Origin of the sequence: Rhizobium sp. F40D2 (genome assembly GCF_051810745.2) — a bacterium.
GTDB lineage: Bacteria > Pseudomonadota > Alphaproteobacteria > Rhizobiales > Rhizobiaceae > Rhizobium.
Map to the genome: position 1 here is coordinate 57,672 of NZ_CM131436.1, position 56,218 is coordinate 113,889.

Annotated in this window: 54 protein-coding genes and 1 pseudogene (2 of these 55 only partly in view); 35 read left to right on the top strand and 20 right to left on the bottom strand. The window is 61.9% G+C overall.

Annotated elements, in window-relative coordinates:
* Positions 1-1,038: the 3' portion of an FAD-dependent monooxygenase gene (locus tag ACS4RS_RS00290; protein WP_439009203.1), read on the top strand. 261 nt of this gene lie to the left of the window's left edge; the window shows 1,038 of its 1,299 coding nt (coding positions 262-1,299); its start codon lies beyond the left edge, outside the window; the stop codon is at positions 1,036-1,038.
* 72 nt (positions 1,039-1,110) lie between these two features.
* Here ACS4RS_RS00290 and ACS4RS_RS00295 read toward each other — a convergent pair whose 3' ends face one another.
* Positions 1,111-1,701: an NUDIX domain-containing protein gene (locus ACS4RS_RS00295; protein WP_439009202.1), complete on the bottom strand. Its 591-nt coding sequence runs from the start codon at positions 1,699-1,701 to the stop codon at positions 1,111-1,113.
* Entirely contained in the window at positions 1,698-3,902 is a 2,205-nt protein-coding gene (locus ACS4RS_RS00300) for a molybdopterin-dependent oxidoreductase (protein ID WP_439009201.1), read from the bottom strand. Before ACS4RS_RS00300 ends, ACS4RS_RS00295 begins: the two co-directional genes overlap by 4 nt.
* A gap of 16 nt (positions 3,903-3,918) precedes the next feature.
* Between ACS4RS_RS00300 and ACS4RS_RS00305 the strand changes: the two genes are divergently transcribed.
* Positions 3,919-4,788: a 23S rRNA (adenine(2030)-N(6))-methyltransferase RlmJ gene (locus ACS4RS_RS00305; RefSeq protein ID WP_439009200.1), complete on the top strand. Its 870-nt coding sequence runs from the start codon at positions 3,919-3,921 to the stop codon at positions 4,786-4,788.
* Between the two features lie 89 nt (positions 4,789-4,877).
* A complete protein-coding gene (locus ACS4RS_RS00310; RefSeq protein WP_439009199.1) occupies positions 4,878-5,474 on the top strand; it encodes a glutathione S-transferase family protein in 597 nt (198 codons plus the stop codon).
* A gap of 91 nt (positions 5,475-5,565) precedes the next feature.
* On the opposite strand, the gene ACS4RS_RS00315 is transcribed toward ACS4RS_RS00310, so the two are convergent.
* On the bottom strand, positions 5,566-6,201 hold the full coding sequence (locus ACS4RS_RS00315; RefSeq protein ID WP_439009198.1) for an outer membrane beta-barrel protein: 636 nt from the start codon (positions 6,199-6,201) through the stop codon (positions 5,566-5,568).
* A gap of 365 nt (positions 6,202-6,566) precedes the next feature.
* Between ACS4RS_RS00315 and ACS4RS_RS00320 the strand changes: the two genes are divergently transcribed.
* The 5 genes from ACS4RS_RS00320 (at position 6,567) to ACS4RS_RS00340 (ending at position 11,073) form a co-directional block, all read left to right on the top strand.
* A complete protein-coding gene (locus tag ACS4RS_RS00320) occupies positions 6,567-7,334 on the top strand; it encodes an SDR family oxidoreductase (protein WP_012557188.1) in 768 nt (255 codons plus the stop codon).
* Complete coding sequence (gene uvrC / locus ACS4RS_RS00325) at positions 7,331-9,373, top strand: excinuclease ABC subunit UvrC (RefSeq protein ID WP_439009197.1); 2,043 nt, start codon at positions 7,331-7,333, stop codon at positions 9,371-9,373. The genes ACS4RS_RS00320 and uvrC overlap by 4 nt, the downstream gene beginning before the upstream one ends.
* A 204-nt stretch (positions 9,374-9,577) precedes the next feature.
* Positions 9,578-10,168, top strand: a complete 591-nt coding sequence (pgsA, locus tag ACS4RS_RS00330) for a CDP-diacylglycerol--glycerol-3-phosphate 3-phosphatidyltransferase (RefSeq protein ID WP_003587473.1) — start codon at positions 9,578-9,580, stop codon at positions 10,166-10,168.
* Positions 10,165-10,419: a molybdopterin converting factor subunit 1 gene (moaD, locus tag ACS4RS_RS00335; protein WP_179610842.1), complete on the top strand. Its 255-nt coding sequence runs from the start codon at positions 10,165-10,167 to the stop codon at positions 10,417-10,419. Before pgsA ends, moaD begins: the two co-directional genes overlap by 4 nt.
* A 192-nt stretch (positions 10,420-10,611) precedes the next feature.
* Complete coding sequence (locus tag ACS4RS_RS00340; RefSeq protein ID WP_439009196.1) at positions 10,612-11,073, top strand: molybdenum cofactor biosynthesis protein MoaE; 462 nt, start codon at positions 10,612-10,614, stop codon at positions 11,071-11,073.
* Here the strand turns inward: ACS4RS_RS00340 and ACS4RS_RS00345 are convergent, their stop codons facing one another.
* Positions 11,074-11,970 carry an ABC transporter permease subunit gene (locus ACS4RS_RS00345; RefSeq protein WP_439009195.1) on the bottom strand — a complete coding sequence of 299 codons (897 nt, stop codon included), beginning with the start codon at positions 11,968-11,970 and terminating at the stop codon, positions 11,074-11,076.
* Positions 11,971-12,034: 64 nt separating this feature from the next.
* Here ACS4RS_RS00345 and ACS4RS_RS00350 point away from each other — a divergent pair, with 64 nt between their 5' ends.
* On the top strand, positions 12,035-12,580 hold the full coding sequence (locus tag ACS4RS_RS00350) for a CGNR zinc finger domain-containing protein (protein ID WP_439009194.1): 546 nt from the start codon (positions 12,035-12,037) through the stop codon (positions 12,578-12,580).
* Positions 12,577-13,080, top strand: a complete 504-nt coding sequence (locus ACS4RS_RS00355) for a hypothetical protein (RefSeq protein ID WP_439009193.1) — start codon at positions 12,577-12,579, stop codon at positions 13,078-13,080. Before ACS4RS_RS00350 ends, ACS4RS_RS00355 begins: the two co-directional genes overlap by 4 nt.
* Positions 13,081-13,168: 88 nt before the next feature.
* On the opposite strand, the gene ndk is transcribed toward ACS4RS_RS00355, so the two are convergent.
* Together ndk and ACS4RS_RS00365 are read right to left on the bottom strand one after the other, a co-directional pair.
* Entirely contained in the window at positions 13,169-13,591 is a 423-nt protein-coding gene (gene ndk / locus ACS4RS_RS00360; protein WP_003574140.1) for a nucleoside-diphosphate kinase, read from the bottom strand.
* Positions 13,592-13,672: 81 nt separating this feature from the next.
* Entirely contained in the window at positions 13,673-14,362 is a 690-nt protein-coding gene (locus ACS4RS_RS00365) for a glutathione S-transferase family protein (protein ID WP_439009192.1), read from the bottom strand.
* Positions 14,363-14,500: 138 nt separating this feature from the next.
* Between ACS4RS_RS00365 and ACS4RS_RS00370 the strand changes: the two genes are divergently transcribed.
* The 6 genes from ACS4RS_RS00370 (at position 14,501) to ACS4RS_RS00395 (ending at position 22,393) form a co-directional block, all read left to right on the top strand.
* A complete protein-coding gene (locus tag ACS4RS_RS00370; protein WP_439009191.1) occupies positions 14,501-15,010 on the top strand; it encodes a DinB family protein in 510 nt (169 codons plus the stop codon).
* A gap of 141 nt (positions 15,011-15,151) precedes the next feature.
* The gene (locus ACS4RS_RS00375) at positions 15,152-16,201 is read left to right on the top strand and encodes a diguanylate cyclase domain-containing protein (RefSeq protein WP_439009190.1); all 1,050 of its coding nucleotides are present in this window, start codon (positions 15,152-15,154) and stop codon (positions 16,199-16,201) included.
* Positions 16,202-16,335: 134 nt separating this feature from the next.
* A complete protein-coding gene (locus tag ACS4RS_RS00380; RefSeq protein WP_449313826.1) occupies positions 16,336-18,219 on the top strand; it encodes an ABC-F family ATP-binding cassette domain-containing protein in 1,884 nt (627 codons plus the stop codon).
* Between the two features lie 178 nt (positions 18,220-18,397).
* A complete protein-coding gene (locus ACS4RS_RS00385; protein WP_449313827.1) occupies positions 18,398-19,240 on the top strand; it encodes a polysaccharide deacetylase family protein in 843 nt (280 codons plus the stop codon).
* Positions 19,241-19,309: 69 nt separating this feature from the next.
* Entirely contained in the window at positions 19,310-21,352 is a 2,043-nt protein-coding gene (locus tag ACS4RS_RS00390; RefSeq protein WP_439009189.1) for a prolyl oligopeptidase family serine peptidase, read from the top strand.
* Positions 21,353-21,466: 114 nt separating this feature from the next.
* Positions 21,467-22,393: a Gfo/Idh/MocA family oxidoreductase gene (locus ACS4RS_RS00395; RefSeq protein ID WP_439009188.1), complete on the top strand. Its 927-nt coding sequence runs from the start codon at positions 21,467-21,469 to the stop codon at positions 22,391-22,393.
* Between the two features lie 132 nt (positions 22,394-22,525).
* Here the strand turns inward: ACS4RS_RS00395 and ACS4RS_RS00400 are convergent, their stop codons facing one another.
* On the bottom strand, positions 22,526-22,975 hold the full coding sequence (locus tag ACS4RS_RS00400) for a DNA polymerase III subunit chi (protein WP_439009187.1): 450 nt from the start codon (positions 22,973-22,975) through the stop codon (positions 22,526-22,528).
* On the bottom strand, positions 22,975-24,465 hold the full coding sequence (locus tag ACS4RS_RS00405) for a leucyl aminopeptidase (RefSeq protein ID WP_439009186.1): 1,491 nt from the start codon (positions 24,463-24,465) through the stop codon (positions 22,975-22,977). Before ACS4RS_RS00405 ends, ACS4RS_RS00400 begins: the two co-directional genes overlap by 1 nt.
* A 144-nt stretch (positions 24,466-24,609) precedes the next feature.
* Between ACS4RS_RS00405 and ACS4RS_RS00410 the strand changes: the two genes are divergently transcribed.
* The 7 genes from ACS4RS_RS00410 (at position 24,610) to rsmA (ending at position 33,049) form a co-directional block, all read left to right on the top strand.
* Positions 24,610-25,395, top strand: a complete 786-nt coding sequence (locus ACS4RS_RS00410) for a phosphatase PAP2 family protein (RefSeq protein ID WP_449313828.1) — start codon at positions 24,610-24,612, stop codon at positions 25,393-25,395.
* An 88-nt stretch (positions 25,396-25,483) separates the two neighbouring features.
* Complete coding sequence (lptF, locus tag ACS4RS_RS00415; protein ID WP_439009185.1) at positions 25,484-26,665, top strand: LPS export ABC transporter permease LptF; 1,182 nt, start codon at positions 25,484-25,486, stop codon at positions 26,663-26,665.
* On the top strand, positions 26,662-27,750 hold the full coding sequence (gene lptG, locus ACS4RS_RS00420) for an LPS export ABC transporter permease LptG (protein ID WP_097626997.1): 1,089 nt from the start codon (positions 26,662-26,664) through the stop codon (positions 27,748-27,750). Before lptF ends, lptG begins: the two co-directional genes overlap by 4 nt.
* A complete protein-coding gene (locus ACS4RS_RS00425; protein ID WP_439009184.1) occupies positions 27,750-30,077 on the top strand; it encodes an LPS assembly protein LptD in 2,328 nt (775 codons plus the stop codon). Before lptG ends, ACS4RS_RS00425 begins: the two co-directional genes overlap by 1 nt.
* A gap of 165 nt (positions 30,078-30,242) precedes the next feature.
* Positions 30,243-31,187 carry a peptidylprolyl isomerase gene (locus tag ACS4RS_RS00430; protein WP_439009183.1) on the top strand — a complete coding sequence of 315 codons (945 nt, stop codon included), beginning with the start codon at positions 30,243-30,245 and terminating at the stop codon, positions 31,185-31,187.
* 6 nt (positions 31,188-31,193) lie between these two features.
* Positions 31,194-32,222: a 4-hydroxythreonine-4-phosphate dehydrogenase PdxA gene (pdxA, locus tag ACS4RS_RS00435; protein ID WP_439009182.1), complete on the top strand. Its 1,029-nt coding sequence runs from the start codon at positions 31,194-31,196 to the stop codon at positions 32,220-32,222.
* A complete protein-coding gene (rsmA, locus tag ACS4RS_RS00440; RefSeq protein WP_439009181.1) occupies positions 32,222-33,049 on the top strand; it encodes a 16S rRNA (adenine(1518)-N(6)/adenine(1519)-N(6))-dimethyltransferase RsmA in 828 nt (275 codons plus the stop codon). The genes pdxA and rsmA overlap by 1 nt, the downstream gene beginning before the upstream one ends.
* A 226-nt stretch (positions 33,050-33,275) precedes the next feature.
* Here the strand turns inward: rsmA and gmk are convergent, their stop codons facing one another.
* From gmk to fabD, 7 genes are all read right to left on the bottom strand, one after another.
* Positions 33,276-33,938, bottom strand: a complete 663-nt coding sequence (gmk, locus tag ACS4RS_RS00445; protein WP_184377832.1) for a guanylate kinase — start codon at positions 33,936-33,938, stop codon at positions 33,276-33,278.
* Between the two features lie 3 nt (positions 33,939-33,941).
* Positions 33,942-34,829: a YicC/YloC family endoribonuclease gene (locus ACS4RS_RS00450; protein WP_439009180.1), complete on the bottom strand. Its 888-nt coding sequence runs from the start codon at positions 34,827-34,829 to the stop codon at positions 33,942-33,944.
* An 18-nt stretch (positions 34,830-34,847) separates the two neighbouring features.
* Positions 34,848-36,065 (bottom strand): endolytic transglycosylase MltG, encoded by a 1,218-nt coding sequence (gene mltG / locus ACS4RS_RS00455; protein ID WP_439009179.1) that lies wholly within the window; start codon positions 36,063-36,065, stop codon positions 34,848-34,850.
* 183 nt (positions 36,066-36,248) lie between these two features.
* Entirely contained in the window at positions 36,249-37,511 is a 1,263-nt protein-coding gene (gene fabF, locus ACS4RS_RS00460) for a beta-ketoacyl-ACP synthase II (RefSeq protein ID WP_449313829.1), read from the bottom strand.
* A 93-nt stretch (positions 37,512-37,604) separates the two neighbouring features.
* On the bottom strand, positions 37,605-37,841 hold the full coding sequence (locus ACS4RS_RS00465) for an acyl carrier protein (RefSeq protein WP_003547058.1): 237 nt from the start codon (positions 37,839-37,841) through the stop codon (positions 37,605-37,607).
* A gap of 286 nt (positions 37,842-38,127) precedes the next feature.
* Entirely contained in the window at positions 38,128-38,865 is a 738-nt protein-coding gene (gene fabG, locus ACS4RS_RS00470) for a 3-oxoacyl-[acyl-carrier-protein] reductase (RefSeq protein ID WP_439009178.1), read from the bottom strand.
* A 38-nt stretch (positions 38,866-38,903) separates the two neighbouring features.
* Positions 38,904-39,848: an ACP S-malonyltransferase gene (gene fabD, locus ACS4RS_RS00475; RefSeq protein ID WP_439009177.1), complete on the bottom strand. Its 945-nt coding sequence runs from the start codon at positions 39,846-39,848 to the stop codon at positions 38,904-38,906.
* A 215-nt stretch (positions 39,849-40,063) separates the two neighbouring features.
* Between fabD and ACS4RS_RS00480 the strand changes: the two genes are divergently transcribed.
* The 6 genes from ACS4RS_RS00480 (at position 40,064) to ACS4RS_RS00505 (ending at position 45,711) form a co-directional block, all read left to right on the top strand.
* Positions 40,064-41,107 (top strand): aldo/keto reductase, encoded by a 1,044-nt coding sequence (locus ACS4RS_RS00480; protein ID WP_439009176.1) that lies wholly within the window; start codon positions 40,064-40,066, stop codon positions 41,105-41,107.
* Between the two features lie 313 nt (positions 41,108-41,420).
* Positions 41,421-41,888 carry a 30S ribosomal protein S6 gene (gene rpsF, locus ACS4RS_RS00485; protein WP_003574183.1) on the top strand — a complete coding sequence of 156 codons (468 nt, stop codon included), beginning with the start codon at positions 41,421-41,423 and terminating at the stop codon, positions 41,886-41,888.
* Between the two features lie 14 nt (positions 41,889-41,902).
* On the top strand, positions 41,903-42,151 hold the full coding sequence (rpsR, locus tag ACS4RS_RS00490; RefSeq protein WP_003547038.1) for a 30S ribosomal protein S18: 249 nt from the start codon (positions 41,903-41,905) through the stop codon (positions 42,149-42,151).
* 214 nt (positions 42,152-42,365) lie between these two features.
* Positions 42,366-43,286 (top strand): DUF2232 domain-containing protein, encoded by a 921-nt coding sequence (locus ACS4RS_RS00495; protein WP_439011782.1) that lies wholly within the window; start codon positions 42,366-42,368, stop codon positions 43,284-43,286.
* A gap of 22 nt (positions 43,287-43,308) precedes the next feature.
* Positions 43,309-43,887, top strand: a complete 579-nt coding sequence (gene rplI / locus ACS4RS_RS00500; RefSeq protein WP_049733920.1) for a 50S ribosomal protein L9 — start codon at positions 43,309-43,311, stop codon at positions 43,885-43,887.
* A gap of 327 nt (positions 43,888-44,214) precedes the next feature.
* Entirely contained in the window at positions 44,215-45,711 is a 1,497-nt protein-coding gene (locus tag ACS4RS_RS00505) for a replicative DNA helicase (RefSeq protein ID WP_439011781.1), read from the top strand.
* 73 nt (positions 45,712-45,784) lie between these two features.
* On the opposite strand, the gene ACS4RS_RS00510 is transcribed toward ACS4RS_RS00505, so the two are convergent.
* The 3 genes from ACS4RS_RS00510 to ACS4RS_RS00520 form a co-directional block, all read right to left on the bottom strand.
* A complete protein-coding gene (locus ACS4RS_RS00510) occupies positions 45,785-46,087 on the bottom strand; it encodes an AzlD family protein (protein WP_439009175.1) in 303 nt (100 codons plus the stop codon).
* A complete protein-coding gene (locus ACS4RS_RS00515) occupies positions 46,084-46,788 on the bottom strand; it encodes an AzlC family ABC transporter permease (protein WP_439009174.1) in 705 nt (234 codons plus the stop codon). Before ACS4RS_RS00515 ends, ACS4RS_RS00510 begins: the two co-directional genes overlap by 4 nt.
* Before the next feature lie 67 nt (positions 46,789-46,855).
* Positions 46,856-47,677: an AraC family transcriptional regulator gene (locus ACS4RS_RS00520; RefSeq protein WP_439011780.1), complete on the bottom strand. Its 822-nt coding sequence runs from the start codon at positions 47,675-47,677 to the stop codon at positions 46,856-46,858.
* A 283-nt stretch (positions 47,678-47,960) separates the two neighbouring features.
* Between ACS4RS_RS00520 and alr the strand changes: the two genes are divergently transcribed.
* Positions 47,961-49,127 carry an alanine racemase gene (gene alr / locus ACS4RS_RS00525; protein WP_439009173.1) on the top strand — a complete coding sequence of 389 codons (1,167 nt, stop codon included), beginning with the start codon at positions 47,961-47,963 and terminating at the stop codon, positions 49,125-49,127.
* A gap of 8 nt (positions 49,128-49,135) precedes the next feature.
* Here alr and ACS4RS_RS00530 read toward each other — a convergent pair whose 3' ends face one another.
* Entirely contained in the window at positions 49,136-49,771 is a 636-nt protein-coding gene (locus ACS4RS_RS00530; protein ID WP_439009172.1) for a LysE family transporter, read from the bottom strand.
* Positions 49,772-49,934: 163 nt separating this feature from the next.
* Between ACS4RS_RS00530 and radA the strand changes: the two genes are divergently transcribed.
* The 4 genes and pseudogenes from radA to ACS4RS_RS00550 all read left to right on the top strand — a co-directional run bounded on the left by radA (position 49,935) and on the right by ACS4RS_RS00550 (position 54,504).
* Positions 49,935-51,335 carry a DNA repair protein RadA gene (gene radA / locus ACS4RS_RS00535; RefSeq protein WP_003587521.1) on the top strand — a complete coding sequence of 467 codons (1,401 nt, stop codon included), beginning with the start codon at positions 49,935-49,937 and terminating at the stop codon, positions 51,333-51,335.
* A 90-nt stretch (positions 51,336-51,425) separates the two neighbouring features.
* A pseudogene (locus ACS4RS_RS00540) lies at positions 51,426-52,045 on the top strand (CvpA family protein).
* 150 nt (positions 52,046-52,195) lie between these two features.
* The gene (gene purF / locus ACS4RS_RS00545; protein ID WP_439009170.1) at positions 52,196-53,686 is read left to right on the top strand and encodes an amidophosphoribosyltransferase; all 1,491 of its coding nucleotides are present in this window, start codon (positions 52,196-52,198) and stop codon (positions 53,684-53,686) included.
* 77 nt (positions 53,687-53,763) lie between these two features.
* Positions 53,764-54,504, top strand: a complete 741-nt coding sequence (locus ACS4RS_RS00550) for an SDR family NAD(P)-dependent oxidoreductase (protein WP_439009169.1) — start codon at positions 53,764-53,766, stop codon at positions 54,502-54,504.
* A 9-nt stretch (positions 54,505-54,513) separates the two neighbouring features.
* Here the strand turns inward: ACS4RS_RS00550 and ACS4RS_RS00555 are convergent, their stop codons facing one another.
* Positions 54,514-55,254, bottom strand: a complete 741-nt coding sequence (locus tag ACS4RS_RS00555) for a GH25 family lysozyme (RefSeq protein ID WP_439009168.1) — start codon at positions 55,252-55,254, stop codon at positions 54,514-54,516.
* A 296-nt stretch (positions 55,255-55,550) separates the two neighbouring features.
* Between ACS4RS_RS00555 and cysS the strand changes: the two genes are divergently transcribed.
* Positions 55,551-56,218 carry the 5' end (the start) of a cysteine--tRNA ligase gene (gene cysS / locus ACS4RS_RS00560; RefSeq protein WP_439009167.1) on the top strand. It continues 724 nt past the right edge of the window, so 668 of the gene's 1,392 nt are visible here — the first part of the coding sequence; its start codon is at positions 55,551-55,553; the stop codon falls past the right edge of the window.

Consider the following 56,218-nt stretch of genomic DNA (forward strand, 5'->3'; position numbering starts at 1 on the left):
CTGAGCTTCGACATCGGTGACGCGGCTGCGAATACTCTCGACGGTGAAAAGAACGTCGTTCGAAAGACGCTGAGGCGGGTTCTGCTCAGGGGGCTTGAAGACCACGTCTCCTTCGGCAAAGCGCTTCAGGGGTACACACGTAACGCAGACGGGTCCGTCACCGCTTGCTTTCAGGATGGTAGTCTCGCGACGGGAGATGTTTTGGTCGGTGCTGACGGCACGAACTCTGCTGTGCGCAGGCAATATCTACCGCAAGCGCGTCTGGAAGATACGGGGATCGTGTCGCTCGGGGGCAAAATTCCAATGACGGCCGAGACCAAAGCTCTGCTGTCGGACAAGATGTTGAGAGGCATGTCGATGATTATGGCGCCGATGGGTTTCGGCGCGATAATTCACTCGCTCGAGTTCGCCGACAGCCGCAGCGACCCCGATTTTGCCGCTCGTTGGCCGGATTTCGTCGAAGCACTCGACGAGGACAGTATCGGCTGGGGCATTTGGGGCGCTCGGCAGAATTGCCCGCGGGATACGGCCGGCCTGAGCGGAGAACAATTGAGAGAATTGGGCCTGGAACTCGCTCGGGACTGGCATCCGCATTTGCGTGCTCTCATCCGTATGACGGAGCCCTCGACGATCCACGATGTCAAGGTCAGGACTTCCGTCCCGCTGAAACCTTGGGCGAGTTCGAACGTCACACTGCTCGGTGACGCCGTCCATACGATGACACCCGGACGAGGCGCCGGCGCCAATACGGCGCTTCGCGACGCCGCTCTGCTTGGGCACATGCTGGTCGCAGCGGACCGAGGACAAAAGCCGCTCGTCGAAGCCATACACGCCTATGAAGCCGAAATGCTTCGCTACAGCACCGAAGCAGTACTAGAATCGAAAAAGCATATGGATGCCAGCCATCCGGCTCATCGGCCGATTGTCGGCACAGTCCAGCTCGCTGCCATGCGCGGCGTCATGCGCATCATCAACGCAACCCCTGTATTAAAGCGACGTGCCTTTCGGCAGATGATGCGAGTTCGCGGCGAAAACTAACGAAGATCGCGGGTCATCCTGGGATCGCCGCCGGCTGCAACTTGGCAACCGAGGCCTCGATCGCCGCATCCGCTATCGAAGTTTACCCCGGTTCAACAAGGCCCATTGCAGCAGCATGATCGTCTTGGCGTCGAATATCTCGCCGTTTTCGATCATCCGGGCGGCTTCGTCGAGCGGGACTTCGAGAACTTCGATATCCTCGTGCTCTTCGTCCAGGCCGCCGCCTTCCGCCACGCGGTCGGCAATATCGATCAGCGAGACGAAGAAGTGGACGACTTCGGTGATGGCGCCGGGCGAGGTGTAGCATTTGAACAGGAAGCGCGCATCGCGCAGGTGATAACCGGTTTCCTCCATCGCCTCGCGGCGGATCGCCTGTTCGGGATGATCGTCATCGAGGAGGCCGGCCGGCACCTCGATCATCCAGGCGGGATCGCCGTTGACATGGACGGCAAGGCGGAACTGGCGGACGAGGATGACGAGATCGCGTTTCGGATCATAAAGCAGAATGCAGGCGGCGGGCGTCCGGTGGTAGACCTCCCGCTTCAAGCGCTGGGTTGCGCCCTTGCGGTCGATATAATCGAGCAGGTAGCTGCTCAATCGCGTCCAGCCATTCGACAGCGTTTCCTCGCCGACGATCTTCACCCGTGATTTCGGTTGCATCATGCTGCGTCCTTGCGAAGCCAGACCTTGTTGTCGTGCACGGCCGCCCCGCCATAGGGCGCAACCGGGTCGGCGCCGGTGAGGACGTTGATACCCTCGCCGTCGATATGCGCCTTGTTCGGCCAGAGGCCTTCGGCGATCAACACGCCAGGTTTGACTTCGGTGGTGATGCGGGCATGAATGCGCAGATCGCCGCGGCTGTTGCCGATGCGGACGAGATCGCCATGGGCGATATCGTTGGCTTCGGCGTCGGCCGGATTGATCATCACCTCGGGGCGGCCCTCCTTCTGCCGGGACGTCTTGGTCTCGGAGAAGCTCGAATTCAGGAAGTTGCGGGCGGGCGAGGTGGCGAGGCGGAAAGGATGCCCCGGATCGGCGACTTCGATGACGTCGACCTGGTCGGGGAAAGCCGGAAGCTGGGCATGCGGCCCGAGCGCGCCGACCGCCGCCGGCGGCTTGTTCGGCGCCGGCTGATTGATCCAGTCCGGGCGGAAATGGAATTTGCCGTCAGGATGAGCAAAGCCGTTCAGAAAATGCGCCTCCTCGAAAGCCGGCTGGCGATCGAACCATCTGTGTTCAAGGAAATGGTCGTAATCCGGCAGGCCGCTCGATTCCAGCACGCGGTCGACCATCTCGCGGGCTGTAAAACCGAAGCCGGGTCGATCGGCGACGCCGAGACGCTTGGCCAGTTCCTCGATGACGAAGAGATTGGTGCGCACGGTTGGCGGCGGCTCGACAAGCTTCGGTCCGAGCAGGATATGGTTCTGGCCGCCGGCCCGGTAGATGTCGTCATGCTCGACGAACATCGTCGCGGGAATGACGATGTCGGCAATGTCGGCCGTTTCGGTCATGAACTGCTCGTGCACGGCGACGAAGAGGTCGTCTCGGGCAAAGCCGCGTCTGACGAGGCGCTGTTCGGGGGCGATGTTTGCCGGATTGGTGTTCTGGATCAGCATCGCCGTCACCGGGCCGCGATGGCGCAGCGCCACGGCATCGCCGGTCAGCACCCGGCCGATCTGCGACTGATCGAGCATGCGGATATCGGCATCCTTCATCGAACGGCCGGTCAGTTCCGCATTGTTCATGCGGAAGATATCGCTGTTCGAATGGAAGGCGCCGCCGCCCTCATATTGCCAGGAGCCGAGAACGGTGGCGACCGAGGCGGCGGCATGCATGGCGACCGCGCCGTTGCGCTGGCGGGTGAAGCCGTAGCCGAGGCGGAAGAAGGTCTTCTTCGTCGTGCCGACGAGGCGGGCGAAGGCTTCGATCTCCTCGACCGATAGACCGGTGATATCGGCGGCCCATCGCGGCGTCTTCGCTCTCAGATGCGCTTCCAGGCCTTCGGGATCGTCGGCATATCGCGCCATATAGTCTCGGTCGGCATGGCCGTCGCGGAAGGCGATGTGCATGACGGCGCAGGCGAGCGCGGCATCGGTGCCAGGCTTGACGATCAAGGCCATGTCGGCCTGCTTCATCGTCGGGTTATCGTAGATATCGATGACGACGATCTTAGCGCCGCGCTCCTTGCGCGACTTGATGGCGTGGGTCATCACATTGACCTGGGTCGAGACCGCATTGGTGCCCCAGATGACGACGCAATCGGTGCGGCCCATCTCGCGCGGATCGGGGCCGCGCAGCGTGCCGGTCGCCATGGTGAAGCCGGTCCAGGCCGGATTGGTGCAGATCGACGAGAAGAAGCCGGAATAGCGCTTGGCATGGCGCAGGCGATCGATCGAATCACGCTGCACCCAGCCCATTGTGCCGGCGTAGAAATAGGGCCAGATCGCCTCGCTGCCGTCCTTTGCCTCGGCCTTCATGAAGGCTTCGGCAATCTCATCCAGCGCATCGTCCCAGGAAATCGGCTGCCACTGCCCTGCCCCTTTGGCGCCGGCGCGGCGCAAAGGGTGCATCAGGCGGTCGGGATGATAGAGCCGCTCGGCATAGCGGGCGACCTTGGCGCAGATGACGCCCGAGGTGTAGGAATGATCGTTGGCTCCACGCACGCGGCCGATGCGGCCGTCCTCGGCGATCTCGACCTCCAGCGCGCAGGTCGATGGACAGTCGTGCGGACAGGCCGTGTAGCCCACCCTGGTGTCCGGCTTCGGGGATTTGGCATGGATGGGGGTCGCAATGTTCATGGCATTTGTATATTCCAAGGCTTGCACGGCCAAAAGCCACAAAACTTTCCCATGACGCGAATTCATACGGGCATCAGCGAAAATGAACTACCGCCACATCTATCATGCGGGCAATTTTGCCGATGTGTTGAAACATGCCGTGCTGGCGCGGCTGATCCGCTACATGCAAAAAAAGGATGGGGCCTTCCGCGTGCTCGACACGCATGCCGGCATCGGGCTCTATGATCTTTCATCCGAAGAAGCGCAGAAAACCGGCGAATGGCTTGAGGGCATCGGCAAGCTGATGGAGGCCGACCTCGGCCCCCAGGTTTCCGAGCTGCTCGAGCCCTACCTTACAGCCATCCGCGAACTCAATCCCGAGGGCGGCATCCGCTACTATCCCGGATCGCCGAAACTGGCGCGCATGCTGTTCCGGCCGCAGGACCGGCTGTCGGCGATGGAATTGCATCCCGAGGATTTTGCTCGGCTGCATCGGTTGTTCGAGGGCGATCACCATGCCCGGATTACCGAGCTCGACGGCTGGCTGGCGCTCGGCGCCCATCTGCCGCCGAAGGAGAAGCGCGGCATCGTGCTCGTCGATCCGCCCTTCGAGGAAGAGGACGAATATCAGCGCCTGGCCGAGGGGCTGGAAAAGGCCTATCGCCGCTTTCCCGGGGGCACCTATTGCCTGTGGTACCCGCTGAAGAAGGGCGCGGCGATCAAGGAATTCCACGAGAGGCTGCAGGCGCTCGACATTCCGAAGATGCTCTGCGCAGAACTTTCCGTTCGCAGCGACCGCGGCATCACCGGATTGACGGGTTCAGGCCTCGTCATCGTCAACCCGCCCTTCACGCTGAAGGACGAGCTGCACCAGCTGCTGCCGGCGCTGAAAGACCATTTGGCGCAGGACCGCTTCGCCTCGCACCGCGCCTTCTGGCTGCGCGGCGAGAACAAGTCGGTCAAAGAAGATTGATCCTTTCCGAAAATTGATTCCGATTTTCGGGCTTATGCACTAGCCTCGGTAACAGTCGATACTTTTCTACAAATTTCATCAGGTGTCTTATGAAGCTGCTTTGTTCGCCCGCCTCGCCCTATTCCAGCAAAGTCCGGATGGCGGCGCATTTCCTGGATCTCGAGTTGAACGCCATCCGGGTCGACACCAATACCGCGCCGGCGATCCTGGTAGAGAACAATCCGCTCGGCAAGATCCCCACACTTCTGACCGATGACGGCGCCTCGATCTTCGACAGCGTAGCCATCATGCATCATTTCGACCGGCTGACGAAGGGCGGGCTCTACCCCTCGAAGAAGGGCAAGCGTACCGATGCCGAGGTCCTCGAAGCACTCTGCGACGGCATCTGCGACTGCCTGCTTGCAATCGTCTACGAGCGGCGCTTCCGCGACGAGGAAAAGGTTCACCAGCCCTGGATCGGCCGGCAATGGAAGAAGGCGACGGCGGGGCTTGCCCATCTTGGTGCCAATCCGCCGAAACTCGGCAAGAGACTTAACGGCGGACATTTCGCGCTCGCCGCCACGCTCGATTATCTCGACCTGCGCTTCAAGGATCAGTGGGAAGCCGATCATGCGCCGCTGATCGACTGGCTGGCGCAGTTCGAAAAGAAATTCCCTGCCCATCGCGAGCTCAAGGCGAGCGCGTAAGTCCCCAGCGGAAGGGCGCCTGCGAACAGGAGCGAACAGCAAAAAGCCGGGCGACGTGCCCGGCCTCTGCATGTCGGAATGCGCAATCGGCTTAGAACTTGACGCCGATACCGAGCTTGACGCTGTTCTCGTCGTAACCGCGCGAGAAGCTGCCGGAGTCGAGGTCGTAATCCTTGCTCTGGTAGTCGGTGTAGCGATATTCCAAGCGCGTCGTGATGTTGTTTGTCACGAAGGCTTCGACGCCGGCGCCGACCGTATAGCCATAGTTCGTCTTGCTTTCGTCCGAGGTGCCGTCGGAAACCTTGACGTTGCCGAGGGCAAGACCGGCCGTGCCGTAGAGCAGGAAGGGGTTCATGTCGTAGCCGACGCGGCCACGGACGGAGCCATTCCAACCGTACTTGTTCTTGACGCCGCCCGAGGAGACGTCGTCGCCGCTGTAGCCCAGATCGGATTCAACGCCGTAAACGATCTGACCCTGCTGCCAGTTGTAGCCGGTGAAGACCTGGCCGCCGAAACCGTAGGTGTGGCGGTCGGAACCGAAGTCACCCATGTTGTAGGTGCCGGCACCGCCGAGGTAAAAGCCTTCCCAGCTGCCGGCCGGCTTGACCGGGGCTTCCTGGGCGACCGGTGCTTCCGGAACCTGGTCGACGGCATCGGCCGCCTGAGCTGCCGAGACGCCCGCAATTGCAAAAACGGAGGCCATGAGGCCAGCAATGAGTACACGCATACTTAGTCTCCTTTCAGTCCCGCGCCGCTTATCATCTGTCTATCAGTGAAGCATTGGCGGGGTATTGCCAGATGTCCCTTCCGGATCGAGACTGAAATTGGAACTCAAATGCGGATTTGAAAGAGCCAAATTGTGATATCATTGTGGCTGCCGCATGGCTGAAATTCGATGTTGCTTGCCTGCAACATACACTTCATTAACCCTACTGAAGAGTTAAACTGAAAATACTTATTTTAGGAAATCGCATTCTTAAATAATACATAGAATATCCCGCCCACGGATGCAACCGCAACAGCCTATTTATATAATCTCCGCCCGCGCCTATATAGTCGGCAGACAGACTCGCGGGATTAGAAGGCAGGATTTTGAACCACAAAAGACTTCGCTCGGCCCTTGTAACAGGGGCTGCTAAAAGAATAGGCCGGGCAATCGCCGAAGACCTTGCTGCAAATGGCTTTTCCGTTGCCATTCACGCCAACGGCTCTCTCAGTGAAGCCGAAGAGCTGGTGGCGGAATTGCGGCAGAAGGGATATCGGGCGATCGCGCTCAAGGCCGACCTTACCAATATCGGCGAAACCGGCGAGCTCGTAAAAAGAGCGTCGGAAGACCTCGGTCCGCTCGACCTGCTCGTCAACAACGCCTCCATCTTCCGCCAGGATTCGGCCCGCAGTTTCGATGCCCAGGCATGGGCGCAGCATTTCGACGTCCATGTGCGGGCGCCGTCGATCCTTGCCGCAGCCTTTGCCGAACAGCTACCCGACGATGCGACCGGGCTGATCGTCAACATCATCGACCAGCGGGTCTGGGCGCTCAATCCCGGCTTCTATTCCTACACGCTTTCCAAAGCCGCACTCTGGACGGCAACACAGACGATGGCGCAGACCTTTGCGCCGAGGCTGCGCGTCAACGCCATCGGCCCCGGCCCGACGGTGCGCAGCGCGCGACAGTCGGAAGAGGACTTCCAGGCTCAGATCGACGGGCTTATCATGAAGGCGGGGCCGGGATTCGGCGAGTTCGGGCAGACGATTCGCTTTCTCTTCGACACGCCCTCGATCACCGGCCAGATGATTGCCCTCGACGGCGGCCAGCACCTCGCCTGGCAGACGCCCGATGTGGCGGAGATTACGGAATGAATGGACGAAAGCTGCCGGATGGCGGCGTTCTCTACGACGATACGGACGAGAGCGAAGACGAGATCGAGGTGGAAGGCGACCTTTCCGCCGCTGCCCCGCTTGCGACTGCGGTCGACTGGAACGCCGGCAGCCTCAACGAGACCGGGCTCATCGGCGCCGAGCTGATCGGCGAATTCGTCAAGCGGCTGCCGAACAGCCCCGGCGTCTATCGCATGTTCAATGCCGAGGGCGACGTGCTCTACGTCGGCAAGGCACGCAGCCTGAAGAAGCGCGTCGGCAATTACGCCGTCGGCCGCGTGCATTCCAACCGCATCGCCCAGATGGTGCGGCAGACGGCGAATATGGAATTCGTGACGACGCGCACGGAAACCGAAGCGCTGCTCCTGGAAGCAGATCTGATCAAGCGCTTGCGGCCGCGCTTTAACGTGCTGCTGCGCGACGACAAGTCCTTTCCCTATATCCTCATTACCGGCGACCACCGGGCGCCGGCCATTTTCAAGCATCGCGGCGCGCGGGCCAGAAAGGGCGACTACTTCGGGCCTTTCGCTTCGGCCGGCGCGGTCGGGCGGACGATCAATTCGCTGCAGCGCGCCTTCCTGATCCGCACCTGCACCGACAGCGTCTTCGAAACACGCACGCGTCCCTGCCTGCTCTATCAGATCAAGCGCTGTTCTGGGCCGTGTACCCATGAGGTCAGCGACGAGGGTTACGGTGAACTGGTGCAGGAGGCGAAGGACTTCCTGTCCGGCAAGAGCCAGAAGGTGAAGTCGCACATGGCCGAGGCGATGAACCAGGCGGCCGAGGACCTCGATTTCGAGCGAGCGGCGATCTATCGCGATCGCCTGGCAGCACTTTCGCATGTGCAGAGCCACCAGGGCATCAATCCGGCCGGCGTCGAAGAGGCGGATGTTTTCGCCATCCATCACGAAGGCGGCGTCTCCTGCATCCAGGTGTTCTTCTTCCGCACTGGCCAGAACTGGGGCAATCGCGCCTATTTCCCTAAGGCCGATCCGCAGCTTTCCGGCGCCGAAGTGCTGAATGCCTTCCTCGCGCAGTTCTACGACGACAAGCCGGTGCCGAAGCAGATCATGCTGTCGGAAACGATCGAAGAGATGGAACTGCTTGCCGCAGCGCTCAGCGAAAAGGCCGGCCACAAGGTTGCGATCCTCGTGCCGCGGCGCGGCGAGAAACGCGATCTCGTCGACCATGTCGTCGGCAATGCGCGCGAGGCGCATGGGCGAAAGCTTGCCGAGACGGCGTCGCAATCGCGGCTGCTCGAAGGTTTCAAGGACACGTTCGGGCTTGCCTATGCGCCGCAGCGCATCGAGATCTACGACAACTCGCATATCATGGGCACCAATGCCGTCGGCGGCATGGTGGTCGCGGGACCGGAAGGTTTCGTCAAGAACCAGTACCGCAAGTTCAACATCAAATCGACCGACATCACCCCCGGCGACGACTTCGGCATGATGAAGGAGGTGATGACGCGGCGGTTCTCGCGGCTGATCAAGGAGGAAGGCATTCCCGACCGGACGGCGCAGGCAACCGCAGCCGACGCCGCCGACATGCCGTTTCCGACATGGCCCGACGTGATCCTCATCGACGGCGGCCAGGGGCAGATGACGGCGGTCCGCGCCATCCTCACCGAGCTCGGCATCACCGACAGCGTGACGGCGATCGGCATCGCCAAGGGTGTCGACCGCGATGCTGGGCGCGAACGGTTCTTCCCGCCGGGGCGCGAGAGTTTTACCCTGCCGCCGCGCGATCCGGTGCTCTATTTCGTCCAGCGCATGCGGGACGAAGCGCATCGTTTCGCGATCGGCTCGCATCGGGCCCGGCGCAAGAAGGAAATGGTGAAGAACCCGCTCGACGAGATCGGCGGCATCGGACCCTCGCGCAAGCGCGCGCTGCTTCAGCATTTCGGCACGGCGAAAGCGGTTTCGCGCGCCGCTCTCTCCGATCTGATGGCGGTGGAAGGCATTTCGGAGGCCGTCGCCAAGCAGGTCTACAACCATTTCCACGACGACGCCGCGAAATAACCGGCGCCCGTCGCAAATTCCACGCAAAGGCAGTGAAAAGACAGAAAGAATGTTGACGGTCCGCGGTCAAAGCCGTCATCTACCGCATCGGCCCGAAAATTGGACTCGATATCAGGAAAGCCCGATGCGTCGATTCAAAGTGTTACAGCGTCCTGAAAAGACGCGCGGCGCTGCAGCGGCGCATCAAGTCAGAGAAACGATCCCATGGCATCGCGTGCGTACAGCATCCCCAACCTCCTGACCTACGGCCGTATCCTCGCGGTACCGCTGATCGTTCTCTGCTTCTTCATCGAGGGCAGGCTGTCGATCAGCAACACGGCGCGCTGGGTGGCGCTGTGGATCTTCGTCATCGCCTCGATCACCGATTTCCTCGACGGCTATCTCGCGCGCATCTGGAATCAGACCTCGAATATCGGCCGCATGCTCGATCCGATCGCCGACAAGCTGCTGGTCGCCTCGATCCTGCTCCTGGTCGCAGCCGACCAGACCATCGCCGGCTGGTCGATCTGGGCGGCGATCACCATTCTCTGCCGCGAGATCCTGGTTTCCGGCTTGCGCGAATATCTGGCGGCGCTGAAAGTCAGCGTGCCGGTGACGCGGATCGCCAAGTGGAAGACGACGCTGCAGCTGGTCGCCATCGCCTTCCTGCTCGCGGGACCTGCCGGCGACGAGATTTTCCCCTATACGACGCAGACCGGCATCGCGCTTCTGTGGATCGCCGCACTGCTGACCATCTATACAGGATATGATTATTTCCGTGCCGGGCTGAAACACATCGTGGATGACGAGGAATGACGCGGCTTGTCTATTTCGCATGGGTGCGCGAGCGCATCGGCAAGGGCGAGGAGGAGATCGACCTCCCCTCCTCCGTCGTCACAGTGACCGATCTTCTGAATCATTTGAAGACGCTGGGCGAAGAATATGAGGCCGCACTTCAATATCCCGACGTGATCCGCGTGGCGCTCGACATGGAGCATGTCGAACATGACGAGCCGATCGGCGCCGCACGGGAGATCGGGATATTTCCGCCGATGACGGGGGGGTGAGCGAGATGAGGGCGGGCGCGGCATGTTCCCCCTTCTCCCCTCGGGGAGAAGGTGCCCGAAGGGCGGATGAGGGGGCCGCGGGGAACAACGCTGCCCTTCGCTTGCGCTCAGTGCGTTCGCGGCTTTTGCCGCTCACCCCCCTCATCTGTCCTTCGGACATCTTCTCCCCGCTGGGGAGAAGGGGAGGTTGCATTGACGCTCCCCCTCACCATCCGCGTCCAGCGCGAGGACTTCGACCTTCAGGCCGAGGTCGATCAACACTCCAAAAACAACCCCGGCGTCGGCGCGATTGTCACCTTCTCCGGCTTCTGCCGCGATGACGGCGGAACCCTCGCCGCCCTCGAACTCGAACATTACCCCGGCATGGCCGAAGCCGAGATGACCCGCATCGGCGAACTCGCCATCGAGCGCTTCGGGCTGCTCGGCCTCACCGCCATCCACCGCTACGGCAAGATCGCCGTGGGCGAGAATATCGTCCTCGTCGTCGCAGCCGCGCCGCATCGGCAGGCGGCATTCGATGGGGCCAATTTCGTCATGGATTTCCTGAAGACCGCGGCACCCTTCTGGAAGAAGGAACACGGTCGGGATGGCGCCGCGGGCGACTGGGTCGCGGCGAAGGATGCCGACGATACGGCGCGCGACAAGTGGAAGTAATCAGAGGACGACCCGCTCCCTGCGGCTCATGACCAGGAGCAGGACGAGCAGCGAAAAGATGACGAAATCGCGCCAGACGAAGGGGCCATAGGCGCCCCATAAGGTCTCGACGACAGCGAGGGCAGCGGCGCCGCCTGCCGAGCGCAACGGATCGGAATAGCCGCCGACAGCCGCAATCAGCAGCACTTTCAGCCCGAACATCAGGCCGGCGCCGAAATCCATCGAGCCGTAATAGAAGGTCGCGAGGATGCCGCAGATCGTGGCGACGAGGCTGGCTGCCGCATAAGCGACGAGAAAGACGCGGTCGGCGCTGGTGCCGCAGAGTTCGGCGGCCAGCGGATCGTCGGTGACGGCGCGCCAGATGCGGCCCCAGGCGGTGCGCCTGAGGATCAGCGTCCCGATCGCGACGACGGCTGCCATCAGCGCCGTGTCGATCAGCTGGATATAGGTGAGCGTCACCTTGAACGGGCCATCGTTCCAGAAGACGACCGTGTCGTTCAGGAACGGCGGCAGCCAGATGGCACGGGTATTGGCGGCAAGCCGGGCGGTTTCCATCAGCACGATCATGATCCCGAGGGCCGCGACGATCACCGTATTCGGAGATTTGCTGACCAGCGGCAGCATGATCGAGCGGCCGATCCATAGGCCCGCCGCCAGCGAATAGGCGATGGCAGCGCAGGCGCCGACGGCAAGAGCGGCCGGCAGCACCAGCCAGAAGCGGTTGAAGGCGAGCTCGGTAAACAACAGCAGGATCTGGCCGGAGAAAGCGAAGATCGCCCCATAGGTGATGTCGGCCCGCTTCGTCACGCCGAAGGCGACGGCATAACCGAAGGCGAGCGCGGCATAAAGAGCGGCGAGCGGAACCGCATTCGCCAGCTGCTGCAAAAGATAGGCCATTCCATGCACTCCGCGTCGCCAAATTATAACTGGTAAAACTTATTTCACCAGTTATAATTTCATCATGAGCTTTTCCTGGACCCCTCACCGCTTTGCCGGCGGCGCACTGGCGCTTGATGTCGCCAACAGCGTCGTGCTGCGCCATGATGCAACCCGGCGGATCGACCGCTTCGCGGTTCGGGACCAGATGCAGGACTTTCCGCGCGCCGCTGCCGAATTCTGCGCCGAACGGGCCCTTTTCGGCGATATCGCGCCGGTGGCGGCGGAAAACGAGACGGATTTCCTCGCGCTGCGGGAAGCGATCGACCGCTATTTCCGCAAGCGTATACTGGATGGCGGCGACGACCAATTGCTGGCCGGTCTGCTGGAGGCGCTGGCAAAAGTTCTGCGCGAGGCAAGCCCCGAGAGCGTGGCCGCGGCCACCGCCCATTCGGTGCTGCGGCTGGTCGCCATGCCGGATGCGGAACGCATGAAGATTTGCGGCAATTGCGGCTGGCTGTTCATCGATCGCAGCAAGAACAGGAGCCGCGCCTGGTGCGACATGGCGGTCTGCGGCAACCGCGCCAAGGCGAACCGGCACTACCGCCGCAAAAAGGAGGAGACGCCATGAGAAAACATCTGATCGTAACGGCGGCAGCGGCCAGCCTTCTGCTGTCTGCCTGCCAGCGCCAGGCGGAAAACCTCGTCGAGGTGACCGGCCATCTCTTCGTCTTCAACTATCGGGTGGCGAGCGCCACCTATCTGTTGACGCTGAAGAAGACAGGTCCCATCCCCGACGGTTCGGTCATCATCGCCGAATTCGAAAATCCTCAAGGCGGCGATCCGCTGGTGCTGAACCAGAAAATCTATCCGATCGACGACAAGATCGCGCTGCAGAGCCAAAACCTGCACTGCGTGCGCAAGGACCGTCCCTATTCCGTCAGCCTCCGGCTGGTCGACAAGGACGGCAAGGTGCTGCAGGAATTGAAGACGCTATTCCGATCCGACCTGGACCAGACCGTGCTGCCGAGCAAGCCACTTGTCGTCGGTGCGCTTTATGACAAGAACCCGGAGGTCTTCAAGCCGGACGGCAGCGTCGATTTCTCGAATACCGACAAATGCCCGGCATAGAGGACGTCCGGGCATAGAAAAGCCGGAGCGACGCCCCGGCTTTCGAGAGACAATTCAAGGCATTGCCAGCCAATGCCGAAGCGCGGCCTTAGCCGACGACTTCGGTATCGGAGAACCAGTACTTGATTTCCTGGGCAGCCGTTTCCGGAGCATCCGAGCCGTGAACGGAATTTTCGCCGATCGACAGGGCGTGAACCTTACGGATCGTGCCTTCATCAGCGTTTGCTGGGTTGGTCGCGCCCATGATCTCGCGGTTCTTGAGGATGGCGCCTTCGCCTTCCAGAACCTGAACGACGGTCGGGCCGGAGGTCATGCCTTCGACGAGTTCGCCGAAGAAGGGGCGATCCTTGTGCACAGCGTAGAAGCCTTCGGCTTCGCGGCGGCTCATCCAGACGCGCTTGGAGGCGACGACGCGCAGGCCGGCATCTTCGAGCATCTTGGTGATGGCGCCCGTCAGGTTGCGCTTGGTTGCATCCGGCTTGATCATCGAGAAGGTGCGTTCAATCGCCATAGTCAAATCCTCTGTTTTCTCGGGAAAAGTGGGCGGTCTTTACCCGCCCCACCGCCCGAAAACAAGGGGTCGACGGCAATTTCACGCCGCTGTCACAGTCCGGCCGCGGCTTTCGTGGAGATCGAGGCAGCGCTCGAACCAGCCCAGGACGGGATCGTCGGCGGCCAGCATGGCGAGACCGGCGCAGACGCGCAGCCATTGCAGCGCGCCGAAGACGATATAATCGGCAAAGAGCGGCGTTTGCCCGCCGATGAAGGGCTGGAATTTCAGCATGTGCCGGAGCGGCTCCAGCTTGGCGCCGAAGGCGGCTTTCTCCGCGTCGCTGTCGGCGGCAATCACCTCCAGCGGCTTACCGAGCCTGACCTCGCGGCTCTCGCGGAAATAGGCCTTGTCTCCCTCGTCGAGGTTGGCGTGGATATCAAGAAGGGCGATCCGCATGATCGCCGGATGAATGATCATCTGCGAATAGCCCTCGACCATGCGCGACAGCGCCTTGCCGCCCTCGCCGTTAAAAAGCGACGGCCGCTCGGGATAGGCCTCTTCGAGATAGAGGGCGATGTCGAAACTGTCGGGGATCAGCCGGCCGTTGTCGTCGAGGACGGGCACGGTCTGCGAGACGCCGCCGCCGATTGCGCGGATGCGGGCATAGGTCGTCGGGATTTCCTCGAAATCGAGCCCCTTATGCGCCAGCGCCATTACCGCCTTCCAGCAATGAGGTGAGAAGAAGTGCTGTTCATCGGCGCCGCAGAGGGAATAGAGGGCTCGGGTCATGACAATCCTTTCGAAATCGCAATTCCCAGCATTCCACGACAGAAAGCGCCTGCGATCAAATCAGGAAATTTCATGGCGTCATCACTCCCGCTTCTAGGGAAACTGGCTAGACTGCCGATACGCCAAAGGGGGAACCGCATGCTCAGGCAATACAGGATGTTCGCCGCCTATAATCGCTGGGCCAATGCCCAGGTCTATGCAGCCGCGGCTGATATCAGCGACGCGGAATTCCGCAGCGACCGCGGCGCCTTCTTCGGCTCGCTGCATCGCACGCTCAATCATCTGATGGTCGCCGACCGGATATGGATGAAGCGCTTCACCGGCACCGGCGAGGCGCCGACGAGCCTCGATGCCATTCTCTATGAAGAGAGGCATGCGCTTGCCGCCGCCCGCAAGACGGAAGACGAGCGGATCATTGCCTGGACCGGCGCGCTCGATGAGGCAAGGCTTGCCGCCAACTTCACCTACTCGCCGGTGTCGCAGCCGATCGAGATCACCCAGCCGCTGTGGACAGCGCTCTCGCATCTCTTCAACCACCAGACCCATCATCGCGGCCAATGCCACATGACGCTGACGGCGCTCGGCAAGCCGAGCCTCGGGCTTGATCTCATCTACTTCCTGCGCAGCGAGGGGCGAGAGTGGATGTGAGGCCTTCATCATCAAGACCGCATTAACCGCCTTTGCGGATTCGGTCGCAAAGTCGGCGCTTCCCCGCCAAAAATTCAGCCACTCTTAAAGCCTTGTCGGCATAGCGGAATGAAGGGAAAAGCCGGGCTGCGAGGGATCGTCATGCAGAATGCAAGCGCAAACGCACTGGTGCCGCGCGAAGCGGTGCGCCCGGCGCCCATGGCCGACATTCAACGGATCGCGCAGCATATGGTGCGCCTGAATGTCGCGGCGCTGCCGCGCAACTACGAACTCTTCCACGAGGCAATCATCGGGCTCAACGCCGGTCTTGCGCAGGATATCGCCGCGCTCGGACCCCAGCCGCAACAGGCGATGCTCGATGAACTCGGACTGAAATACCGTCTCGTCAGCCATTGCGGGCTGGCGGCCGAGGCTTCGCAGAACGAGGCGAGCCGGATGCTGCGCGAAGCGGCGGAGAGGCTTGCAGAAGGGCTGCGACACAGAGAAGCCTTTGCACGCGCCTGCGCCACAATCCTGAAATCCGTCTCTGGCCACGAGGACCAAAGCCTTGCCGCGTTCATCGGCGAGGTCGATTACCTCTCCGCCTCGCTTTCGACGGTGCTGTCGGCGGAGATGGAAATCGGCGCCCGGCTGGAGGACGATGTCAAGAGGCTGGAAACGCTGGAGCGCGGCATTTTGGCAATGCAATCGGCCGCCGTCGCCGACCGGATTACCGGACTTCCGAACCGCATCGCGCTGAACCGGGAGATCGCCGATCTCTATGAGCGCGAAGAGGGTTTTGCCGGCAGCGCGCTGGTTATGGTCGATATCGACAATTTCACCGAACTCAACGACAGATATGGCACCCAGGCCGGCAACAAGCTGCTGAAGAAGCTGGCGGGCCTTTTCCGCAAATCGATCAAGAAGAACGACTTCGTCGCCCGCACCGAGGCTGACGAATTCGCGCTGTTGTTTTCCAACGTCGGCATGCAGGATGCGATGACGATCGCCGAACGCCTGCGCGCCTCGGTCGAGGATAATCTCGTCTTTGCGACCTCCGACAAGGCCGATCACGGCAGGCTGACCATCTCGATCGGCCTGGCGCTCAGCACCGACGCGGCAACGCCCGGCCAGTTGCAGGCCAATGCCCGCGTGGCGCTTCTTGCCGCACAGTCCAACCCGCGACGGCCGGTGCAGGCTTTCGGCCACTGAAGGCGCGGACCGGCGGACAGCGCGCTTGCCGGCGACAAGCAGGCTTGTCGCGGGATAAACAAGCTTACCGTGGGACATGCAAGCTTGGATAAGCGCTCTTGCCTTGGCGGGCGCTTTCGGCCAAAACGCCGGCCATGATCACGCTCACCGATATTTCCGCCCGCATTGCCGGGCGCCTGCTTCTCGACAATGCCAGCATTTCGCTGCCTTCGGGCACGAAGGCGGGGCTCGTCGGGCGTAACGGCGCCGGCAAGTCCACGCTGTTTCGCGTCATCACCGGCGATCTCGGCTCGGAGACCGGATCGGTGTCGATCCCGAAGGCGGCACGCATCGGCCAGGTGGCGCAGGAAGCCCCGGCGACCGAGGAATCCCTGATCGAGATCGTGCTTTCAGCCGACAAGGAACGCGCCGCCCTCGTTGCCGAGGCGGAAACGGCGACCGATCCGCACCGCATCGCCGAAATCCAGATGCGTCTCGTCGATATCGACGCGCATTCGGCCGAAGCGCGCGCGGCAAGCATTCTGGCCGGCCTCGGCTTCGACCAGGCGGCGCAAGCCCGCCCCGCCTCCTCCTTCTCAGGCGGCTGGCGCATGCGCGTGGCACTCGCCGCCGTGCTGTTTTCCGAGCCGGATCTGCTGCTGCTCGACGAGCCGACCAACTATCTCGACCTCGAAGGCACGTTGTGGTTGGAAGATTATGTCCGGCGCTACCCGCACACGGTCATCATCATCAGCCACGATCGCGACCTCCTGAACAATGCGGTCAATGCGATCGTCCATCTCGACCAGAAGAAGCTGACCTTCTATCGCGGCGGCTACGACCAGTTCGAGCGGCAGAAGGCGGAAGCCGACGAGCTGCAGACCAAGGCCAAGGCCAAGAACGACGCTGCGCGCAAACATCTGCAGAGCTTCATCGACCGCTTCAAGGCCAAGGCTTCCAAGGCCCGGCAGGCGCAGTCGCGCGTCAAGGCGCTCGAGCGCATGGGAACCGTCGCCGCCGTGATCGAGGACCACGTACAGCCGATCACTTTCCCCGAGCCGGAAAAGCAGCCGGCCTCGCCGATCGTCGCGATCCAGAGCGGCGCCGTCGGCTACGAGCCCGGCAATCCTATCCTGAAGAACCTCAACCTGCGCATCGACAATGACGACCGCATCGCCCTGCTCGGCTCGAACGGCAACGGCAAATCGACCTTCGCCAAATTCATCTCCGGCCGGCTTGCGCCGGAAAGCGGCGAAGTGAAGCTGGCGCCGAGCCTGAAGATCGGCTTCTTCGCGCAGCATCAGCTCGACGACCTCATTCCCGAGCAATCGCCGGTCGAGCACGTGCGCCGGCTGATGCCCGGCGCGCCGGAGCCCAAGGTACGCGCCCGCGTCGCCCAGATGGGGCTTGCGACCGAGAAGATGGCGACGGCCGCCAAGGATCTTTCCGGCGGCGAGAAAGCCCGCCTGCTGATGGGGCTTGCCGCCTTCAATGCGCCCAATCTGCTGATCCTCGACGAACCCACCAACCACCTCGATATCGATAGCCGCCGGGCGCTGATCGAGGCGCTGAACGATTACGAAGGCGCCGTCATCCTGATCTCGCACGATCGTCATCTGATCGAGGCGACGGTCGACCGGCTGTGGCTGGTCAATGGCGGCACGGTGACGACCTTCGAAGGTGATATGGACGAATACCGCGACCTGATCGTCACATCCGGTAAAAAAAAAGAAGAAAAGCCGCAGCTAGCTGAAGACGCGACATCGAAGGCCGACCAGCGCAAGCTCAACGCCGAACGTCGCGCCTCGCTGACGCCGCTCAAGAAAAAGATCAACGAAATCGAATCCTTGACGGCGAAACTGGAGAAACAGATTCACGCGCTTGACGCGGAACTTGCAAATCCCGCCCTTTACGAAAAGACGCCGGCCAAGGCCGCCGAGAAGGTAAAGCAGCGCGGCGAGGCTGCGGCCAAGCTGGCTGCCGCCGAGGAAGACTGGCTGATGCTGTCGGCCGAATATGAAGAAGCCATGGCGGGATAGCCACATCCCTTCGAGGATGATGTCGCCCGAAAACCGCTGACACTTTTCGGCATCATGCTCAGTCCAAAGCGCGGCGAAGTGCCACGTGTCGGCACAAATCCGGCCACCATCAACCAATCGTTAACCATAATTCGAAAGGTTGTCTCAACATTCGGCACCGATTTGTTGAGCCCTTTCGATGTATCGCTTTTTTATTCTGTCCTGCATGGCCCTCACGGCCACCCTGTCTGCCTGCAGCGCCACCAAACAGGCCCCGGATACTTCGATCAAGACCTCCTCGGTGATCGCGCCCGAGGAGCGGAAACTTGCCTTTGCCGGCGACGATGCGGCGCCGCGCATGAGCGGCTGGCACCAACTGGCCGGGCGGACGCTGGAAGTTTCCTCGCTCGCCGAACTCAAGCTGCAGGACAAGGAAGTGATCCTGAGCTTCGATGACGGCCCGATTCCGGGGCGGACCGACAAGGTCTTGGCGATCCTCGACCGGTTCGGCGTCAAGGGCAGCTTCATGATGGTCGGCGAAATGGCCGAAATGCATCCGGCGCTGGCCCGCAAGGTCGCCGAGGACGGCAACACGATCGGCAGTCACACTTACGACCACGCCGACCTGACTTCGCTTGATTTCGACGCAGCGATGGCCGAGGTCGTCAAGGGCGAATTGGCGGTGACCAAGGCGACGGGAACCGACGTGTCCTTCTTCCGCTTCCCCTATCTGGCCGAGAGCCACAGGCTGCGCACCGCGATTGCCATGCGCGATCTGGTGGTCATGGATGTCGATATCGACAGCAAGGACTATTTCGCCATCACGCCGGCCTCCGTGACGCAGCGGACGATGGACCTGCTGCACAAGCGCGGCCGCGGCATCATCCTCATGCATGACATCCACAAACGCACGGCAACGATGCTGCCGACCCTGCTCTCCGAACTCGAAGCCGAAGGCTACAAGGTGGTGACGCTGAAGTTCAAGAAGACGCGGGCGCCGAGCAACCTCGTCGCCTCGGCCGATTTGGTGACGACGCGGTAAGGCTGGGTTGCCAAGTTTAGACCGGCTGCCTAGATCTGTTCGACGTCAACGAAAGCGGGCAGGTCGAACATGAACCTTCATCTCGAAACGGACGACGATCCGCGCACCCGCCAGTTCGTCGACGGGCATAACCGGATTTCGGACGCGGCGTTCAGAACAGCTGAATTTGCCAGGGATCGCGACGCGATCAAGGCGCTGATCGAGCGGCAGGACAGGCTGATCGTGCCGATGCGCCGCGGTGCGTGGCTGTTCGATTTCCGGCAGAGCAAGGACAATCCTCTCGGCGTCTGGCTCCGTCTGCCTGCCGACCAGGAGCCGCTGCCGGATGCCGATTGGGAGCCCGTCTTCGATCTCGATGCCTTCTGCATCCGTGAAGGCAAGCGCTGGAACTGGCGCGGCGTCGTCACCTGCCCGTGGGAGCCGACGCGGGTTCTTCTGACGCTTTCGGACGGCGGCTCGGATCTTCTCCGGCTGCTCGAATTCGACGCCGAGAGCAAACAGATCGTGGGGGGCGGTTTCGACACGCCGGCCGCACGATCGCATGCCAATTGGCTGAGCCGCGACGAGATCTGCTATTTCGGCTCGATCGACCGGTATTCGGCGACGCGCTCCGGATGGCCACGGGTCGGGCGGCGATTGAACCGCGGACAGCGGCCGGAAGATGCCGCCGTCATGTTCGAAGCCGCGAATGAAGACGTCTATGGCTTCAATCTCATCATCGACCCGGCCCTGTCAGGCGGTTCGCCGGATGCCGGATTGATCGACATTTTCGTCGCTGCCCATGAGATCGGCGTCGCCAGCGCTTTCCTGACCGCCGCCGACGGCACGCGGCGGCGCATCGATCTGCCCAAGGAAGCGGACTTCCAGTTCAATCACGATCACTGCCTCTGGCGGGCAAAGACCGATGAGCGCGTTGCCACCGGCAGCCTCGTGCTGCAGCGCTTCGATCCCGGCTCGGAGACAGTTCCGCTCGGGCCGGAGCGGATCCTGTTTCAGCCTGGCGAGGGCCAGTCGATCTCGCAGATGATGCTGATGCGCGAGTGGTGTGTCTTCATCATTTCCGACCGGCTGCGTCCGCGTCTCATGGTGCTGGATCTGACAAAGCCCGATGCCGAACAGCGCGAGATCGCGCTGCCTGCCGAGATGCAGACGGCTCATTTCAGGCCGCTCTATGCGGATCTGCATCTTGGCGACGATACACTCTGCATCATCGGCCAGGGCTTCCTGCAGCCGCCGGCCTGTTACCGGCTCGAGCTGTCGGATCGCAGCAAGGAGGCCGAGCCGATTTTCATCGCCACAGCGCCCAGCTATTTCGATGCGGCCGATATGTCATCCGAACTGCTGGAGGCGGTTTCCGAGGATGGAACCAGGGTTGCCTACCGGCTGGTCCTGCCGAAGCAGTGGACCAAGGGAGCGCTGCCGGTGTTGCTTTATGGCTATGGCGGCTTCGATGTTTCGCTGTCGCCGACCTATTCCGGCGTGACGGGACACTGGCTGGAACAGGGCGGCGCCTATGTGCAGGCCTATATCCGCGGCGGCGGTGAATTCGGCCCCGACTGGTATCGCAGCGCCAAGCGGCAGGGGCGAGACCGGGCGTTTGCCGATTTCGTCGCCATCGCCCGCGACCTCGTCACCCGCGGCTACACCGTGCCGTCGCGCATCGCCTGCCAGGGCGGCAGCAATGGCGGCCTGCTGACCGGTGTGATGCTGACGCGCTATCCGCACGATTTCGGCGCCGTCTGGTGTCAGGTGCCGGTGCTCGACATGACACGCTTCCACCTGTTCAGCGCAGGCCAGGCCTGGATGGACGAATATGGCGATCCGGAGATAGCAGCGGACCGGGATTTCATGCTCGGCTATTCGCCGCTCCATAATGTCCGGCCGGCGATCGAGGTCACCTATCCGCCGATCTATATCGAAAGCTCCGCCAATGACGACCGGGTGCATCCCTCGCATGCGCGCCGCTTCGCCGCGCGGCTGGAGGAAGCGGGACATCGGCCGTTCTTCCATGAGTTCGGCTCGGGCGGGCATGGCGGCGACGGCAATTCCGAAGAGCGCGCCGCCCGAGCGGCAATGGGTTATAGCTTCCTTCGCCAAACTATCATGACGTAAGACGGGCCATCATGCGGTAGGATGGAAGAGAATGAAGGGGAGAGCTTGTCGGCGCTTTCCTTTCTGCTAAAAGAAGCGCAATAAATCATACTTTTCACAGGCTCGAGCGAAACCATGTCTCCTATCAACCTCGCCATCGTCGGCGTCGGCAAGATCGTCCGCGACCAGCACCTCCCTTCAATCGCCAAGAACGCCGATTTCAAGCTCGTCGCCACGGCAAGCCGCCATGGCACGGTCGAAGGCATCCACAGCTATACGACGATCGAGGCGATGCTCGACGCCGAGCCGTCGATCGACGCCGTCTCGCTCTGCATGCCACCGCAATATCGCTACGAGGCGGCCTATAAGGCGCTCGTCGCCGGTAAACACGTCTTCCTGGAAAAGCCGCCCGGCGCAACGCTCAGCGAAGTGGCCGATCTCGAAGCGCTTGCCACGAAACAGGGCGCATCGCTGTTTGCCAGCTGGCATTCGCGCTATGCGCCGGCCGTCGAGGCCGCCAAGGCGTTCCTAGCTTCGACGACGATCAAAAGCGTGCACGTGATCTGGAAGGAGGATGTCCGCCACTGGCATCCGAACCAGGACTGGATCTGGCAGGCCGGCGGCCTCGGGGTATTCGATCCTGGCATCAATGCGCTGTCGATCGTCACCCATATCCTGCCGCGGCCGATCTTTATCACCGAGGCCGTGCTCGAGTTTCCCGAAAACCGCGATGCGCCGATCGCTGCCGACATTCACTTCCGCAATGCCGACGGCCTGCCGGTTCGTGCCGAATTCGACTGGCGCCAGACCGGCATGCAGAGCTGGGACATCGTCGCTGAAACGGCAGCCGGCCAGATGGTTCTCGCCGAAGGCGGCGCCAAGCTTTCCATCAACGGCACGCTGACCTTCGCCGAGCCGGAGCAGGAATATCCCTCGCTCTACCGACGCTTCGCCGAAATCATCAAAGCCGGCACGTCGGATGTCGATCTGGCGCCGCTGCGCCACGTCGCCGACGCCTTCATGCTCGGCAAGCGGAAATTCGTGGACGCGTTCCACGACTGAGCCGTCGGCGGCGATGCGACGCCTTCTTAGACTGGCAGGCTGAGCAACAAGACCTGCCGCAAGGTCAGTTCTTTCAGAGGTCGACAATCGCCGCCATACCGGCGCCGATTGTCGGTATCTCCAGTGAAACGCTCAGGCCTTCTTCTCCCACCGCCCTTCCGGCGTCTGCTGCCAATAGGTGAGCTTATGCCCCTCGCCTTTCAGCTTCTTCCATTGCGCCCGGGCGGCCTCCAGTTGTGCCTGGTCGTGGCCGTCGAACATGAAGACAACGCGCTCATAGGCGTCGACCGGCGGCGGCTCGGCGCCGTCGATGATGAAACGCACGGTCGCCGCATTGGCATTGCCTGATGTCACCGTCAAAAGCACCGGCTGGCTTTCGGCGAAATCGCCCTCGTCGGTGCCGTGCGGCAGAAAACTCTCCTCGCGAAACGTCCAGAGATACGCGTCGAGAGCATCGCGCCGCGCCGGCTCACGCGTCTGGACGGCGACGCGCCAGCCGCGCTCGACGCTTTTGTCGATCAGCGGCGGAAGCGCGTCTTCCAGCCTGGTTTCGGTCAGATGATAAAAGAGAACGTCCGTCATCAGGATTCATAATGGGCGCGAACGAGCTGGTCGAGCAGGCGCACACCAAAACCGGAACCCCAGGACTGGTTGATCTCGTCCTGCGGCGAGCCCATCGCCGTGCCGGCGATATCGAGATGCGCCCAGGGCGTGTCCTGTACGAAGCGCTTGATGAAATGCGCAGCGGTAATCGAGCCGGCCTGCCGGCCGCCGGTGTTCTTCATGTCGGCGAACTTGCTGTCGATCAGCTTGTCGTAGTCCTTGCCGAGCGGCATGCGCCAGAGCTTCTCGTTTGTGGAAAGGCCGGCTTCCGTCAGTTGGGCGGAAAGCTGGTCGTCATTGGAAAACAGGCCGGCATGCACACTGCCGAGCGCCACGACGATCGCGCCGGTCAGCGTGGCGAGATTGATCATGAATTGCGGCTTGAAGCGGTCATTGCAATACCACAGCGCATCGCAGAGCACGAGACGGCCTTCGGCATCGGTATTGATCACCTCGATCGTCTGGCCGGACATCGAGGTGACGATATCACCGGGACGCTGGGCGTTGCCGTCAGGCATGTTCTCGACCAGACCGATGACGCCGACGGCGTTGACGGCGGCCTTGCGGGAGGCGAGCACGTGCATGAGGCCGGTGACGGCTGCCGCACCGCCCATATCGCCCTTCATGTCCTCCATGCCTGCGGCCGGCTTGATCGAAATGCCGCCGGTATCGAAAACGACGCCCTTGCCGATGAAGGCGACGGGACGATCCTTGGCTTTGCCGCCCTTCCACTGCATCACCGCCAGGCGCGGCGGACGCACCGAGCCCTGGGCGACGCCGAGAAGGGCGCCCATGCCGAAACGGCGCATTTCCTTCTCGGTCAGGATCTCCACTTCGACGCCGAGCTTTTCCAGCTCCTTCGCCTTGGCGGCGAACTCGACCGGGCCGAGCACGTTCGGCGGCTCGTTGACGAGGTCACGGGCAAGATTGACGCCGCCGGCGATCGCTTCGGAATCGGAAAACGCCTTCTTGGCGCCGGCCGGATCGGCGGTGACGATCGTCACCTTGACGGATTTCGCCGCCTTTTCCTCGTCGTCGTTCTTCTTCGTCTTGTAGGTATCGAAGCTATAGGTGCGCAGCAGCATGCCGAGGGCGAAATCCGCAGCTGCGCGCGCGCTCGTCTGAAGGCCAGGCACGTCGATGAAGACGGCGGCCTTGTCGGTATTCTTAATTCTCGCTGCCGCGGTACCGCCGGCCTTGAGCCAATCATGGGCGGTGAGATCGACGCCCTTGCCAAGCCCGATGACGACGATGCGCTCGACGGATGCGCCTTCCGGGGCGACGATATCGAGCGCGCTCATGGATTTCGCGGAGAATCGGGCGATCCTGGCGGCCTTGGCGATCACCCCTGCCGGATCGACTGTTTCGGCGCCCGCAGCGCTGTCGGTGTCTGTGGTCTTCAACAGGATCGCCAGGCCGCCAGTGAGCTTCGCCGACTTTGAAAATGAGATTTCGAACTTTGCTGACATGTCTTCTCCGCTGGGATTCTTTGAAATCCGTCCGCCGCGGATAATTTCGCGTTTGGCGGGTCTGTCAATGGCTTGCGACAATTGTTATGGTCGTCCGCGGTCATCACGGCCCTCATGTTATCGTCAGTTTCGTAGTTATTCGCGTTGACAGTTTTTTCGAAAAATCGCCCGCGGGGTCCGGTAATCCGCCTGCCGAAAACGACCTTCGGTGCCTTCATGCTGCTGTTCTGGACGTGGTGGGCGCTGTTGATCGTCTTCCGCGCCGTCCCCGGGATAGACATCTATTTTTCCCAGCTTTTTTTCGTGCGTGCAGATTGCGACGCGGCGGCCGCGGCCGGGAGCATCTGCGGCGGCTTTCCCTATCGCGACTCGGGGAATTTCGACCTTTTACGCACCGTCTTCTTCCGCCTGCCCTATGTCGTGGCGATCGTGATGGTATGGAAGTTCATCGAATGTCACCAGCAGCATGGCGCAACCTTCAACGCCGTACGGGCGCGCAAGCTGAAAGTCGCGCTCGGAACGCTGCTGATCGGACCGGTGCTGCTGGTCAATGTCATCCTGAAAGAACATTGGGGCCGGCCGCGGCCGATACAGACGGACATTTTCGGCGGCGCGCTGCATTTCGTCGAGGCGGGTTCGCTTGCCGGAAAATGCGTTTCGAACTGCTCTTTCATCTCAGGCGAGGCAGCAAGCGCCGGCTGGCTTTTCTGCCTTCTGCTCTTCGTTCCGAAATCCTTGCGTTATGCCGTGGCAGCACCCCTGGCGGCGGTCTCGATCCTGACGCCTGCGATGCGGCTATCCTTCGGCGCGCACTACCTTTCCGACGTCGCTCTCGGATGGCTTTCGTCGCTTGTCGTCTTCGCCGCGTTGCTGGCGTTAACCGAGTCGCAACAGCATCAAAAAAATTCTGAAAATCGAATGAATTTTTGACACCCGCTTGTCGCAAAACAGCGACAAAGAGCGTAGAGGGTTTCTCCTGCAAAGCCGTTTGGGCGTGCAGGTGCTTTCAAGGGCAGGCATGAAACTACTCGAGACATACATATTGCGGCGCGTCGGGCAGATGTTTCTCGTGGCGCTCCTGCCCGTCCTGGCGATCATTTGGACGACTCAGGTTTTGCAGCGCATCAACCTGGTTACCGACAGCGGCCAGTCGATCGGCTCGTTCGCCAAGCTCGCGACGATGATTCTGCCGTCGATCATTCCCGTCGTCCTGCCCTTCGCCCTCGTTATCGCGATCACCCAGACGCTGACGACGATGAACAACGATTCGGAGCTTACCGTCATCGACGCGGCCGGGGCGCGCCGCAGCGTGCTGATCCGCCCGATCCTGCTGCTTGCCGCCGTCGTCAGCGTCTTTTCCTTCTTCGTCGACAATGTCGTCGAGCCGCGCGCAAAAACCGTCGTGCGCCAGATGATCGCCGAAACCTATGCCGACCTACTGTCTTCGGTGATCGAAGAAAAGACCTTCCGCAAGCTTGACGATGGCCTGTATGTGCAGATTTCGAAGCGGATGGCCGGCCGCATGCTGAAGGGCCTCTTCGTCGCCGACGAGCGCGACCCGGCCTACGAGCTGATCTATTATGCGAAGGAAGGCGCCGTCGACGATACGGGCACGACGCTGATCATGCATGAGGGCGAGGTGCACCGCAAAACGCCCGACGGCAATGTCTCGGTGATCAATTTCGATTCCTATTCCTTCGACCTCTCGGATATGACGGAGAATCGCGGCCAGGCGACGCTGCGCGCCAGCGACCGTGACCTGTGGTTCCTCCTCAACCCGGATCCGGCCGACAAGGACTATACGATCCGGCCGCAGAGCTACCGTGCCGAGTTGCATCGCCGGCTGACGGACTGGATTCTGCCTGTCGTCTTTGCGCTGTTTTCGCTGGCGATCGCCGGCGATGCGCGCTCGCACCGTGAAGCGCGGCTGCATCCGATGGTGAGCGCGCTCGCCTATGCTTTCGCGCTGCGATGGGCGGCATTCTACGCGGCCAATCAGATCGACACCGATCCTGAATATATCGCCGTTCTCTATGCCATACCGATCGTGAGCGGTATCACCTCGATCGTCTTCCTCGGCCTGCACAAACGACTGGCCGTACCGTCGTTCGTCCGCGACCGGATGTCGTCTTTCTGGAGACGGACGCAGGAACGGCTGCTGGCCGCGACCGGCAGGGCCGGCGGAGACGCCGCCCAATGATATTCGGGACATTGTCGCGCTATTTCTTTCGCCGCTACCTGGTGACGATGGGCTGGTTCCTGATCGGCGTCTCGGCGATTTCCTTCCTGCTCGATTTCAGCGAAACGGCGGGCCGCATGTCCGGCCTGCCCGGCTACACGATCGGCGGCGGCATCCTGATGACCGCCGTGCGCCTGCCGCTCATCCTGCAGCAGACGGTGCCCTTCATCGCGCTGTTCGTCGGCATGACGGTGCTGATCGGGCTCAACCGCAAATATGAGCTGGTCGTCACGCGCGCAGCCGGCATTTCGGTCTGGCAGTTCATGTTCCCCTTCATTGCCGGCTCGCTGATACTGGGCCTTCTGACGATGACGGCGCTCAACCCGCTGGCCGCCTGGGGGCAGCGCCAGGCCCTGCTCGTTGAATCCGACTGGCGCGGCGAGAACGCGGTTCTGCGCAAGGCGCCGCAGATTCCGTGGCTGCGCCAGATCAGCGGCCGGGACGACGTCATCATCGGCGCCCACACGGTTCAGGAGAACGGAACCAAGCTGATCGACGCCGTGTTGATCCATTTCGATTCAAGCGGTCAGGTCATTCTGAGACAGGACGCCGCGACGGCAAAATTGGAAGATGGTTACTGGCAACTTAACAACGTTGTCGAGCGCAAGCCTGGCGAAATCCCCGTGCGTAAAGCTTCGGTTCAACTTCGCACCAATCTGAAACAGGACTTCGTCCAGGAGCGGCTGACAGCGCCGGAAACAATTGGTTTCTTTGACCTTTCCAACCGCATTGCCGCGGCCAAATCCTTCGGTATCTCGACCAAGGCGCTGGAAACGCAATTCAACTCCCTGTTGTCCCAGCCGCTGCTGCTGGTGGCCATGACTTTCATTGCTGCAACAGTGTCCCTGAAATTTAGCCGGTTCAACCAATCCCGCTCCGTGATTCTGGGTGGCATCCTCTCGGGCTTCATGCTTTATGTCATCACCGTGCTTGTAAAGGCATTCGGAAGCAGTGGAGTTGTGCCCCCCTTCGTGGCGACGTGGATACCGGTGATCGTCGCGCTGGCCTTGGGTGCGACTATTCTGCTTCATCAGGAGGACGGCTAGTGGCGGCAGGCGACCGCAAGTATTTTAGTAAACAATTGGTTGCCCTGCTCGTCGGCGCGACTCTAAGTTCCTATTTCGGCAGCGCTGCGGTCTCCTACGGCCAGGCCAGCGCGCCCGACCAAACGATTGGAAAGAAAATTCCGGCAGAGGCCAAGCTTCTGCTTTCGGCCAATGAACTCGTCTATAACCGTGACGCCGATCTGGTGTCGGCGGTCGGCGGCGTGCAGATCAACTATGCCGGCTATAAAATGGTCGCGCAGAAGGTCGAGTACAATCAGAAGACCGGCAGGATGATGGCGCTCGGCAATGTCGAGCTGGTCAGCCCGGACGGCAACCGCATCTATGCCGACAACCTTGACGTGACCGACAATTTCGCCGACGGGTTCCTGAACTCGCTGCGCATCGAAACCGCCGACAATACGCGTATCGTCGCCGAAAGCGGCCAGCGTGTCGGCGGCACGATGATGATTCTCAACAAGGGCGTCTACACCGCCTGCCTTCCCTGCGCCGAAGATCCGAAGCGCGCGCCTTTCTGGCAGGTCAAGGCCAAGCGGGTGATCCAGAACGGCGTGACCCACACGATCCGTCTGGAAAGTGCGCGCTTCGAGCTACTCGGCTATCCGATCGCCTTCCTGCCCTTCATCGAGGTCCCCGACAATACGGTGAAGCGCAAATCGGGCTTTCTCTTCCCGACGATGAGCCTGTCGCAGAATCTCGGCTTCGGTCTTTCCATTCCTTATTACTACGTGATCTCGCCGAGCATGGACGCGACGGTCACCACTACCGGCTACACCGCCCAGGGTTTCCTCGTCGAAGGCGAATTCCGCCAGCGCTTCGAAAACGGCACGCATATCCTGCGCGTCGCCGGCATAGACCAGGCAAAGCCGGACAATTTCAGCTCCGGCACCAGCGATGCCGAAGCCAGTCGGCGTGGCATGGTGGCCTCGAAGGCCGAATTCCGCATCAACCCGCGCTGGACGTTCGGCTGGGACGTCATGGTGCAGAGCGACAACAATTTCTCGAAAACCTACAAGCTGCGGGATTTCACCGGCACGGATCGCACCAACCAGATCTATCTGACGGGACTTGGGAAACGCAATTATTTCGACATGCGGGCGTTCTATTTCGACGTCCAGGATGCCGATCGGAAGAACACCGCCGAAAAGCAGCAGGCGATCGTCTATCCGGCGCTCGACTACCACTATGTGGCGCCGCAGCCGCTAGCCGGTGGCGAACTGTCGGCTGATGTCAACCTGACGAATATTTCGCGCACCCATGACGACTTCTATACCGTCGATGGCTTCGACCGCTTCCGCGGCCTGAAGGGACAGACCTCGCGCCTGACGGCCGAACTGCAGTGGAAGCGCACCTATGTCACGCCGACCGGCCTGGTGATCACGCCACTTCTGGCCGCGCGCGGCGACGCCTTCGCGCTCAACATGGACAACCCCACGGGTTACACTGGCAATTATCTCGACGACAATTCCGCCACCCGCTCGATGTTCACCGCCGGGCTGGAGCTACGTTATCCGATCCTGATGACGACCGAGAACAGCACCCACATTCTCGAACCGATCGCGCAGATCTATGCCCGCCCCGATGAGCAGCTAGCCGGCCGGCTGCCGAACGAGGATGCGCAGAGCTTCGTCTTCGACGCCACCTCGCTGTTCGATCGCGATAAATTCTCCGGCTACGACCGCGTCGAAGGCGGCACCCGCGCCAATGTCGGCATCCAGTATACCGGGACGTTCGACAGCGGCTACAAACTGCACGGCATCTTCGGCCAATCCTACCAGATTGCCGGCCAGAACTCCTTTGCCACCGATGACCTCGTCAATGTCGGTGCGGACTCGGGCCTGGAGACCGACCGTTCCGATTATGTCGGCCTTGGCGGCGTCGAAACACCGTATGGCGTTTCCGTCGCGGCCTCCTACCGCCTCGACGAGAAGGATTTCGAGTTCCGCCGCGGCGACCTGACGACGGCCTACCAGAACGACACCTTCCAGACGCAGGTGACCTACACCCATCTCAGCGCCCAGCCGGCCTATGGCTTTGCAGAGGACAACGACGAAATCCAGACCAGCAGCAAAGTCAAATTCAAGGATTACTGGGCGATCTTCGGCGGCATCGCCTGGGATCTGAACAATGATGTGCTTAGCCGCCGGACGCTCGGTCTCTCCTATGAGGACGAATGCACGATCTTCACGATCGCCTATACGGATACCCGGGACTCCGACGACGAGTCGGCCAGCGACTGGACGATCGGCGCAAGGCTGACCTTCCGGACGCTCGGCGACATCAAGATTGGCACAAACACCCTTGAGTGACGGGCGGCCGGCGCAAACATGGCCTGAAGCCATTCTTTCGCCGTATGCCTGTGCAGGACATTGCCGCCAGTCGTTATCTGAGGCATAGGGGTTTCGCCGCGTGCCTCGCACTGTGGTAAAAAACGCCGCGAACAACGTCTCGCGGCGCTATCGGGAGGTCAACAGATGATTGACGCGAAAAGAGCCATAACCAAGTTCCTCGCCGGGGCAGCGCTTACCTTGCTGACGGGGTTTGCCGCGCCGGCATTTGCCGCAAGCGAGGTCAAAGCCGTCGTGAACGGCACCGCCATCACCAGCGGCGACGTCGCCAAGCGCCAGGCCTTCCTGCGCCTTCAGCACACCAAGGCCGACGCCAAGGCTGCCGAGGAGCAATTGATCGACGAGACGCTCAAGCGGCAGGAGGTCTCTCGCGTCCACATGTCGGTCTCGCAGCAGGACGTCGATGCGTCTTTCGCGCGCTTTTCGGCCGGCAACAAACTTTCCGTCGAGCAGATGTCGCAGATCCTCGATCGCGCTGGCGTCGGCGTCGACCATTTCAAGGGTTTCATTGCCGTGCAGATGAGCTGGCCGCGGGTCGTCAACGCGCGCTACGGTTCGACTTCACGGCTGTCGAACTATGATCTCGTTTCGCGCATGATGCAGAACAACAAGCAGAAGCCGGTGACGACCGAATATATGCTGCAGCAGATCATCTTCGTCATTCCGCAGGCCAAGCGCAACGCCATCACCGGCAAGCGCAAGGGCGAGGCCGAAGCATCGCGCTCGAAATTTCCGGGCTGCGACCAGGCAAAGGTCTTTGCCGCAACGATGCGCGACGTTTCAGTGCGCGATCTCGGCCGTATGCTCGCTCCAGAGATCCCGCCGGATTGGAAGCCGCTGGTTGAACAGGCCAAGGGCAATACGACAGGGACCCGCGTCACCGACAAGGGCGTCGAATATCTGGCGATCTGCAGCCAGCGCCAGGTTTCCGACGACCAGGCGGCCGAAATGGTCTTCCGCCAGGAAGATCTTGGCAAGGCCAAGGGCGGTAAGGACGCCAGCCCGGAAAACGAGAACAGCAAGAAGTACCTGGATGAACTGCGCAAAAAGGCGCAGATCGCCTATCGCTGACCTGCGATGACGATACCGTTTTCGCGACCGCTTGCGCTGAGCCAGGGCGACCCCGCCGGCATCGGGCCGGATATTACGCTGATGGCCTGGCTGCGGCGGCGTGAACTCGGGCTGCCGCCTTTCTTCCTGATCGGCGATCCCGATGTGTTGGCGTTGCGAGCCCGCCAGCTTAACCTTTCGGTTTCGATCCGCGAGACGGATAACGCCAGCGAGGCTGCCGGCATGTTTGCCGACGCGCTGCCCATCATGACGGTGCCTGCCGGTATCGAGGTGGTTGCCGGCGAGCCGCATGCGGCAACGGCGAAGGGAACGATCGCGGCGATCGAAAAAGCCGTGTCGTTTGTCATCACCGGCGAGGCGCTTGCGGTCGTTACCAACCCGATCGCCAAATCAGTGCTCTACGAGGCCGGTTTCCGGTTTCCCGGCCATACCGAATTTCTCGCAGATCTCGCCGCCAGGGCGACCGGGAGGCCAGTGACGCCTGTCATGATGCTGTCGGGACCGAAGCTTCGGGCCATTCCCGTCACCATCCACATTCCGGTGCGGGACGTGCCGCAGGCGCTGAGTGGTGAACTGATCGAGGAAACCTGCCGAATCGCCCATGAAGACCTGCGGCAGCGCTTCGGCATCGCGGCGCCGCGGCTCGCGGTTGCCGGCCTCAACCCACATGCGGGTGAAGGCGGGGCGATCGGCAGGGAGGACGAAGATGTCATCCGCCCGGCGATCCAGCGCCTGCGCGACGAGGGCATCGATGCGATCGGCCCCCTGCCCGCCGATACGATGTTCCATGACGAGGCGCGGGCGCGATACGACGTCGCCGTCTGCATGTATCACGATCAGGCGCTGATCCCGGCCAAGGCCCTCGGTTTCGACGACAGCGTCAACGTCACGCTTGGGCTTCCCTTCGTGCGCACCTCGCCGGATCATGGCACTGCTTTTGGCATCGCCGGCAAGGGACTGGCGCGCGAGCAGAGCCTCGTTGCAGCACTGAAGCTTGCCGCCCAGCTCGGCCGCAGCGCGGAAAGCCACCGCTGATGGCAGCACTCGATGGCCTGCCGCCGCTTCGCGACGTCATCCAGCGTCACGGCCTCGATGCGCGCAAGGCGCTCGGGCAGAACTTCCTGCTCGATCTCAACCTCACGCAGAAGATTGCCCGCACAGCGGGTGCCCTCGACGAGGCGACCGTCTTCGAGGTCGGCCCCGGCCCCGGCGGGCTAACACGGGCGATCCTGGCGCTCGGCGCCCGGAAGGTCATCGCCGTCGAGCGGGATACACGCTGCCTTCCGGCACTCGCCGAGATCGCGGATCACTATCCCGGCCGGCTGGAGGTGATCGAAGGCGATGCGCTGAAGACCGATTTCGAGGCCTTGGCGCCGGGAGGCCCGATCAAGATCATCGCCAACCTGCCCTACAATGTCGGCACACAGCTTTTGGTCAACTGGCTGCTGCCGAAGGCCTGGCCGCCATTCTGGCAGTCGCTGACGCTGATGTTTCAGAAGGAAGTCGGCGAGCGTATCGTCGCCTGTGAAGACGACGACCATTATGGCCGGCTCGGTGTGCTCTGCGGCTGGCGGACGCAGGCGCGCATGGCCTTCGATGTGCCGCCGCAAGCCTTCACACCGCCACCAAAGGTAACGTCGACGGTCGTGCATCTGACGCCGCGTGAAAACCCCATCCCCTGCGCTGTCGGCAATCTGGAAAAGGTAACTCAGGCGGCCTTCGGCCAGCGCCGCAAGATGCTGCGCCAAAGCTTGAAACCGCTCGGCGGTGAGAGGCTGCTCGTCACGGCCGGGATCGATCCGGCGCGGCGGGCGGAAACCTTGTCGGTGGAGGAATTCTGCCTGCTTGCCAATTCGCTCTAAGCGCGTCGCGATCTTTCAGATCTCGCTGCTTGCGCTTTAGGTCCTTATTTTCTCGCATGTCGTTATGGCAGCGCGTCGCGCTTTGCCTGGGAAAACCGCTGCACAGTTTTGCGCGACATGCTCTAAAGCGGGTCGCGTCAAACCTGATTCCTGCGACGCGCTTTAGCTCTTTGTTTTTACGCATGTCGTTGCCGCAAAACCGCTGCACACTTTTGCGCGACATGCTTTAAAGCGACGGCGTCTCTTCCAGCAGCTCGCGGACGAAATCGAACATGCCATGGCGGCGGTCGCGGCGCAGGCGCTCGGCCTTGACGATCGACTGGACGGCGTCGAAGGCGGCGTTGAGGTCGTCGTTGACGATGACATAGTCATATTCGCGCCAGTGGGCGATCTCGGCGCGGCTGTTGGCGAGGCGCGTCTGGATGACATCCTCGGAATCCTCGGCGCGGCGATGCAGCCGGGACTGCAGCTCGGTCATGGTCGGCGGCAGCACGAAGATCGAAACCACGTCGGCCGACATCTTCTCCTGCAATTGCTGGGCGCCCTGCCAGTCGATATCGAAGAGCATGTCGCGGCCCTCGGCCATGGCCTGCTCGACCGGCTCGCGCGGCGTGCCGTAGAAATTGCCATGCACCTCGGCCCATTCGAGCAGCGCGTCGCTATCGCGCAGCCGCTCGAACTCGCGCACACTCTTGAAGTGGTAATGCACATCCTCGATTTCGCTCGGGCGGCGCTGGCGCGTGGTGACGCTGACGGAGAGGCCGATTTGCCTGTCCTTCTCCAGCAGCGTACGCGCGATGGTGGACTTGCCGGCGCCCGACGGCGACGAGATGACAAGCATCAGACCGCGGCGGGCGATCTGGACGGGCGAGGATTTCGCCGGATTCATGTCCTACTCCAAATTCTGGACCTGCTCGCGGAACTGGTCGATCACAACTTTCAGCTCGATGCCGGCGGCAGTGACCGCCGAGGCGTTCGACTTAGAGCAGATGGTATTCGATTCGCGGTTAAATTCCTGTGCAAGGAAGTCCAACCGGCGTCCGGCAGGGCCATCTTTCACCAGGAGATCGCGCGCCGCGGCGACGTGCGCCTTCAGACGATCGATTTCCTCGCGCAGATCCGCCTTGGTCGCCAGCAACGCCGCTTCGGCATGCAGCCTGTCGCGGTCGAGCGCGGCCATCCCGTCCATCAGCAAGGCGACCTGACCGGCAAGCCGCGCGGCGATCTCCTGCGGAGAGCGTGTGGGATCGGCCTCGATCGTCCGCGTCAGGCCTTCGATCGTCGTGACATGGTCGAGAAGAATGCGGGTCAGCGCCGTCCCTTCCTGCTCCCGCATCGCTCTAAGATCGGCAAGGGCGGCCATTAGGCCGGCGGCGATATCGGCGTCACGGGCGGCAAGCGCCTCCTCACCATCCTCGCTTTCGCGGAATTCGACGATGCCACGCACCAGAAGCAGCGTATCGAGCTTTAGCGGCGACGGATCGATTATCCCGTCCAATTGCTCGCGCATGGCCAGCACGGCGGCAAGCGCTTCCCTGTTCAGCACGGCCTCAAAGCGGTTCTCGTCAGCCGTGACGGAGAGCGATGCCTGCAGATTGCCGCGACTGAAGCTTTCGCCGGCAAGGCGGCGGACATCCGCCTCCATGCGCTCGAGGCCGGGTGGCAGGCGCAGCCGCAGGTCGAGGCCCTTGCCGTTGACCGAGCGCAATTCCCATGCCCAGCGCCAGCGGCCGCTCGTTCCCTCGCGCCGCGCAAAACCGGTCATGGACTGCAAAGCCATACGAGCCTCCAGAAGCTATCAGTTGATCTTCTTTTTCTTCGGCGGCACGACGGCCGCGCCGTCATCCGCCGGCTGCTCTTCCGGCTGGCCGTCGACGGCGATGTTGGGGTCCGAGCCCTTATCGGCTTCGAGCTTGCGCCAGCGCTTGACGTTGGCATTGTGCTCCTCGAGCGTCGCCGCGAAAACATGGCCACCGGTGCCGTCGGCGACGAAATAGAGGTCCTGCGTCTTCCAGGGATTGGCGACGGCCTCAAGCGCATCCTTACCCGGATTGGCGATCGGCGTCGGCGGCAGGCCCTTGATCACATAGGTGTTGTATGGCGTCTCCCGCTTCAGGTCCGACTGGTAGATCGGCCGGTCGGCCGGTTTGCCGTCGCCGCCGAAAAGACCGTAGATGATCGTCGGATCTGACTGCAGGCGCATGCCTTTGCCCAGTCGGTTCAGGAAAACGGAAGCGACATGGGCGCGTTCGTCAGCAACGCCGGTTTCCTTTTCGACGATCGAGGCGAGCGTGACGAACTCTTCCTTGGAACGCAGCGGCAGCGAGGTGTCGCGCTTGTCCCAGATCTGATCGACGAGTTTCTGCTGTGCCGCCGCCATCTGCTGGATGATTTCCGAGCGCTTGGTGCCACGCGAGAACTTATAGGTATCCGGGCGCAGGCTGCCCTCGGCCGGCAGCGCGGCCGGCAAGTCGCCTTCCAGTACCTGATCCTCCAACATGCGGTTGAACATCTGGCGGACCGTCAGACCCTCGGGGAAGGAAACGGAATAGAGAATGGATTTGCCGGACTTCAGAAGCTCCATGATATCGCTCATCGAAGCTCTGGCCTTGATCTCATATTCGCCGGCCTTCAAGCTCTCACCGGCTGACAGATGCGTTGCCGTGATATAGCGGAAGATGCGGGCATCGCTGATGATCGCATTGCGCTCGAGATTGGAGGCAATTTCGGCGAGACCGGCGCCGTTGCGGATGATGAAATTGGTGTTGGTCTGCAGCGGACCGGGGTTCCGGTAGGTCGACGTGGCGTAATAGAAGCCGATGACGGCGACGACGCAGACCAGCACCGCCATCGTCATGATGAAGTTCAGGAATAGAACGACCTGGCCGCGGGCTTTCTTGGACCGTTTCGGCGGCTCCGGAACGCGCTCGGGACGCAGGGCTTCGCTCGGCGACTTCGGGATGATCGGTCCCTTCTGCCCCTGGGTATCGTTGCTCTGGTTCGTCGTATCGCTCACCGGCAATCCTCTAAAACTTGACCCTCACTTCGCTATTTCGCGAAGCAATGCGGCAAAAGCAGGTTCTGCCGCCGTTCAACGGCGCCGCTGCCGGCTGTTATGCTCCCGCACGCCCTGCTACGCAACGCGGAGGACCTGGCCGGTTTGCGATGTAAAGGACACCCATTACACCGCGCGAGACCCTTATTGCGCGTAACGGCGCAGGACCAGCGACGCGTTCGTGCCGCCGAATCCGAACGAGTTGGACAGCGCCACGTTGATTTCACGCTCGCGTGCCTTGTGCGGAACAAGATCGATCGCCGTCTCGCGTTCGGGATTGTCGAGGTTGAGCGTCGGCGGCGCGACATTGTCACGGATGGCAAGCGTGGCGAAGATCGCCTCGATGGCGCCGGCCGCGCCGAGAAGGTGTCCCGTCGCCGACTTGGTCGAGGACATGGAGATTTTCGACGCTGCACTGCCGACCAGCCGCTCGACAGCGCCGAGTTCGATCGTGTCGGCCATGGTCGATGTGCCGTGGGCGTTGATGTAGTCGATGTCGGCCGGCGTCAGCCCGGCGCGCTTCAGCGCCATCGCCATGCAGCGGCCGGCCCCCTCGCCGTCTTCGGACGGCGCGGTGATGTGATAGGCATCGCCGGACAGACCGTAGCCGACGACTTCAGCGTAGATCCTGGCGCCGCGCGCCTTGGCATGCTCCAGCTCCTCGAGCACGACGATGCCGGCACCCTCGCCCATGACGAAGCCGTCGCGGTCGCGGTCATAGGGGCGCGAAGCCTTCTGCGGATCGTCATTGTGCTGGGTCGACAGCGCTTTGCAGGCGGCAAAGCCTGCCAGCGAAATGCGGCTGACGGGAGATTCCGTGCCGCCAGCGACCATGACGTCGGCGTCACCCAGCGCGATCAGCCGCGCGGCATCGCCGATCGCATGCGCGCCCGTCGAGCAGGCGGTGACGACCGAATGGTTGGGGCCGCGCAGCTTGTGGCGGATCGAGACCTGGCCGGAAACGAGATTGATCAGGCGGCCGGGAATGAAGAAGGGGGAGATGCGGCGCGGGCCCTTGTCGCGCAGGGTGTAGCCCGCCTCGACGATGCCTTCGATGCCGCCGATGCCGGAGCCGATCAGCACGCCGGTGGCGATCTGGTCCTCATCGGTCTCGGGGTGCCAGCCGGCATCGGCAAGCGCCATATCGGCGGCGGCCATGCCGTAGATGATGAAGGGGTCGACCTTGCGCTGCTCTTTCGGCTCCATCCACTGATCGACATTGAAGGTGCCGTCGGTGCCGTCGCCGATGGGAATACGGCAGGCGATCTTGGCGGGAAGGTCGTCGACCTCGAATTCGGTGACGAGGCGGGCGCCGTTCTGACCGGCAAGCAGCCGGGACCACGTCACCTCGGTTCCGCATCCCAAGGGTGATACCATACCGGTACCTGTTATGACGACACGTCTCATCGCGTGCTTTCCCCCGTCTCTTATGTTCTATGGAGAAATATGCCGAAAAGAAAAGGGCGGACTCCAGGCCCGCCCTTTCTCAAAATTACAGAATCAGGCCTGGGCCTTCTCGATAAACTTAACGGCATCGCCGACCGTCAGGATCGAGTCAGCAGCGTCGTCGGGAATTTCAACGCCGAATTCTTCTTCGAAAGCCATGACCAGTTCGACCGTGTCGAGCGAGTCAGCGCCTAGATCGTCGATAAAGCTGGCGCTCTCGACGACCTTGTCGGCATCGACGCCAAGATGATCAATAACAATTTTCTTTACGCGTTCTGCGATATCGCTCATGTCGGTTTCCTCGACCTTATGTCCTGATCGGAATGCCGTTGCGGCACCCCTACCCTGTTTCAGCCTGCGATGTTTTCAGACATCCTCGGCAAACTCGTTTACCCGGCTTCAGAGATGTCCCAGGCTTGCGAAAAGCCCGCCGGTCCGTCTGCTTTCTCGGGACGACTGTTGACAGTCATGGCCCGCTTAACATGCTTTAGGTCCGCCGCAAAGCGAGAAAATCAACGGTTCGTGATTGCTCAACATGCTATTGGCGGAAATACTCCCATGGCAGCGGTTTGTCGTTTCAGATCATCGCCATGCCGCCGTTTACGTGCAGCGTCTGGCCCGTCATATAGGCAGCCTCGGAGGAGGCAAGATAAGCGACAGCCGAAGCAACTTCACCGCCCGTGCCCATGCGCTTCATCGGGATCGCTCCCATGATCGCTTCCTTCTGCTTGTCGTTCAGCTTGCCGGTCATGGCGCTCTCGATGAAGCCGGGCGCCACGCAGTTGACCGTCACGTTGCGGGTGGCGATTTCCTGGGCGAGCGACTTGGTGAAGCCGATCATGCCGGCCTTGGAGGCGCAGTAATTGGCCTGGCCGGGATTGCCGGTGACGCCGACGACAGAGGTGATGTTGATGATGCGGCCATAGCGGCGGCGCATCATCGGATGCGTCAATTCGCGCGTCAGGCGGAAGGTCGACGTCAGGTTCACTTCGAGAACCGCGTCCCAATCCCCGTCGCTCATGCGCACGAACAGGCCGTCCCTGGTGATGCCGGCATTGTTGACCAGAATATCGACGCCTTCGAGTTCGGCTTCGGCCTTCTGCCCGAGCGCCTTAACCTCATCGCGATCCGAGAGGTTTGCCGGGAAAATCTTGACGCGCTCGCCAAGATCGGCCGCCAAGGCTTCCAGCTTCTCGACGCGGGTGCCATGCAGGCCGACGATGGCGCCCTGCTTATGGAGAAGGCGGGCGATTTCCTCGCCGATACCGCCCGATGCGCCGGTGACGAGAGCCTTGCGGCCAGAAAGATCGAACATGGAAGCGTTCCTTATATCTGGATATCTGGAAATACCAATCAGGCCATGAGGGCGGCGACGGCCGCGTCGATATCCGCCGGACCGTTGACGGAGATTCCGTTGATTGTCTTGTCGATGCGGCGGGCAAGGCCGGTCAGCACCTTGCCGGAGCCAAGCTCATAAAGCGTGGTGACGCCATTGCCGGCGAACCATTCCACCGTCTCGCGCCAGCGGACCTGACCGGTCACCTGCTCGACCAGCAAGTTGGCGATCTCGTCGGCTGTGGTTAAGGGCGCCGCACGGACATTGGCAATGAGGGGCACGACGGGATCTGATTTGGCGACCTTTGCCAGTGCTTCGCGCATGGCGTCGGCGGCGGGCGCCATCAGCTTCGAATGGAAGGGTGCGGAGACCGGCAGCAGGATGGCGCGCTTGGCGCCCTTGTCGGTCGCCAACCCGGCGGCCTTTTCGACGGCTGCCTTCTCGCCCGAAATGACGATCTGGCCGCCGCCATTGTCATTGGCGATCTGGCAGGCGCCGGACGCCGCAGCCTCTTCGCAGACAGCAACGACGTCGGCATGCTCGAGGCCGATGATCGCAGCCATGGCGCCGACGCCGACGGGGACGGCCGCCTGCATGGCGTTGCCGCGGATGCGCAGCAGCCGTGCCGTGTCAGCAAGCGAGAACATGCCGGCGGCGCAAAGGGCAGAATATTCGCCGAGCGAGTGGCCGGCGACGTAGGCGACCTTGGACTTCAGATCCAGTCCCTTGGCCTCAAGAATGCGGACGACGGCGATCGAGACGGCCATCAACGCCGGCTGGGCGTTCGCCGTCAGGGTCAAGGTATCCTCGGGACCGCTGAACATGACGTCGGAAAGCTTTTCACCGAGCGCCTCGTCGACCTCGTCGAAAACGGCGCGGGCTTCCGCGAAACTCTCGGCCAGATCCTTGCCCATGCCGACGGCCTGACTGCCTTGACCGGGAAAAGTGAAAGCAATGGTCATTCTCGTGTCCCTGGCTCACGCCCCTGATTGCGCGCCCCTTGAGGCCGTTTTGCCTCCAATTGACATTCTTTCCGGCAGAGTCAAGTGGCGGCTCATTCTCCGCAAAGCCTTTCGCACCGGCATAAAAGCCCGGTTTTTACTCTTGCACTCCGCCAAATCCGGCCTAGATTTGCCCGGTCCTTCCCAAGGCGTCAGCTCTCTCCCAAGGTTTTCTCATGAAGTACAATTCACTCGGCCGCACCGACATTTCCGTTTCAGAAATCTGCCTTGGCACGATGACCTGGGGTTCGCAGAACAGCGAAACCGACGCTCATGCGCAGATGGATTACGCCGTCGAAAAGGGCGTCAATTTCTTCGATACCGCCGAACTCTACCCGACCACCCCGGTTTCGCCGGAAACACAGGGCCGGACCGAAGACTATATCGGCAGTTGGTTCGACAAATCAGGCAAGCGAGGAGATATCGTGCTTGCGACCAAGGTCGCCGGCCGCGGCCGCGAATATCTGCGCGGCGGCGATGGTGCGGATGCCAGGAATATCCGGCTGGCGCTCGAGGCCAGCCTCAAGCGGCTGCGGACGGATTATGTCGACCTCTACCAGATACACTGGCCGAACCGTGGCCATTTCCATTTCCGTCAGAACTGGAGCTACAATCCCTTCAACCAGGATCGCGACAAGGCCGTCGCCAATATGCTCGACATTCTGGAGACGCTTGGCGCACTGGTGAAGGAAGGCAAGATCCGGGCGATCGGCCTTTCCAACGAAACCACCTGGGGCATCCAGAAATACCTGACGCTGTCAGAACAGAAGAGCCTGCCGCGCGTTGCCAGCGTCCAGAACGAATATAATCTGCTCTACCGCCATTTCGACCTCGATCTCGCCGAGCTCTCGCATCACGAGGATGTCGGTCTGCTCGCCTATTCGCCGCTCGCCGGCGGCATCCTGTCCGGAAAATATGTCGATGGGCAGAGGCCGAAGGGCTCTCGCGGCTCGATCAACCACGATATCGGCGGCCGCCTGCAGCCGCTGCAGGAGCCGGCGACCAAGGCCTATCTGGAGATCGCGGCAAGATACGGCCTCGATCCGGCGGCCATGGCGCTCGCCTTCTGCCTGTCCAGGCCCTTCATGGCCTCGGCCATCATCGGCGCCACCTCGATGGAGCAGCTGAAAGTCGATATCGGCGCGGCCGACCTGACGCTTTCGGCCGAGGTATTGGCGGAGATCGCCAAGGTGCATCGGCAGTATCCGCTGCCGCTCTGACCCTGTTGCTCTCGTCTGGCCCGACGCGACCGATCGGCCTGCGTCGGGCTTGCATGTCCGATTAGGCTTGCCTTCCCGCAAAAATCCGTATAAGCCGCCCTGTTCGTTAACCCGGTCTTCTGGCTGGTGGCTGAACGGAGGGCCGGTTTCCTCTTGGAAATCGTTCGGAACGGAAGCGTTCCAGCCTCCCGTGTCTCCGCTCTCGACCGTCTCGGAAACGCTTTCTTGCCTGGGTCCGCCCAATCAGGAGCAGTCGTTGAGGCTTAGCCGCCGAATATCGGGTTGAACCAAACGCAAGAAAGGCAAAGCTGTCATGGCTCTTTATGAACATGTATTCCTTGCCCGGCAGGATATTTCCGCTCAGCAGGTCGATGCCCTCGTAGAACAGTACAAGGGTGTGATCGAAGCTAACGGCGGTAAGGTCGGGCGTATCGAGAACTGGGGCCTCAAGTCCCTCACCTACCGCATCAAGAAGAACCGCAAGGCGCACTACGCCCTGATGGACATCGATGCACCGGCTGCTGCCGTCCAGGAAATGGAACGTCAGATGCGCATCAGCGAAGACGTTCTTCGCTACATGACGATCGCCGTCGAGAAGCATGAAGAAGGTCCGTCTGCCATGATGCAGAAGCGCGACCGCGACGACCGTCCGCGTGAAGGCGGCCGTGGCCCGCGTGAAGGCGGCTTCGGCGATCGTGACCGCGGCCCGCGTCCGCCGCGTGAAGGTGGCTTCGGCGACCGTGAAGACCGTCCGCGCCGTCCGCGCGAAGACCGCGTATAAGGGAGACCTAAGATATGTCTGAAACTTCCTCCGCTCCGGTCCGCCGCCCGTTCCATCGCCGCCGCAAGACCTGCCCGTTCTCCGGCGCCAACGCGCCGCGGATCGACTACAAGGACGTACGTCTGCTGCAGCGCTACATTTCCGAGCGCGGCAAGATCGTTCCGTCGCGCATCACGGCCGTTTCCCAGAAGAAGCAGCGCGAACTCGCCCAGGCGATCAAGCGCGCCCGCTTCCTCGGCCTGCTGCCCTACGTCGTAGCCTAACAGAATATGTGACCCCCAGATTGCTGATCTGGGGGTCGCCTCCCTTCCGCGATGGGCGCGGATCGGAACTCTTAAAACCCATGTTGAGACGTTTCTGAATACGATTCAGCAACATCCTCTAACTGCTTGATGAAGCAGGACAGCGACCTTGAACCGACCGAACCCTAAAACGCTGCTGATCGGCGCCCTCGCCGGATTGACCGCCTTCCTGCTGATGCTGGGGGCGAGCATGCAGCCGTCGTTTTTCAGCGTGCTGCTCTATACGGCCTCGGCGCTGCCGATCCTGCTCGTCGGTCTTGGCTGGGGCAACGCCGCCGCCATCGCGGCCGTCGTCACCGCAGCGGCGCTCGGCGCGGCCCTCTTCTCCCCTTCTTTCGCGCTGATCATGACGCTGGTGACGCTCTTGCCGGCCGGCTGGATCAGCCATCTCGCCAATCTCGCGCGTCCCGCTTCCGAACTCGGCGGCCCCGACCATCTGCTTGCCTGGTATCCGCTTTCCGATATCCTGCTGCATCTCTGCGGCCTGGTGACGCTCGCCGTCATCGTCATCGGCGTGATGATCGGCTACGGGCCTGCGGTCACCGATCAGATCGTCGATCTGCTGATCGCCTCAGTCAAGGAACAGCAACCGGAATTCATGCCCGATCCGGCCGCGACCGCGCAGACCAAATCGCTGATCGTGCTGATGCTGCCGGCTTTGCAGGGCGGCATGTGGGTGAGCATGCTGTTTGCCGCCTATTATTTCGCCGTGCGCATCGTCGCAGCGTCCGGCCGCGGCCTTCGCCCGCGCGAGGACATCCCCTCGTCTCTGCGCATGAACCGCAACTCGATCTTCATCTTTCTCGCCGGGCTTGCCGCCTGCTTCTTCGGCGGCGTGCCGGCGCTGGTCGGCGCGACCGTGACCGGCACCTTCGGCGCCGGCTTCATGCTGTCCGGTTTCGCCTCGCTGCATTTCCGCACGCGCGGCAAGGACTGGCGTTTGCCGGCCCTCATCCTCAGCTATCTGGCTTCGATGCTCATGCTCTTGCCAGCTCTCCTCATCCTCGTCCTCGGTCTCAGCGATACGCGCAAGGCGATCGCGCTGACCCCGACGAAAGATGCCGATGCCCCCAAACAATCCGATACGAAAATCTGAGACACAAGAAAGGCAAAAGAAAATGGAAGTCATCCTTCTCGAACGCATCTCCAAGCTCGGCCAGATGGGCGAAACCGTAAAGGTTCGCGACGGCTTTGCTCGTAACTACCTGCTGCCGCTCGGCAAGGCGCTGCGCGCCAACGCCGCCAACAAGACCCGCTTCGAAGCCGAGCGCGCGACGCTCGAAGCCCGCAACCTCGAGCGCAAGTCGGAAGCCCAGAAGGTCGCCGACGTTCTCGACGGCAAGTCCTTCATCGTCGTGCGCTCCGCCGGCGAAACCGGCCAGCTCTACGGCTCGGTCGCTGCCCGTGACGTCGTCGAAATTCTCGCCGCCGAAGGCTTCAACATCGGCCGCAACCAGGTTCACCTCAATACACCGATCAAGGCGATCGGCCTGCACAAGGTTGAACTGCAGCTGCATGCCGAAGTCGAAATCCATGTCGAGCTGAACGTTGCCCGTTCCGCCGAAGAGGCAGAGCGCCAGGCCAAGGGTGAAGAACTCACCTCGGTCGACGCCATCTACGGTGTCGACGAAGACGCTCTGCGTCCGGAAGATTTCTTCGATCCGGAAGCTGACGGCGTCGACGAAGACGAAGCATAATATCGCCGGAGCAATCTGCGACAGGAGCCCGGCCATCGCGCCGGGCTTTTTCGTTGGGGATTTTCCGGATGTTTTTGCTGCGGGCCTTATAGCATCGCGCTAAAATAACATTCTCCGAAATGGATGGGCTGAGTCGGCGCCATGCCGTGTCATACGGGTGACACTGACAGTATTTCTCCTTTGTGTTGCCCGGGACTGTGGAGAAGTCGAACAACGTGCACAGCGTTCAGGATTTAAGCGAAGCGAGCCCCCGCTCCTTTCGCAGCCTCTTGATTTTCGTGTCCGGAATTGCAAATCCGGAGCTGGAAAAAGACAGAACGGATGATGATGAACGACGCCGCTCGAAAGATTGCAGCCGTTGCTCCCTCGGAGCAACACTATCGCGAAGCACCCAACAACATCGAAGCCGAGCAGGCGCTTCTGGGTGCCATCCTGATGAACAACGACGCCTATTACCGGGTGTCCGACTTCCTGAAGCCGATCCATCTTTACGAACCGCTGCACCGGAAGATCTTCGAGGTTGCCGGCGATATCATCCGCATGGGCAAGATCGCCAATCCGGTGACGATCAAGACCTTCCTGAAAGCCGACGAAAAGGTCGGCGACATGACGGTGTCGCAATATCTGGCGAGCCTCGTCAGCAACGCCGTCACCGTCATCAATGCCGAGGATTACGGCCGGGCGATCTACGATCTGGCGCTGCGCCGGGCGCTGATCACCATCGGTGAGGATGTCGTCAACATCGCCTATGACGCGCCGCTCGACATGCCACCGCAGTCGCAGATCGAGGACACCGAACGCCGCCTCTTCGAACTGGCGGAAAACGGCCGCTACGACGGCGGCTTCCAGGCCTTCAATGATGCGGTTGCGTTGGCGATCGACATGGCGGCCGTCGCCAAGGAACGCGACGGCGGGCTTTCCGGCATTTCCACCGGCATCCATTCGCTGGATTCCAAGATGGGCGGCCTGCAGCGTTCAGACTTGATCGTCCTTGCCGGACGCCCCGGCATGGGCAAGACCTCGCTTGCGACCAATATCGCCTATAATATCGCCGCCGCCTACGAAGGCGAAGTCCAGTCGGACGGCAGCATGAAGGCGAAAAACGGCGGCGTCGTCGGCTTCTATTCGCTCGAAATGTCGTCGGAACAGCTTGCCACCCGTATCATCTCCGAGCAGACGGAAGTCTCCTCTTCGAAGATCCGCCGCGGCGACATCAACGATGCCGATTTCGAAAAGCTCGTCGCCTGCTCGATGATGATGCAGAAGGTGCCGCTCTATATCGACCAGACCGGCGGTATCTCGATCGCCCAGCTATCGGCGCGGGCGCGCCGTCTCAAGCGTCAGCGCGGCCTCGACGTGCTGGTGGTCGACTACATCCAGCTCATGACCGGCTCGGGAAAATCCAGCGACAACCGCGTGCAGGAAATCACCCAGATCACCACCGGCCTGAAGGCACTCGGCAAGGAACTCAACGTTCCGATCATCGCCCTGTCGCAGCTCTCGCGCCAGGTCGAAAGCCGCGACGACAAGCGGCCGCAGCTTTCCGATCTTCGCGAATCCGGCTCGATCGAGCAGGACGCCGACGTCGTGCTCTTCGTGTTCCGCGAGGAATATTACGTCAAGAACCAGGAGCCGCGCGACATCAACGATCCGAAATATCCGGAATGGGAAGCGTTGTTCGACAAGGTCAAGGGCACGGCCGATGTCATCATCGCCAAGCAGCGTCACGGGCCGACAGGCACGGTGAAGCTCGCCTTCCAGTCGGAATTCACCCGTTTTGCCGATCTCGCCGATCCTTCCTTCATCCAGTACGAGGAACATTGACGCGGTTTCCCGCGTCAATTTCCATAGGCGCAATTCCGGGCGCAAAACCGCTGCACACTTTTGCAGAATTGCGCTAGAGACCTGCTGCCCGCAACATGGCAACCGTTGCGACGCCAATCACCACACTCACAAGCATTGGCAGACGGCGCGCGGCGATTGCCGTTGCCGCGCAGGCCAAGGTCTCTGCCCAGCCCGCCGCAAAGGCGGTCGGGGCAATGACCGCCATCAGCACAGCCGGCGGAATGGCCTCGATCGCCGCTCTCCGCCGCTCATTCATCTCGACATGACGGATCAACACGAGGCCGCTGACGCGGGTGAACACCGTTGCGGCTGCCATCGCGAGGATGGCGATGATGCTGTTGAGATCGAGCGTCATGCCGCCTGCTCCCGCAGTCTGCCCTGCCATAGGGCCGTTGCCAGCCCGGCCAAAGCGCCGGCGGCGATATACCAGACCCCTGGCACGAAGTGGTGGACCGCAACGGATGCAGCGCCACTTGCAGCAAGGACGGCGCCGGTTTCCGGCCCCTTCCAGAAACCCATGACGAGCACGATGAAGACAGCCGGAAAAGCGAAGTCGAGGCCGATGGCCGCTGGATTGCCGAAAAAGGCGCCGAGCAGTGCGCCTGTCAGCGAAGAGCCGACCCAGGTGAGATAGAAGGGCGTGACGATGCCGGCATACCAGGCCGGTGTCAGCCGTGTGCTGCCCGCGCGGAATTCCGCCATAGCCCACAGTTCATCTGCGAGGAATAGCATAGCGATATACCGTTTGACGCCGGAGAAGGACTGCATCTTCGTGCCGATCGACGCGCTCATCAGCACGTGGCGGATATTGACCAGCAGGGCTGCAAAGCCGACGCCGATCCAGCTTGCCGGATGGGTCCAGATGTCCATGGCCACGAATTGCGAACCGCCCGCAAAGACAAGCGCGCTCATCAGCGTCGTTTCCAACGGGGAAAGCCCCTTGGTGGCCGCGACCGCGCCGAACACCAGGCCGATCGGGAACACGGCGACAACAAGTGGAAAAATGGCGCGCATTCCGGCAAGAAATTCGCCGGATGGCCGGCTGTGCTGCAACATGGCAATCTCCCGATCAAGATCGCGGAGGATTACCCGAGCCCGCCACGGCCGTATTGAACGAAAGTGATCAGCCCGTGCGGAATTGGCCGGGCGTTACGCCCGTGCGTGCCTTGAAGTGCCGGGTGAAATGCGCCTGATCGGCAAAACCGCATTCGAGCGCAATATCGGCCGGCATGTACCCCTGCCGCAGCAGCCGACGGGCCACCTGCACGCGCCGATCCGTCAGAAAAGCGTGCGGGGTGATGTGATATTCCTTGCGGAAGGCGCGGATGAGGTGAGCGCGGCTCAGACCCGCCACTCCGGCCAGTTCCTCTAGGCCGACATCGCTGTCGAAGTTCTCGATGAGGTATTCGCGGGCGCGGGCCACCGCGCTTCGTTCCTGCGTATCGACGGGCACGATGATTGTGCTGCCGTGACGGGCAAAGATCGCTGCCAGCACCGAAAACATTCCCTCGTCGGATTCCAGCGCGCCTGCCCCGCTCTCGAGCGTTCGATGGGCGGCGTGAAAGGCATTGGCGAGCTGTGGATCGCGTGGAAGCCCGCCGGAGAAAGAGGGCGTCGCATGGAAAGCCTTGCCGGTGACATCCTCCAGAATATCGACGAACAGCTTCATGTCGGGATAGATCATCCGGTAGCGGTAGCCCTCGCCGCCCGGAGCGCCGTCGTGGATTACACCGGGATCGATGAGATAAAGGTCGCCCGGGCCGGTTTCCTCCCGCCTGCCGCTGAGAGTGGCGATCTGGCTGCCGCTTTCTATCGCGCCGATGCTGAACGTGTCATGCGCATGCGGCGCATATTCGTGCGTCAGGAAGGTGGCGCTCAAACACTCCATGTCGCGGAAACGGCCATCCCGCCAGAAGCGGGCCGATTCCACGTTCGCAAGCGGCATGGCCGCCGCCGCCTGTTTTTGCGATACGTTCTGCATCCGCTGAGATTATCCCGGAAGCCTGCACGCGTCTTGAACAAAAGTGATCATAAGACAGGCAAAGGGTGGCATGTGACCTGCCTTGGCCATAATGCTCTCTAAAGCGCGTCGCGATCTTTGAAATTCGCCCCCTGCACTTTAGCTCTTTGTTTTTACACATGTCGTTATCGCAAAACCGCTGCACACTTTTGCGCGACATGCTTTAGACTGGTTCAGGCGATTTCCTTCCATTAGTTCACGGCGATTCATGACAGATTTTCCTATCCCCTTCGAAGATGACGATGTTTTCGCTTCCGCCGGCCTGCGGCTGACCGTCGACCTGACCGCGCTGACGGAGAACTGGCGCGACATGGCGCGCCGCTCCGGCGCCGCGCGCGCCGCAGCCGTCGTCAAGGCGGATGCCTACGGCACGGGCATCGAGGATGCCGGCGAAGCGCTCTATATGGCGGGCGCCCGGGATTTCTTCGTTGCCACAGTCGACGAGGGCGTCACGCTTCGCCTTTATGCGCCCGAGGCGCGCATCTTCGTGCTCTCGGGCATATGGCCGGGCACCGAGCGGCGCTTTTTCGAAAACGATCTGGTGCCGGTGATATCCTCCGACGAGCAGCTCGCCTTCTGGATGGCGGTGCTTGCCGATTACGGCGATTTCCCCTGCGCACTGCAGGTCGATACCGGCTTCAATCGGCTCGGACTGCATATGGACGATGCGATTGCGCTCGCCGACGACGTTTCGCGGCCGGCGAGCTTTGCGCCGGTGCTTGTCATGAGCCACCTCGCCTGCGGCGACGAGCCCAGCCATGCGATGAACCGGCAGCAGCTCGAATCATTTCGCAGGGTTAGCGCCGCCTATGAAGGTATCGATTCAAGCCTTGCCGCCTCGGCCGGCGTTTTCCTTGGCGAGGATTATCACTTCGACCTGACCCGTCCCGGCATCGCGCTTTATGGCGGCGAAGCGGTTTGCGGCCTGGCCAATCCGATGCGGCCCGTGGCAACCGCGGAAGCGCGCATCATCCAGGTGCGCAGCGTCGAGGCCGGCGAGACCGTCAGCTATGGACGGGCGCTGCAGCTTCACCGCAGAAGCCGGCTGGCGATCGCTTCGGCCGGGTATGCCGACGGTTACATGCGCGGCCTGTCGAGCGGCGGCGTGCCGCTGCGCCAGGCCGTGCCGCAGGGCGGGCAAGGCTTCATCGCCGGACACAAGGTGCCGGTCGCCGGCCGGATCACCATGGATCTGACAATCTTCGATATCACCGACCTGCCCGACAACGCCGTGCGCGCCGGCGATTATGTCGAGCTGTTCGGAAAGAATATGCCGCTGGACGACGTGGCGCGGGCGGCGGGCACGATCGGATACGAGATCCTGACCAGCATGGGGCTGCGCCACGAACGGCGCTATGTCGTCGACGAGGAATAGCTTCCCCGTCAGCGGCTGCTGAGCGCAAGGCGGACGCCGAGCGCCAGGAAAAGCGCGCCGAGGCCGCGATCGAGCCATAGCCCGATTTTTGGATTATGCCTGAGCGCATCGGCAAGCCGCCCTCCGAGAAGGACGAGCGGCGGCTCGATGAAAGCGGCGACGACGATGATGAGCCCGCCATGCAACATGAGCTGAGCCCATGCCGGCCCTGCCCCTTCGACGACGAATTGCGGCAGGAAGGCCAGGAAGAAAATCGCCACCTTCGGATTGAGCAGCGACACCAGAATTCCCTGCCGGTAGATTTTCGACGCCGGCAACCTTTCACCGGCAGCCTTTATCAGGCCATTGCCGCCGCCGGCGCGCAAAGCCTGGATTCCCAGCCAGACGAGATAGGCGGCGCCGATCCATTTGACGGCGGAGAAAGCGACTGAAGAAGCGGCGAGGACGGCGGAAAGGCCGAGCGCTGCCATCAGAACATGCAGGCAGGCGCCGGACCAGACGCCGAACAGTGCGGAAAAACCGGCGCGTTTTCCGCCTCTCATCGTGTGACCGAGGATGAAGGCGATGTCGGGCCCGGGCGACAGATTGAGCAGAACCGCCGCCGAGAGAAATGCAAACCAGTGCGCGAGCGAATAGTCGAACATCTTCCACCGTTCAGGATGAGCAGGGGCAAAGGATAGGGACGGAGGCGCTGATGGGAAAATCATTAGTTTTGATCCGTCGCGATAGCCATTATCTCCGTCACGACAATGATCTGATGACGCACACGTCTGCTTCACTCGAGACCCCGGACTGAAAGAGTATTTGATGGCGAAGGCCAGGACACAATTCATCTGCCAAAATTGCGGCACGGTTCATAACCGCTGGGCGGGCAAATGCGAGAACTGCGGCGAGTGGAACACCATCGTCGAAGAAGACCCGATGGGCGGGATCGGCTCCGGTCCCGGCAAAACGCCGAAGAAGGGCCGGCCGGTGGCGCTGACGGCGCTGTCGGGCGAGATCGAGGAGGCGCCGCGCATCCATACCGCCATGTCGGAGCTCGACCGGGCGCTCGGCGGCGGCTTCGTGCGTGGCTCGGCGGTGCTGATCGGCGGCGATCCCGGTATCGGCAAATCGACGCTGCTGATGCAGGCTGCGGCCGCCCTTGCGCGGCGCGGCCACAAGATCATCTACGTCTCCGGCGAGGAAGCCGTCGCCCAGGTCCGGCTCCGTGCGCAGCGCCTTGCGGCCGCCGATACCGACGTGATGCTGGCGGCGGAAACCAACGTCGAGGATATTCTGGCGACGCTTGCCGAGGGCAAGCGGCCGGACCTCGTCATCATCGATTCCATCCAGACGCTGTGGAGCGAGCTTGCCGAATCCGCCCCGGGGACGGTGACGCAGGTGCGCACCGGCGTGCAGGCGATGATCCGTTTCGCCAAGCAGACGGGGGCCGCCATGGTTCTGGTCGGGCATGTGACCAAGGACGGGCAGATCGCCGGACCGCGCGTCGTCGAGCACATGGTCGATGCCGTGCTCTATTTCGAGGGCGATCGCGGCCATCACTACCGCATCCTGCGCACGGTCAAGAACCGCTTCGGCCCGACCGACGAGATCGGCGTCTTCGAAATGTCGGACAAGGGACTGCGCGAGGTCGCCAACCCCTCCGAACTCTTCCTCGGCGAGCGCAACGAAAAATCGCCGGGCGCTGCCGTCTTTGCCGGCATGGAGGGCACGCGCCCGGTGCTGGTCGAAGTCCAGGCGCTGGTGGCGCCGACCTCGCTCGGCACGCCGCGACGCGCCGTGGTCGGCTGGGATTCGGCCCGGCTGTCGATGATCCTGGCGGTACTGGAAGCCCATTGCGGCGTCAGGCTCGGCCAGCACGACGTCTATCTCAATATCGCCGGCGGCTACCGCATCACCGAACCGGCGGCCGATCTCGCCGTCGCCTCGGCGCTCGTTTCCTCGCTTGCCGGTATTGCCCTTCCCGCCGATTGCGTCTATTTCGGCGAAGTCAGCCTGTCGGGCGCCATCCGGCCGGTTGCGCACACCGCCCAGCGCCTCAAGGAAGCCGAGAAGCTGGGCTTTTCCGCAGCATTGCTTCCGTCCGCCTCCGCCGAACTGCCGAAGGGTTCCGGCGGGCGCTGGAGCGAGGTCGAAAGCCTGCCGGATCTGGTTGCGCGCATCGCCGGGTCGAAGGGGGCGCTGCGTGTGGAAGACGAGGTTTGATCCTTTCATTGCCAAGATTGGTGATGATATAGGAGGCACACGATAAGGCACGACACGGCCGCCCAGCGGCAGTCCTGGAGTTGAATTTACATGCCCATTACGATTTTCGACGGTATTGTCATCGGCGTCGTGCTCTTCTCCGCCGTGCTGGCGATGGTCCGCGGCTTTTCGCGCGAGATCCTCTCGATCGCAAGCTGGGGCGGCTCGGCGGCCGCCGCCTATTACCTCTATCCGTACCTGCTGCCCTATGCGAAGAAATACACGGATGACGACCGCATCGCGATCGTTGGTTCGGCGGCGGTCGTCTTCCTGATCGCGCTCATCGTCATCTCCTTCATCACCATGAAGATCGCCGATTTCATCATCGACAGCCGTGTAGGCGCGCTCGACCGCACGCTCGGTTTCCTGTTCGGGGCAGCGCGCGGCGTGCTGTTGCTGGTCGTCGCCGTCGCCTTCTGGAACTGGCTGGTCGATGTCGACCACCGTCCGGCATGGGTCAACGAAGCGAAGTCGAAGCCCTTCCTGGACTCGATGGTCGTGAAGCTGAAATCGGTTCTGCCAGAGCAATTTGCCCAGATGATACCGGCGAGCATCCGTGATAAGCTTCAGCCGCCGGCACAGGGGGCGCTGAAGGCACCAATCCGCCGACGGGCGACCAGGCGCCGGCGGAAGACGCGCCGACCGCGCCTACACAGCAGCCGGCGAATTGACACAGTGTTCAAGAGCTTGACCTGCCATCCGGCAATTGCCATTTGAGCGGGAGTTGAAATGAGGGGTCCGGCCGGGCATTCCAGCTCTGTCGGGCTTCAGCTATTTCTGGAAATGCCGATCCATTCTTGTGAGAGCAGAGGCCCGCAGAAATGAACCAGTCCCATTCCTTCCCGACCGACGATCCGCTCGACGGAGATACGCTGCATGAAGAATGCGGGGTGTTCGGAATTCTGGGACATCCCGATGCCGCGGCACTCACGGCTCTCGGCCTGCATGCTCTGCAGCATCGCGGGCAGGAAGCGGCCGGCATCGTCTCGTTCGACGGCAAGCGCTTCTACCAGGAGCGCCACATGGGGCTCGTCGGCGATCATTATACCAATCCGATGACGCTCGCCCGCCTGCCCGGCAGCATATCGATCGGTCATACGCGCTACTCGACAACCGGCGAAGTGGCGATGCGCAACGTGCAGCCGCTCTTTGCCGAACTTGAGGAAGGCGGCATCGCCATTGCCCATAACGGCAATTTCACCAACGGCCTGACGCTGCGCCGCCAGATCATCGCGACCGGCGCCATCTGTCAGTCGACCTCCGATACCGAAGTGGTCCTCCACCTCATCGCCCGCTCGCGCCACGCCTCCACATCCGACCGCTTCATCGACGCCATCCGCCAGATGGAGGGCGGCTATTCGATGCTTGCGATGACGCGCACCAAGCTGATTGCCGCGCGTGACCCCACAGGCATCCGCCCGCTTGTGATGGGCGAACTCGACGGCAAGCCGATCTTCTGCTCGGAAACCTGCGCACTCGACATTATCGGCGCCAAGTTCATCCGCGATGTCGAAAACGGCGAAGTCGTCATCTGCGAAATCCAACCTGACGGCTCGATCAGCATCGATGCGCGCAAGCCCGGCAAGCCGCAGCCCGAGCGCCTCTGCCTGTTCGAATATGTCTATTTCGCCCGGCCGGATTCGGTCGTCGGCGGCCGCAACGTCTACACGACGCGCAAGAACATGGGCATGAACCTCGCCAAGGAATCACCTGTCGAGGCCGACGTGGTCGTGCCGGTGCCGGATGGCGGCACGCCGGCGGCGCTCGGCTACGCACAGCAAAGCGGCATTCCCTTCGAATACGGCATCATCCGCAACCATTATGTCGGCCGCACCTTCATCGAACCGACCCAGCAGATCCGCGCCTTCGGCGTGAAGCTGAAGCATTCCGCCAACCGGGCGATGATCGAAGGCAAGCGCGTGGTGCTGGTCGATGATTCCATCGTGCGCGGCACGACGTCTCTGAAGATCGTGCAGATGATCCGCGAGGCCGGCGCGCGCGAAGTCCATCTGCGCGTCGCCAGCCCGATGATCTTCTTCCCCGACTTCTACGGCATCGACACGCCCGATGCCGAAAAGCTCCTGGCCAACCAGTATGCCGATGTCGAAGCCATGACCAAATATATCGGCGCAGATCTGCTTGCCTTCCTGTCGATCAACGGGCTCTACCGCGCCGTCGGCGGCGAGGATCGCAATCCGGCCCGCCCGCAGTTCACCGACCATTACTTCACCGGTGACTATCCGACCCGCCTGCTCGACAAGAACGGCGAGTCGATGGGCAACAAGCTTTCGATGCTTGCCAGCAACGGCTGAGCCGCCGCTGCTTTAACCTCCCTTCCGAGGGGCTGTTACGCCCCTCGCCTTCGCAAGCAAATCCGGAACCGGAGCAGATGAACATCAATCTTGAGGGCAAGATCGCACTCGTCACCGGTGCATCGCGCGGCATTGGCTATTTCACGGCGCTGGAGCTTGCGAAAGCCGGCGCCCACGTCATCGCCTGCGCCCGCACAGTCGGCGGTCTCGAGGATCTCGACGACGCGATCAAGGCCGTCGGCGGCACGGCGACGCTAGTGCCCTTCGACCTGGCCGACATGAACGCGATCGACGCGCTCGGCGGCTCGATCTTCGAACGCTGGGGCAAACTCGATATCCTCGTCGCCAATGCCGGCGTGCTCGGCGTCATCTCGCCGATCGGCCATATCGAGGCGAAGGTGTTCGAGAAGGTGATGACCATCAACGTCACCGCGACGTGGCGGCTGATCCGCTCGGTCGATCCGCTGCTCGCCCGCTCGGATGCCGGCCGCGCCGTCATCCTGTCATCGGGTGCCGCCCATAAATGCCGGCCCTTCTGGAGCGCCTATTCCGCCTCCAAGGCCGCCGTCGAGGCGCTGGCCCGGACTTGGGCCGGCGAGAGCCAATCGACGCCCTTGCGCATCACCAGCGTCGATCCGGGCGCGACCCGCACGGCGATGCGCGCCCAGGCGGTGCCGGGCGAAGATCCGCAAACGCTGCCGCATCCTTCCGAGGTCGCCAAGGCGATCCTGCCGCTGCTCGGTCCCGGCGTGACCGAGACGGGCAAACTGTTCATCGTGCGGGAAAACAAGCTCGCCGATTACCGGCTGCCGGAATAAGCTAGGGCCTCACTTGGCTGCAACGACCGGGAAAAGATGCGCGAAGCCTGTCTCCGACGGGCAGAGCGCATTGAGGTCCACCGCTCCCTGAATGCCGTCGACACTGCCGTTGTCGGCAAATTGCCAGATCGACCAACGACCGCATGCTTCCTGCGCCGGCTCCTGGAATACGCTCCGCAGCCAGAGGTAATGGTCGGGGAAGCGTGATTCATTGCCTTTCAGATACTGATCGTAGAATTCCTGGGTGACGTAGAAAATCGGCTTTTCCGGAAAGGTGCCCTTCAGCTCGGTGAAGAAGGCGTTGACCTCTGTCGCCATTTCCTCAAGCGTCGGGACCTTGCGGCAATTGCCGACAAACTCCAGATCGACGGCGATGGGCAGGGTTCCCGGCTGCTTCGGCACGGTCGCCAGGACATTCTGCGCCTGATCCTTGCCCGGGCGGCAGAAGGTGAAGAAATGATAGGCGCCCCTGACCATTCCGGCATCGCCGGCGCGCTGCCAATTGTCGGCAAACCTCGAATCTTTGTGATCTCCGCCTTCGGTCGCCTTCATGATTGCGAAACGGACGTTCGGCTGCGAGGCCACCGTCTTCCAATCGATATCACCCTGGTGATGGCTGACATCGATACCCTGGATCGGATAGCGGCTCAAAGATGGATTGTTGAAGCGAAACATGCCGAAATCGTATGCGAAATATGCGGCGGATGCGACTGCCAGAATTACAGTCGCGCCAAGAGTCCATCGGCCCATTCGTCTCACGCATTTCCCCCTGTTTTCAGTCGCTTCGCCCCTGCCTATAAGCGATTTGCGCCGCGAAAATGGCGGACAAGCCGCGCCGCCGGGATCGTTGCTCGCCCCTCTTGACCAAACGTCATTCCCACGCCATAAAACGCGGCATGAAAACGGTTATCTGCATTATCTGCGGAAAGATTATTCGCTAGCGCAAGCGCTGGCCCGGCCGTTTTCGTCTCCCAAATAGTCAAGATGCGAAACGCCCCGGTCCGCCGGTCGCGATATTTTTCTGATTGTGCTTATGGGAGAGTGGAATGGGCGGCATGCCGGAACTGAAGCTGTACAATACGCTGACACGGGAAAAATCGGTCTTTGCGCCGATCGATCCCGACAATGTCCGCATGTATGTCTGCGGCCCGACCGTCTATGATTTCGCTCATATCGGCAACGCCCGCCCGGTCATCGTCTTCGACGTGCTGTTCCGGCTGCTGCGCCATGTCTATAGCGAGGATCACGTCACCTATGCCCGCAACATCACCGACGTCGACGACAAGATCAATGCGCGGGCGCTGAGAGATCACCCGGGCCTGCCGCTCAATCAAGCGATCAGGGCGGTCACTGAAAGGACCGAGACGCAGTTTCACGCCGATGTCGCCGAACTCGGCTGCCTGGAGCCTGATGTCGAGCCACGCGCCACCGACAATATCAAAGAGATGACCGAGATCATCGAGAAGCTGATCGCCAACGGCCATGCCTATGTGGCGGCGGGCGAAGTGCTGTTCGACACCAAGTCCATGGCGGATTACGGCCAGCTTTCGAAGCGCCCGCTCGACGAACAGCAGGCCGGCGCTCGCGTCGCCGTCGATGCGCATAAGAAGAACCCGGGCGATTTCGTGCTCTGGAAGCTGTCGAGCCACAATGAACCCGGCTGGGAGAGCCCATGGGGCCGGGGCCGGCCGGGCTGGCATATCGAATGCTCGGC

Excerpts from the sequence above, each read along its gene's own strand:
- alr (WP_439009173.1), top strand. The coding sequence starts at position 47,961 with ATGACAGATTTTCCTATCCCCTTCGAAGATGACGATGTTTTCGCTTCC.
- gmk (WP_184377832.1), bottom strand. The coding sequence starts at position 33,938 with ATGAATCCGGCGAAATCCTCGCCCGTCCAGATCGCCCGCCGCGGTCTG.
- rsmA (WP_439009181.1), top strand. The coding sequence starts at position 32,222 with ATGGCAGCACTCGATGGCCTGCCGCCGCTTCGCGACGTCATCCAGCGT.
- ACS4RS_RS00530 (WP_439009172.1), bottom strand. The coding sequence starts at position 49,771 with ATGTTCGACTATTCGCTCGCGCACTGGTTTGCATTTCTCTCGGCGGCG.
- ACS4RS_RS00295 (WP_439009202.1), bottom strand. The coding sequence starts at position 1,701 with ATGATGCAACCGAAATCACGGGTGAAGATCGTCGGCGAGGAAACGCTG.
- ACS4RS_RS00510 (WP_439009175.1), bottom strand. The coding sequence starts at position 46,087 with ATGACGCTCGATCTCAACAGCATCATCGCCATCCTCGCGATGGCAGCC.
- lptF (WP_439009185.1), top strand. The coding sequence starts at position 25,484 with ATGAAACTACTCGAGACATACATATTGCGGCGCGTCGGGCAGATGTTT.
- ACS4RS_RS00400 (WP_439009187.1), bottom strand. The coding sequence starts at position 22,975 with ATGACGGACGTTCTCTTTTATCATCTGACCGAAACCAGGCTGGAAGAC.
- ACS4RS_RS00520 (WP_439011780.1), bottom strand. The coding sequence starts at position 47,677 with ATGCCGCTTGCGAACGTGGAATCGGCCCGCTTCTGGCGGGATGGCCGT.
- fabD (WP_439009177.1), bottom strand. The coding sequence starts at position 39,848 with ATGACCATTGCTTTCACTTTTCCCGGTCAAGGCAGTCAGGCCGTCGGC.
- fabF (WP_449313829.1), bottom strand. The coding sequence starts at position 37,511 with ATGAGACGTGTCGTCATAACAGGTACCGGTATGGTATCACCCTTGGGA.
- ACS4RS_RS00465 (WP_003547058.1), bottom strand. The coding sequence starts at position 37,841 with ATGAGCGATATCGCAGAACGCGTAAAGAAAATTGTTATTGATCATCTT.
- ACS4RS_RS00310 (WP_439009199.1), top strand. The coding sequence starts at position 4,878 with ATGAAGCTGCTTTGTTCGCCCGCCTCGCCCTATTCCAGCAAAGTCCGG.
- ACS4RS_RS00370 (WP_439009191.1), top strand. The coding sequence starts at position 14,501 with ATGCTCAGGCAATACAGGATGTTCGCCGCCTATAATCGCTGGGCCAAT.
- ACS4RS_RS00480 (WP_439009176.1), top strand. The coding sequence starts at position 40,064 with ATGAAGTACAATTCACTCGGCCGCACCGACATTTCCGTTTCAGAAATC.
- rpsR (WP_003547038.1), top strand. The coding sequence starts at position 41,903 with ATGTCTGAAACTTCCTCCGCTCCGGTCCGCCGCCCGTTCCATCGCCGC.
- ACS4RS_RS00345 (WP_439009195.1), bottom strand. The coding sequence starts at position 11,970 with ATGGCCTATCTTTTGCAGCAGCTGGCGAATGCGGTTCCGCTCGCCGCT.
- ACS4RS_RS00405 (WP_439009186.1), bottom strand. The coding sequence starts at position 24,465 with ATGTCAGCAAAGTTCGAAATCTCATTTTCAAAGTCGGCGAAGCTCACT.
- ACS4RS_RS00555 (WP_439009168.1), bottom strand. The coding sequence starts at position 55,254 with ATGGGCCGATGGACTCTTGGCGCGACTGTAATTCTGGCAGTCGCATCC.
- ACS4RS_RS00515 (WP_439009174.1), bottom strand. The coding sequence starts at position 46,788 with ATGTTGCAGCACAGCCGGCCATCCGGCGAATTTCTTGCCGGAATGCGC.
- ndk (WP_003574140.1), bottom strand. The coding sequence starts at position 13,591 with ATGGCGATTGAACGCACCTTCTCGATGATCAAGCCGGATGCAACCAAG.
- ACS4RS_RS00395 (WP_439009188.1), top strand. The coding sequence starts at position 21,467 with ATGTCTCCTATCAACCTCGCCATCGTCGGCGTCGGCAAGATCGTCCGC.
- ACS4RS_RS00315 (WP_439009198.1), bottom strand. The coding sequence starts at position 6,201 with ATGCGTGTACTCATTGCTGGCCTCATGGCCTCCGTTTTTGCAATTGCG.
- ACS4RS_RS00505 (WP_439011781.1), top strand. The coding sequence starts at position 44,215 with ATGAACGACGCCGCTCGAAAGATTGCAGCCGTTGCTCCCTCGGAGCAA.
- ACS4RS_RS00430 (WP_439009183.1), top strand. The coding sequence starts at position 30,243 with ATGATTGACGCGAAAAGAGCCATAACCAAGTTCCTCGCCGGGGCAGCG.
- ACS4RS_RS00350 (WP_439009194.1), top strand. The coding sequence starts at position 12,035 with ATGAGCTTTTCCTGGACCCCTCACCGCTTTGCCGGCGGCGCACTGGCG.
- rplI (WP_049733920.1), top strand. The coding sequence starts at position 43,309 with ATGGAAGTCATCCTTCTCGAACGCATCTCCAAGCTCGGCCAGATGGGC.
- ACS4RS_RS00375 (WP_439009190.1), top strand. The coding sequence starts at position 15,152 with ATGCAGAATGCAAGCGCAAACGCACTGGTGCCGCGCGAAGCGGTGCGC.
- ACS4RS_RS00550 (WP_439009169.1), top strand. The coding sequence starts at position 53,764 with ATGAACATCAATCTTGAGGGCAAGATCGCACTCGTCACCGGTGCATCG.
- ACS4RS_RS00365 (WP_439009192.1), bottom strand. The coding sequence starts at position 14,362 with ATGACCCGAGCCCTCTATTCCCTCTGCGGCGCCGATGAACAGCACTTC.
- ACS4RS_RS00495 (WP_439011782.1), top strand. The coding sequence starts at position 42,366 with ATGCTGGGGGCGAGCATGCAGCCGTCGTTTTTCAGCGTGCTGCTCTAT.
- purF (WP_439009170.1), top strand. The coding sequence starts at position 52,196 with ATGAACCAGTCCCATTCCTTCCCGACCGACGATCCGCTCGACGGAGAT.
- ACS4RS_RS00300 (WP_439009201.1), bottom strand. The coding sequence starts at position 3,902 with ATGAATTCGCGTCATGGGAAAGTTTTGTGGCTTTTGGCCGTGCAAGCC.
- pdxA (WP_439009182.1), top strand. The coding sequence starts at position 31,194 with ATGACGATACCGTTTTCGCGACCGCTTGCGCTGAGCCAGGGCGACCCC.
- ACS4RS_RS00380 (WP_449313826.1), top strand. The coding sequence starts at position 16,336 with ATGATCACGCTCACCGATATTTCCGCCCGCATTGCCGGGCGCCTGCTT.
- moaD (WP_179610842.1), top strand. The coding sequence starts at position 10,165 with ATGACGCGGCTTGTCTATTTCGCATGGGTGCGCGAGCGCATCGGCAAG.
- lptG (WP_097626997.1), top strand. The coding sequence starts at position 26,662 with ATGATATTCGGGACATTGTCGCGCTATTTCTTTCGCCGCTACCTGGTG.
- uvrC (WP_439009197.1), top strand. The coding sequence starts at position 7,331 with ATGAATGGACGAAAGCTGCCGGATGGCGGCGTTCTCTACGACGATACG.
- rpsF (WP_003574183.1), top strand. The coding sequence starts at position 41,421 with ATGGCTCTTTATGAACATGTATTCCTTGCCCGGCAGGATATTTCCGCT.
- radA (WP_003587521.1), top strand. The coding sequence starts at position 49,935 with ATGGCGAAGGCCAGGACACAATTCATCTGCCAAAATTGCGGCACGGTT.
- ACS4RS_RS00385 (WP_449313827.1), top strand. The coding sequence starts at position 18,398 with ATGTATCGCTTTTTTATTCTGTCCTGCATGGCCCTCACGGCCACCCTG.
- ACS4RS_RS00450 (WP_439009180.1), bottom strand. The coding sequence starts at position 34,829 with ATGGCTTTGCAGTCCATGACCGGTTTTGCGCGGCGCGAGGGAACGAGC.
- ACS4RS_RS00390 (WP_439009189.1), top strand. The coding sequence starts at position 19,310 with ATGAACCTTCATCTCGAAACGGACGACGATCCGCGCACCCGCCAGTTC.
- pgsA (WP_003587473.1), top strand. The coding sequence starts at position 9,578 with ATGGCATCGCGTGCGTACAGCATCCCCAACCTCCTGACCTACGGCCGT.
- ACS4RS_RS00305 (WP_439009200.1), top strand. The coding sequence starts at position 3,919 with ATGAACTACCGCCACATCTATCATGCGGGCAATTTTGCCGATGTGTTG.
- ACS4RS_RS00355 (WP_439009193.1), top strand. The coding sequence starts at position 12,577 with ATGAGAAAACATCTGATCGTAACGGCGGCAGCGGCCAGCCTTCTGCTG.
- fabG (WP_439009178.1), bottom strand. The coding sequence starts at position 38,865 with ATGTTCGATCTTTCTGGCCGCAAGGCTCTCGTCACCGGCGCATCGGGC.